48 protein-coding genes and 3 tRNA genes are annotated in these 56765 nt (G+C 61.8%); 21 read left to right on the plus strand and 30 right to left on the minus strand.

Annotation, left to right across the window (positions count from 1 at the left end; all coding sequences use genetic code 11):
* A partial coding sequence (gene tnpA, locus BUA36_RS08995) for an IS66 family insertion sequence element accessory protein TnpA (protein ID WP_072783698.1) occupies positions 1–265 on the minus strand: 265 nt, incomplete at its 3' end.
* A 154-nt stretch (positions 266–419) separates the two neighbouring features.
* Between tnpA and BUA36_RS09000 the strand changes: the two genes are divergently transcribed.
* The 3 genes from BUA36_RS09000 to BUA36_RS09010 all read left to right on the plus strand — a co-directional run bounded on the left by BUA36_RS09000 (position 420) and on the right by BUA36_RS09010 (position 1252).
* Positions 420–884 carry a hypothetical protein gene (locus tag BUA36_RS09000; protein ID WP_229255650.1) on the plus strand — a complete coding sequence of 155 codons (465 nt, stop codon included), beginning with the start codon at positions 420–422 and terminating at the stop codon, positions 882–884.
* A 177-nt stretch (positions 885–1061) separates the two neighbouring features.
* A tRNA-Glu gene (locus tag BUA36_RS09005) sits at positions 1062–1137 on the plus strand.
* Between the two features lie 39 nt (positions 1138–1176).
* A tRNA-Glu gene (locus BUA36_RS09010) sits at positions 1177–1252 on the plus strand.
* A 44-nt stretch (positions 1253–1296) separates the two neighbouring features.
* Here BUA36_RS09010 and BUA36_RS09015 read toward each other — a convergent pair.
* The 3 genes from BUA36_RS09015 to BUA36_RS09025 all read right to left on the minus strand — a co-directional run bounded on the left by BUA36_RS09015 (position 1297) and on the right by BUA36_RS09025 (position 4526).
* Positions 1297–3231: a S8 family serine peptidase gene (locus BUA36_RS09015; RefSeq protein WP_072783702.1), complete on the minus strand. Its 1935-nt coding sequence runs from the start codon at positions 3229–3231 to the stop codon at positions 1297–1299.
* A gap of 13 nt (positions 3232–3244) precedes the next feature.
* Complete coding sequence (locus tag BUA36_RS09020; protein ID WP_072783704.1) at positions 3245–3547, minus strand: hypothetical protein; 303 nt, start codon at positions 3545–3547, stop codon at positions 3245–3247.
* 76 nt (positions 3548–3623) lie between these two features.
* The gene (locus BUA36_RS09025) at positions 3624–4526 is read right to left on the minus strand and encodes a hypothetical protein (RefSeq protein ID WP_072783706.1); all 903 of its coding nucleotides are present in this window, start codon (positions 4524–4526) and stop codon (positions 3624–3626) included.
* 147 nt (positions 4527–4673) lie between these two features.
* On the opposite strand from BUA36_RS09025, the gene earP reads away from it, so the two are divergent.
* The 3 genes from earP to BUA36_RS09040 all read left to right on the plus strand — a co-directional run bounded on the left by earP (position 4674) and on the right by BUA36_RS09040 (position 8248).
* Positions 4674–5810: an elongation factor P maturation arginine rhamnosyltransferase EarP gene (gene earP / locus BUA36_RS09030; RefSeq protein ID WP_072783708.1), complete on the plus strand. Its 1137-nt coding sequence runs from the start codon at positions 4674–4676 to the stop codon at positions 5808–5810.
* Between the two features lie 124 nt (positions 5811–5934).
* Positions 5935–6510 (plus strand): elongation factor P, encoded by a 576-nt coding sequence (locus BUA36_RS09035; protein WP_072783710.1) that lies wholly within the window; start codon positions 5935–5937, stop codon positions 6508–6510.
* 139 nt (positions 6511–6649) lie between these two features.
* The gene (locus tag BUA36_RS09040; RefSeq protein ID WP_072783712.1) at positions 6650–8248 is read left to right on the plus strand and encodes an amidase; all 1599 of its coding nucleotides are present in this window, start codon (positions 6650–6652) and stop codon (positions 8246–8248) included.
* Here the strand turns inward: BUA36_RS09040 and BUA36_RS09045 are convergent.
* On the minus strand, positions 8238–8909 hold the full coding sequence (locus BUA36_RS09045; protein ID WP_072784606.1) for a hypothetical protein: 672 nt from the start codon (positions 8907–8909) through the stop codon (positions 8238–8240). The genes BUA36_RS09040 and BUA36_RS09045 overlap by 11 nt on opposite strands.
* A gap of 45 nt (positions 8910–8954) precedes the next feature.
* On the minus strand, positions 8955–9617 hold the full coding sequence (locus BUA36_RS09050; protein WP_072783714.1) for a DUF6683 family protein: 663 nt from the start codon (positions 9615–9617) through the stop codon (positions 8955–8957).
* Positions 9618–9791: 174 nt separating this feature from the next.
* Here BUA36_RS09050 and BUA36_RS09055 point away from each other — a divergent pair, with 174 nt between their 5' ends.
* Positions 9792–10964 carry a GGDEF domain-containing protein gene (locus BUA36_RS09055; RefSeq protein WP_072783717.1) on the plus strand — a complete coding sequence of 391 codons (1173 nt, stop codon included), beginning with the start codon at positions 9792–9794 and terminating at the stop codon, positions 10962–10964.
* On the opposite strand, the gene msrA is transcribed toward BUA36_RS09055, so the two are convergent.
* The 3 genes from msrA to msrB are packed head-to-tail and all read right to left on the minus strand — an operon-like array spanning position 10961 to position 13983.
* On the minus strand, positions 10961–11659 hold the full coding sequence (msrA, locus tag BUA36_RS09060; protein ID WP_084560074.1) for a peptide-methionine (S)-S-oxide reductase MsrA: 699 nt from the start codon (positions 11657–11659) through the stop codon (positions 10961–10963). The two genes, BUA36_RS09055 and msrA, sit on opposite strands and share 4 nt — an antisense overlap.
* 14 nt (positions 11660–11673) lie before the next feature.
* A complete protein-coding gene (locus BUA36_RS09065; protein ID WP_072783721.1) occupies positions 11674–13482 on the minus strand; it encodes a cytochrome c biogenesis protein DipZ in 1809 nt (602 codons plus the stop codon).
* A gap of 15 nt (positions 13483–13497) precedes the next feature.
* Complete coding sequence (gene msrB, locus BUA36_RS09070) at positions 13498–13983, minus strand: peptide-methionine (R)-S-oxide reductase MsrB (protein WP_072783723.1); 486 nt, start codon at positions 13981–13983, stop codon at positions 13498–13500.
* Between the two features lie 123 nt (positions 13984–14106).
* Here msrB and BUA36_RS09075 point away from each other — a divergent pair, with 123 nt between their 5' ends.
* Both BUA36_RS09075 and BUA36_RS09080 read left to right on the plus strand, forming a co-directional pair.
* Positions 14107–14826, plus strand: coding sequence for a response regulator transcription factor (locus BUA36_RS09075; protein WP_072783725.1), 720 nt, complete (start codon positions 14107–14109; stop codon positions 14824–14826).
* Complete coding sequence (locus BUA36_RS09080; RefSeq protein WP_072783728.1) at positions 14823–16310, plus strand: HAMP domain-containing sensor histidine kinase; 1488 nt, start codon at positions 14823–14825, stop codon at positions 16308–16310. The genes BUA36_RS09075 and BUA36_RS09080 overlap by 4 nt, the downstream gene beginning before the upstream one ends.
* On the opposite strand, the gene BUA36_RS09085 is transcribed toward BUA36_RS09080, so the two are convergent.
* Complete coding sequence (locus BUA36_RS09085; RefSeq protein ID WP_072783731.1) at positions 16291–17100, minus strand: AraC family transcriptional regulator; 810 nt, start codon at positions 17098–17100, stop codon at positions 16291–16293. The two genes, BUA36_RS09080 and BUA36_RS09085, sit on opposite strands and share 20 nt — an antisense overlap.
* 108 nt (positions 17101–17208) lie before the next feature.
* Between BUA36_RS09085 and BUA36_RS09090 the strand changes: the two genes are divergently transcribed.
* Positions 17209–18360: an MFS transporter gene (locus tag BUA36_RS09090; protein WP_208861878.1), complete on the plus strand. Its 1152-nt coding sequence runs from the start codon at positions 17209–17211 to the stop codon at positions 18358–18360.
* A 6-nt stretch (positions 18361–18366) separates the two neighbouring features.
* On the opposite strand, the gene dbpA is transcribed toward BUA36_RS09090, so the two are convergent.
* From dbpA to BUA36_RS09110, 4 genes are all read right to left on the minus strand, one after another.
* On the minus strand, positions 18367–19776 hold the full coding sequence (dbpA, locus tag BUA36_RS09095) for an ATP-dependent RNA helicase DbpA (protein ID WP_072783735.1): 1410 nt from the start codon (positions 19774–19776) through the stop codon (positions 18367–18369).
* 107 nt (positions 19777–19883) lie between these two features.
* Complete coding sequence (locus tag BUA36_RS09100) at positions 19884–20108, minus strand: hypothetical protein (protein WP_072783738.1); 225 nt, start codon at positions 20106–20108, stop codon at positions 19884–19886.
* A gap of 84 nt (positions 20109–20192) precedes the next feature.
* Complete coding sequence (locus BUA36_RS09105) at positions 20193–21854, minus strand: acid phosphatase (protein ID WP_072783740.1); 1662 nt, start codon at positions 21852–21854, stop codon at positions 20193–20195.
* Positions 21855–21868: 14 nt separating this feature from the next.
* Complete coding sequence (locus BUA36_RS09110; protein ID WP_072783742.1) at positions 21869–22552, minus strand: PEP-CTERM sorting domain-containing protein; 684 nt, start codon at positions 22550–22552, stop codon at positions 21869–21871.
* 738 nt (positions 22553–23290) lie between these two features.
* On the opposite strand from BUA36_RS09110, the gene BUA36_RS09120 reads away from it, so the two are divergent.
* Positions 23291–25045: a hypothetical protein gene (locus BUA36_RS09120; RefSeq protein ID WP_072783744.1), complete on the plus strand. Its 1755-nt coding sequence runs from the start codon at positions 23291–23293 to the stop codon at positions 25043–25045.
* On the opposite strand, the gene BUA36_RS09125 is transcribed toward BUA36_RS09120, so the two are convergent.
* The 12 genes from BUA36_RS09125 to BUA36_RS09180 all read right to left on the minus strand — a co-directional run bounded on the left by BUA36_RS09125 (position 25042) and on the right by BUA36_RS09180 (position 39738).
* A complete protein-coding gene (locus tag BUA36_RS09125; RefSeq protein WP_072783747.1) occupies positions 25042–25626 on the minus strand; it encodes a hypothetical protein in 585 nt (194 codons plus the stop codon). The genes BUA36_RS09120 and BUA36_RS09125 overlap by 4 nt on opposite strands.
* Complete coding sequence (locus tag BUA36_RS09130) at positions 25616–26752, minus strand: helix-turn-helix domain-containing protein (RefSeq protein WP_084560076.1); 1137 nt, start codon at positions 26750–26752, stop codon at positions 25616–25618. Before BUA36_RS09130 ends, BUA36_RS09125 begins: the two co-directional genes overlap by 11 nt.
* Positions 26753–27106: 354 nt before the next feature.
* Complete coding sequence (locus tag BUA36_RS09135; protein WP_072783749.1) at positions 27107–27481, minus strand: hypothetical protein; 375 nt, start codon at positions 27479–27481, stop codon at positions 27107–27109.
* Positions 27482–27559: 78 nt separating this feature from the next.
* A tRNA-Met gene (locus BUA36_RS09140) sits at positions 27560–27636 on the minus strand.
* A gap of 47 nt (positions 27637–27683) precedes the next feature.
* The gene (locus BUA36_RS09145; RefSeq protein WP_072783751.1) at positions 27684–28859 is read right to left on the minus strand and encodes a methyltransferase; all 1176 of its coding nucleotides are present in this window, start codon (positions 28857–28859) and stop codon (positions 27684–27686) included.
* Between the two features lie 97 nt (positions 28860–28956).
* Positions 28957–29868: a hypothetical protein gene (locus tag BUA36_RS30675; RefSeq protein WP_072783753.1), complete on the minus strand. Its 912-nt coding sequence runs from the start codon at positions 29866–29868 to the stop codon at positions 28957–28959.
* 76 nt (positions 29869–29944) lie between these two features.
* Entirely contained in the window at positions 29945–30154 is a 210-nt protein-coding gene (locus BUA36_RS09155) for a hypothetical protein (RefSeq protein ID WP_072783755.1), read from the minus strand.
* A gap of 39 nt (positions 30155–30193) precedes the next feature.
* Entirely contained in the window at positions 30194–30724 is a 531-nt protein-coding gene (locus tag BUA36_RS09160) for a putative metalloprotease CJM1_0395 family protein (protein WP_072783757.1), read from the minus strand.
* A gap of 60 nt (positions 30725–30784) precedes the next feature.
* The gene (locus tag BUA36_RS09165) at positions 30785–31933 is read right to left on the minus strand and encodes a serine hydrolase domain-containing protein (protein WP_072783760.1); all 1149 of its coding nucleotides are present in this window, start codon (positions 31931–31933) and stop codon (positions 30785–30787) included.
* A 4-nt stretch (positions 31934–31937) separates the two neighbouring features.
* The gene (locus tag BUA36_RS09170; RefSeq protein ID WP_072783762.1) at positions 31938–35804 is read right to left on the minus strand and encodes an AAA family ATPase; all 3867 of its coding nucleotides are present in this window, start codon (positions 35802–35804) and stop codon (positions 31938–31940) included.
* Positions 35801–37027: an exonuclease SbcCD subunit D C-terminal domain-containing protein gene (locus BUA36_RS09175; protein WP_072783764.1), complete on the minus strand. Its 1227-nt coding sequence runs from the start codon at positions 37025–37027 to the stop codon at positions 35801–35803. The genes BUA36_RS09170 and BUA36_RS09175 overlap by 4 nt, the downstream gene beginning before the upstream one ends.
* A 74-nt stretch (positions 37028–37101) precedes the next feature.
* Positions 37102–39738, minus strand: a complete 2637-nt coding sequence (locus BUA36_RS09180; protein WP_072783766.1) for a sensor domain-containing diguanylate cyclase — start codon at positions 39736–39738, stop codon at positions 37102–37104.
* A gap of 136 nt (positions 39739–39874) precedes the next feature.
* On the opposite strand from BUA36_RS09180, the gene BUA36_RS09185 reads away from it, so the two are divergent.
* The 7 genes from BUA36_RS09185 (at position 39875) to clpB (ending at position 50953) form a co-directional block, all read left to right on the plus strand.
* Complete coding sequence (locus BUA36_RS09185; RefSeq protein WP_072783768.1) at positions 39875–41116, plus strand: winged helix-turn-helix domain-containing protein; 1242 nt, start codon at positions 39875–39877, stop codon at positions 41114–41116.
* A complete protein-coding gene (locus tag BUA36_RS09190; RefSeq protein WP_072783770.1) occupies positions 41113–42102 on the plus strand; it encodes a DUF2804 domain-containing protein in 990 nt (329 codons plus the stop codon). Before BUA36_RS09185 ends, BUA36_RS09190 begins: the two co-directional genes overlap by 4 nt.
* A gap of 6 nt (positions 42103–42108) precedes the next feature.
* Complete coding sequence (locus BUA36_RS09195; protein WP_072783772.1) at positions 42109–44514, plus strand: bifunctional acetate--CoA ligase family protein/GNAT family N-acetyltransferase; 2406 nt, start codon at positions 42109–42111, stop codon at positions 44512–44514.
* A 197-nt stretch (positions 44515–44711) separates the two neighbouring features.
* A complete protein-coding gene (locus BUA36_RS09200; protein ID WP_229255651.1) occupies positions 44712–45335 on the plus strand; it encodes a hemerythrin domain-containing protein in 624 nt (207 codons plus the stop codon).
* A 78-nt stretch (positions 45336–45413) separates the two neighbouring features.
* A complete protein-coding gene (locus tag BUA36_RS09205) occupies positions 45414–47828 on the plus strand; it encodes a DUF349 domain-containing protein (protein ID WP_072783777.1) in 2415 nt (804 codons plus the stop codon).
* Entirely contained in the window at positions 47825–48286 is a 462-nt protein-coding gene (gene moaE, locus BUA36_RS09210) for a molybdopterin synthase catalytic subunit MoaE (RefSeq protein WP_072783779.1), read from the plus strand. The genes BUA36_RS09205 and moaE overlap by 4 nt, the downstream gene beginning before the upstream one ends.
* A 75-nt stretch (positions 48287–48361) precedes the next feature.
* Positions 48362–50953 carry an ATP-dependent chaperone ClpB gene (gene clpB, locus BUA36_RS09215; protein ID WP_072783781.1) on the plus strand — a complete coding sequence of 864 codons (2592 nt, stop codon included), beginning with the start codon at positions 48362–48364 and terminating at the stop codon, positions 50951–50953.
* 16 nt (positions 50954–50969) lie between these two features.
* Here clpB and BUA36_RS09220 read toward each other — a convergent pair whose 3' ends face one another.
* Positions 50970–51887, minus strand: a complete 918-nt coding sequence (locus BUA36_RS09220) for a GGDEF domain-containing protein (protein WP_072783783.1) — start codon at positions 51885–51887, stop codon at positions 50970–50972.
* Between the two features lie 109 nt (positions 51888–51996).
* Positions 51997–52782, minus strand: coding sequence for an AraC family transcriptional regulator (locus BUA36_RS09225; RefSeq protein WP_072783785.1), 786 nt, complete (start codon positions 52780–52782; stop codon positions 51997–51999).
* An 87-nt stretch (positions 52783–52869) separates the two neighbouring features.
* Between BUA36_RS09225 and BUA36_RS09230 the strand changes: the two genes are divergently transcribed.
* The 3 genes from BUA36_RS09230 to aceA all read left to right on the plus strand — a co-directional run bounded on the left by BUA36_RS09230 (position 52870) and on the right by aceA (position 56161).
* A complete protein-coding gene (locus BUA36_RS09230) occupies positions 52870–54099 on the plus strand; it encodes an MFS transporter (protein WP_072783787.1) in 1230 nt (409 codons plus the stop codon).
* Between the two features lie 36 nt (positions 54100–54135).
* Positions 54136–54630 carry a ribonuclease E activity regulator RraA gene (rraA, locus tag BUA36_RS09235; RefSeq protein ID WP_072783789.1) on the plus strand — a complete coding sequence of 165 codons (495 nt, stop codon included), beginning with the start codon at positions 54136–54138 and terminating at the stop codon, positions 54628–54630.
* Between the two features lie 226 nt (positions 54631–54856).
* A complete protein-coding gene (aceA, locus tag BUA36_RS09240; RefSeq protein WP_072783791.1) occupies positions 54857–56161 on the plus strand; it encodes an isocitrate lyase in 1305 nt (434 codons plus the stop codon).
* 85 nt (positions 56162–56246) lie between these two features.
* Here the strand turns inward: aceA and BUA36_RS09245 are convergent, their stop codons facing one another.
* Together BUA36_RS09245 and BUA36_RS09250 are read right to left on the minus strand one after the other, a co-directional pair.
* The gene (locus tag BUA36_RS09245) at positions 56247–56474 is read right to left on the minus strand and encodes a hypothetical protein (RefSeq protein WP_072783793.1); all 228 of its coding nucleotides are present in this window, start codon (positions 56472–56474) and stop codon (positions 56247–56249) included.
* Positions 56471–56728, minus strand: coding sequence for a hypothetical protein (locus BUA36_RS09250; RefSeq protein ID WP_072784608.1), 258 nt, complete (start codon positions 56726–56728; stop codon positions 56471–56473). Before BUA36_RS09250 ends, BUA36_RS09245 begins: the two co-directional genes overlap by 4 nt.
* Positions 56729–56765 lie beyond the last annotated feature (37 nt).

The raw sequence follows: 56765 nt of genomic DNA on the forward strand, positions 1-56765 counted from the left end.
AGGCCGCTGACGTGTCAGGCGGCAGCTCGACGCTCCAGCCCTGCGGCCCGCACAACTTCATCGCCGGCGCCGCTGCCGCAGCGCCTTGTACCGTGACCGGCACCAGCGCGGCCATGGAGGGCACGGCTGACAGCCGGCGGACCCAGTAGCCAACCTGACGTATCGGATAGCCTTCCTGTAGCGCAAAGGCCCGCTGCGACAGGCCACTGGCCCGCCAGCGCTCAACGCGCTCTTGCCACAGCGCTTCTCGTTCGGTGTTTGCCATCCTTATCTCCCTCGTGAAAACGGGGAAGTATGGCCTGGGACTTCAGCCGTTCATAGGTGGATGGGCCGGACGCTTACTTAGCGATAATTGGAAAAGCCCCGTAATGTGGGCGCACTGCGCTAATAAGCATGAAGGAGTCTGTTTAGGATTTGATGTGAACGATGATTATATTGGTTACGTACAGTATGTCGACTCAAGATTGTTGTCGCCTATTGAAGAGGGAGACGCAAATGGCATTCAATTTATTGACGAGATTCTCTACCACAAAGCTCAAGAATGGAGCTACGAGAAAGAGCTAAGAGCAATTGTGCTATTAGATGGTCCGAAGTTGCCGATGTATCATATTCCATTTGGTACTAGGATACAGCTACGTGAGGTAATAATTGGGTCGAAATGCGTTTTCTCGCCTCTCGATTTGGCACCATTCATTCTTCCTCAAGAGACACCTGTAAAAATTTCAAAAGCAAGACCCGCCTTCAAGGCGTTTGAAATGGTTGAGAATAAAAGGTACAAATCCGTAAATGTCCCAGCCGAGCGTGATTGTCGCGCGCTTCATGGGCGACTGCGGAAAGGACCTCGTTTCTTACTACGTGCACCCCTTGCGGTGAAAGTCGCTTAGAGTCTGGTGATTTGAGCGCCTTTTTTGGCGAAGGTCTGCAACGGGGCGGAAGCGGCCTCTGGAGCGAAATGGATGTAATGTTGCGGACCTGCCAATCTTGCTGTGATTTTTCAGCAAAAACAAGGGTTTGCTATTGCGTTCGGGGAACGGCGCTGATATAGTACGCGCCTTGGAAATGTCCCCATCGTCTAGAGGCCTAGGACATCACCCTTTCACGGTGAGTACCGGGGTTCGAATCCCCGTGGGGACGCCAAAAGACATTTCCAAACAAGGCCAGTACGGACAGGTTTCTGTCCCCATCGTCTAGAGGCCTAGGACATCACCCTTTCACGGTGAGTACCGGGGTTCGAATCCCCGTGGGGACGCCAAATCAGCAAAAAGCCGCTTCGTGCGGCTTTTTGCATTTCCGGCCCTACCACATAATGGGGTTGTAGGGATGGGGTAGCGGGAAGCGCCCCACATGCAGCAAGGGCCACGGCTGGTTCTGCGCCGACATCTGCATCTGCATCATATCCAGTCCCAGCGGATCGTAAGCCATGCCCCCAGCCTGTTGCGGCGCCATGGCCTGCGCGACTTGTTGGCCGGCCTGCAGCTGCAAGCCGACTGCCGCCAGCACATCGGGCAAACCAAAACCAATCCGGCTCTGATCTCCCAGGCTGACGCGGTGCGCGCTGGCGCGGATGATCTGGAATAGCCGCTCCACGCGGCCCGGCCCGGGTGTCTTGTACTGTGGTGACTGGAAGTCCGGATGGTGTGCCAGGCACAACGCCGCGAGTCCTGTCACGTGCGGCGTTGCCATCGAGGTGCCATCCCAGGCAGCAAAATTATTCGGCGGCACGCACGATGTGATGGCCACGCCCGGCGCACACACGGCCACCTGCGGCCCGAAGCAGCTGAACTTGGCCGAGAAGTAGCCATATGCATCGACATTGCTGTCCAGCGTTTGCGCGTGATAGCTGTCGGCCGGGAATTCATCGAACTTGCCGATCGCTGCTACTGCCAGCACGTTGGGCGACGAAGCAGGGTATTGCACCGGCCCCGCTGAATTGCCCGCGGCGACGATGCACGCCACGCCTGCCCGTTTGGCCCGCATGATTTGCTGCTCCAGCGCTTCCGAGACTTCCTCGCCGCCCAGGCTCAGGTTGACGACGTCGATTTGTTTGTCGATGCAGTATTCCAGCGCTTCGATCAGCTGGCTGATCTGGCCGCCGGGGAACAGCTTGCACGCATGGATTTCGGCGTCGGGGGCGAAGCCGCGGATGCCGGAGGCGATGTCGGCTGCGGCGATCACGCCCGCGCAGTGGGTGCCGTGGCCCAGCGTGTCCTGATCCCAGGTGTTGGGGTCGACTTTCTTGTTGATGATGTCGAAGCCGGCATGGATGCCATGCAGGTTGTCGTGCGTGGTGGCGGCGCCGGAATCGATGATGCCGATCTTGATGCCCTGGCCGCGATACTTGCTGGGCAGCTGGTCCAGCCGCATGGCTTTCTGTCCCCAGCCGTAGGCGCGTTGGCGCGGGAAGCCTGCCAGGGATGGCCAGTCGGACAGCGCGCGCAATGCCACGACGTTAGGTTCGTCGCTGCTGATATCGGGGTCGCGCTGGTAGAAGCTCCAGTAGTCGGCCTTGGGCTTGACGTACAGGCCGCGCACGGTGTCCGCCGTTTCGCCAAACAGCGACAGGCTTACCTGGCCGTTGGCATCCGTCACGCCGCTGGCCGGTAGCATGCTGCCAAACAACGATACTTCCGCATTGGCCTGCGGTGCGCCGTCTTTGCCGATGACACTGATCACGGCATTGAGTACCGGCCCGCCGGCGGTGCTGGGATTGACGCCCGTGACCATGCCGGGCAGGCGCAGCGCCGGGTCCATGAGGTTCAATTGCTGATCGCGTTCCACCAGCAGGCGTCCTTGTGCCTGCTGGTGAAGCGCGGCGGCTTTTTGTTCCGTCATGCGCGCTACCAGCACGCCTTGCGCGCCGCCCATGCCGTCAGCCAGCGCACCCAGCGTGGACTTGAGACTGATCTTGTCGACCACTTCAATATCGCTGTTGCTGCGCAGTGCCTGTTCTACCGCGTCAAACTGCAAGGGCTGGAAGCCCAGTGTTTGCAGGCCGTCCGGTGGCAGGCGCGAGGCAATGACAAACTGTTTTTTGCGGGTGCCGACGCTGCGGCCGGCACCGTTGCTGTTGCTGCGGCCGTTGGGCTGTGGCGTGTCTTTCGGCGCGGCGGCGCCGTCGATGCCGCGTGCTTCGCGGCTGCTGCCGTCAGGCGAGGCAGCCGCTTCGCCATCGGCGCTGGATACTGGGGCATCAGGCGGTGCGGTGGCGCCGCCAGGTAGATTCTTGGGCATGGGGATATTCCTTTTACAGTTCGTTAAACGGGCCGCTGTCGAACATGGATAGCGGGCGGTCTGGCTCGATGCTGAGTTGGTGGCTGGGTGTGGCGCTCTGGCGGAAATGCTCGTCCAGCAGGCGCGCCTTGCCGGGGCTGAGTTCCACCACCGCCGTGTGCGGACGGTCTGGTGGGCCGATCACATCCAGCACGGTGATGTCGGGATCAATTGCGGCGATCGCCAAAAAATCGTTGAGCGGTGCGCCGTGCTCGGCATGGATCAGGAAGCGCGCCTTGTCCGGCAACGCTTGCGCTGCATCGGAAGAATTGAACATGCAGACTCTCCTTGAAGCGGTGCTCCCCAGTGGTGGTTGCCGCTGGAGAGCACGTTGACGTGGTCAGGGTGCCGTATCAGTGCAGCGATTGCTGGCCACCATACTGCGCGCCATTAGCTTGCTGTCCCAATTGGGCTTGCTGGATCAGCTGTGCGAGCTGGGCCTGTTGCTGGGCATAGACCGCCATGGGGTCAACGCCGAAGGGCAGCATGCCGCCCAGTTGCCCGGCAATACCGCCGATGGTGCCGCCGATGCCGCTATTGCCGAAGGCGCCGCCAATTGCGCTACCCAGTGGCTGCGCCACGCTCTTGATGATGTTGCCGAACCAGCCTTGTGGCGCCAGCCCTTGTTGTTGCAGCTGTTGTAGTTGCTGCATCTGCTGCAGTTGTTGTAGTTGCTGGAGCTGTTGCTGTTGTTGCTGCTGCTGTTGCGCCTGCTGCGCATAGGCCGCGCTCACGGGGTCGGCGCCAAACGGCAGCATGCCACCCAGCTGGCCAGCGATGCCGCCGATGGTGCCGCCGATGCCGCTATTGCCGAAGGCGCCGCCAATCGCGCTACCCAGTGGTTGTGCCACGCTCTTGATGATGTTGCCGAACCAGCCTTGTGGCGCCAGTTGCGCTTGCTGTGCCAGTTGCGCCAGTTGCGCTTGCTGTGCCAGTTGCGCCAGCTGGGCCTGTTGCAGCATCTGCTGTTGCTGTTGTTGCTGTTGTTGCTGTAGCAGTTGCTGTTGTTGCGCCTGCTGCGCGTAAGCGGCGGCGACGGGGTCGGCGCCAAACGGCAGCAGCGAGCCGCCGATGCCGCCTGCTGCCTGGCCGATCTGGCGGCCCAGGTTGGCATTGCCAAACAGGCCGCCGATGCCGCGTCCGATCAGTCCACCCAATGGCGCGCCCAGTAGACTGCCGAAGAAACCTTGGGGGGCGAGGTCGCCAAATTGTTGTGGGGCTAGCGCTTGTCCGTAGTACTGTTGGAATTCATTCATGACTTCTCCTTGTTGTGGTGGTAGCGCAGCCGACTGGCCGTGCTGGAAGGATTGGACTGACCGATGTGCGGGAAGTTTTGATATTCTTGGTTCTTATCTAACGTTAATCAGTTATCATCCAGCCTCGAGTTTTTGCAGCCCCCATCCATGATGAAATTCCGCCGTCTCGATCTGTTCTGCCGCGTCGTTGATAACTACGGCGATATCGGTATTTGCTGGCGCCTGGCCAAACAGCTGGTGCGCGAGCATGGGCTCGCCGTGACGTTGTACGTGGATGATCTGGCCAGCTTCAAGCGCATCTGCCCGCCAGTCGCGGAGGACGCGGAATTGCAGCAGGTGGATGGCGTCACCGTGCGCCACTGGCGCGATCAGGATGGCAGTTACACGCCGCTCGAGGTGGCGGACATCGTGATCGAATTCTTTGCGGTGGATATTCCACCTGGCTATATCGAGGCCATGAAGCAGTGCGAGCCGCGACCGGTCTGGTTCAACCTGGAAGGGCTGACGGCGGAAGAATGGGTCGAGGGCTGTCATCGCCTGACCTCGCCGCAGCCAGGTGGATTGATCAAGCATTTCTTCTTCCCTGGCTTTACCGACAAGACTGGCGGCCTGCTGCGCGAAGCAGGGCTGGAGCAGGAGCGTCTGCAATTCGCGCCAGCGGCGTTCCTGTCGCAGCTGGGATTGACGCCGGCTGAAATTGCGAGCACCAGGATCTCGCTGTTCTGCTATCCGCACGCGCCGGTGTCAGCCCTGTTCGAGGCCTGGCAAAGCGCCAGCCAGCCGATGACCTGTCTGGTGCCAGAAGGTGTGGCGGCCGACACGGTGCGCAGCTTCACGGGCGGCGATGGTCGGGCGGGGACTGTGGCCACGCAAGGCGCGCTGACGGTGCGCGTGCTGCCATTTGTGCCGCAGCCGGACTACGACAAGCTGCTGTGGGCCTGCGACCTGAATTTTGTGCGTGGCGAGGATTCCTTCGTGCGCGCGCAATGGGCGGGCAAGCCTTTCATCTGGCATATCTACCCGCAGGATGAGAACCTGCACCACAAGAAGCTGCGCGCCTTCCTGCAGCGCTATGCGGGCGCGTTGCCGGGGCTGGCCGATTTCTCGCTGCGCTGGAATGGCGCGCCCAGCCAAGGCGAGGTGGAGGACTGGGCGGCATCCTGGGCCGCGCTGGAAGCGGAGGCCGCCGCCGCGACGGTCCGCGCCGCCGAGTGGCAGCAGCAGATGTTGTCGCTAGGCGACCTGGCCAGCAACATGCTGGCCTTTGCCGCGACGCTGAGATAGGCGCTGCGGAAAAAACAAGGTACAATGCCGGGTTAATCTATATGACGCATTTTTTACCCGATCAAACGTAAGCCAGCTAGGCGACAATGATCTTTACGCAACCACCTTATTAAGTAGAATCACTATGAAACCTGCAAAAGAAATTCGTGTTGGCAATATCATTATGGTTGACGCTAAGCCATTCATCGTGCTGCGCTCCGACGTCAACGGCTCGAGCCGCACGGGCTTCACCTACAAGTGGAAAATGAAAAACCTGCTGACCAACGCGCCGTTCGAAAGCGTGTTCCGCGGCGACGACAAGTTCGACGTAGTTGTTCTGGACAAGAAGCCAGTCACCTACTCGTACTTTGCAGATCCACTGTATGTGTTCATGGACGCTGACTACGAACAGTACGAAATCGAAGAAGAAAACCTGGGCGACGCCCTGAACTACCTGAAAGACGGCATGGAATGCGAAGCCGTGTTCTACGATGGCAAAGCGATCTCGGTTGAACTGCCAACCACCATCCAGCGTCAGATTGTGTACTCGGAGCCTGCAGTTAAAGGCAACACCTCGGGCAACGTGACCAAAGAAGCCAAGATCGAAAACGCGATCGAAGCCAAGCAGTTCTCGATCCAGGTACCACTGTTCGTGTCGCAAGACGACATCGTCGAGATCGACACCCGTACCAACGAATTCAAGAAAGTCGTGCGTAACTAAGCCGATTCTTCGCGATCTAAAAAGCACGCCCTGGTGGCGTGCTTTTTTTTTATCAATTTTTGTGGTGTAAGTTGCAACCTGCTGATATATTAATGTAACGCAACAAATTCGGCGCATTGGTGATAACCACGGGGATGGCATGGATCGCAGGGATTTCGTAAAAATCGGACTGGCGGCAGGCGCCGCCGGCAGCAGCAACCGGGTGTTGGCGGGACCTGCCAGTGCCGCATCCAAACTGGGCACGGGCGGCATCCTCGACGCCGGTGTCTGGGAACAGCAGCAGATGATGGAGGCGGGCAAACTGACCTCGCATTCGCTTACGTCTCAGTACCTGGCGCGCATCAAGACCATCGACAAATCCGGGCCGCGCCTGAATTCCGTCATCGAGATCAATCCCGAAGCGCTCAGGATTGCGCTCGACATGGACCGTGAGCGCAACCTCAAGCGCGTGCGTGGTCCGCTGCACGGCATTCCCGTTCTGTTGAAAGACAATATCGCCACGGCCGACCGCATGAGCACCACCGCCGGTTCGCTGGCGCTGGCCGGTGTGCGCGCCGCGCGCGACGCCCATGTGACGGCGCAGCTGCGTGCGGCTGGCGCGGTCATCATCGGCAAGACCAATCTGAGCGAGTGGGCGAATATGCGCTCCACCCATTCCGTCAGCGGCTGGAGCGCGCGCGGCGGCCTGACCTTGAATCCGTATTCGCTGGACCGCAATTGCAGCGGTTCCAGTTCCGGCTCGGGCGCGGCGATTGCCGCCGGCCTGGCGACACTGGCGGTGGGCACGGAAACCGATGGCTCGATCGTCTCGCCAGCTTCCATCTGCGGGCTGGTGGGCATCAAGCCGACGCTGGGCCTGGTGAGCCGCAGCGGCATTATTCCCATCGCCCATTCGCAGGACACGGCCGGGCCGATGGCGCGCAGTGTGGCCGACGCCGCGCTCATGCTGTTCGCCATGGCTGGTGTCGATCCGCGCGACCCGGTAACGCAGGAGGGCGCTGGCAAGCTGGCCGACTACCGCGCCGCGCTCGACAAGGGCGGCTTGAAAGGCGCGCGCATCGGCGTGGCCCGCAATTTCTTCGGCCAGCACGCCGAGCGCGATGCAGTGATTGAAAAAGCGCTGCTGGATTTGAAATCGCAAGGCGCGGTGCTGGTGGAAACGGACGTGCCCAACGTCGGCAAGTACGACGCCAGCGAGACTGAAGTGCTGCTGTATGAATTCAAGGCGGACCTGGCGGCGTATCTCAAAGAATATGCGCCCAACGCGCCCGTGTCCAATATGGCGGAACTCATCATCTTCAATCAGCAGCATGCGCAGCAGGAGCTGGCTTACTTTGGCCAGGAATATCTGGAGCGTTCGCAGGCGAAGGGTGGCCTGGATACGCCGGCCTACCAGGAAGCGCTGGCCAACAACCGCCGCTACGCGCGCGCGGAAGGGATCGACAAGGTCATGAAGGAGCATCAGCTCGATGCGCTGGTGGCGCCCACCGGCGGTCCGGCGTGGCTGACCGACTTCGTCAACGGCGACCATGACACGGGCGGCTTCTCGTCACCGGCTGCGGTGGCTGGCTATCCCCACATCACGGTGCCGGCGGGCTATGTGCATGGACTGCCGGTCGGTTTGTCCTTTGTCGGCGCGGCTTACAGCGAAGCGGCGCTGATACGCATGGCGTACTCGTATGAGCAAGCCACGCTGCACCGGCGCGCGCCGCAGTTCCCGCCCAGCGTCAGGATTTGAGGATGTGACGGAAGGTCGGCTCGATGCCCATGGCGTGCAGCCGGCGCACGATGTCTTCCAGCGAAGCGTCCTTGAGCAGCAGGCCTGGCGGCACCGCGTCGCGTGGCGGCATGGGCGGCGGCGCAGGCGAAGCGTCGTGCTGGCGTTGTAGCGTCGCCAGGGCGTGGGCGAATTGTTCTTCCGTGATGCTGTCCAGGTTGTCGAGGAAGGCGGCTTGCGCGGCGTCCGGCGGCGCCATTTCCAGTCCCAGATCGTCGGCCAGGGCGCCGCCCATGCTCGGGTTGACGAAGGCCGCCCACAAGCCCGTGGCCTCGTTCAGCGATGGCGGCAGCGGGACCTCGCTGCGTCCCAGATCGATCTGCTCGTCCGGGAAGTAGGTCGTGTGCAGCAAGGCCAGAAAGCGGCGTGCCGCGTCGGCGCTGACCGGCCGCGCCAGCGACAGCCACAAACGGTAGGCGTCACCACCCGAGACGCTGACGGCGGGCGCGGGCAGGCCCAGCTCCTTCTGCAGCGCGTTGGCCACATCGCACAAACGCGTCCAGTGCTGCTCGCCCTCGGCCTTGTGGAAATCGATGGTCAGGGCGCGCGTCTGCCCGGCCGCATCGGTGAACTGGCCGCCGATCAGATAAAGCCGGTGCAGCGCTGAAGTGAGCTTGTCCATATTGAGTTCCCATGCAATCAAGACGCGCATGGTAACGTGATTGGCTTATTCGTGCATGCCCTGGTTGTCGATGCGGAGTTTGGCCGGGTCCATGCGCAGCGCCAGTTGCAGGTTTTCGATGGCGGATTTGCGCAAGTTCTCCTGCACCTCCGGCGGTTGCGGCTGCTGTTTTCCGGACATCTGCACCAGCGCCATGAAGGTGCCGACCATGGCGCTTTGCTCGAATACGTCGCGGATCTTGTTCTGGTCCGGATCATCGTTCAGTTTCTGCATGCCGGGCTGCGCGCGGAACTGGCGCGCGACGGCATCAAATGCCTCGTCGGAGACGTCGGTGTTATTGAGGATCATGTAGTTGCCGACCACGAAAGCGGCGATGCCGCCGGAGAGGTCGCGCGGCTTCCATTTCATTTTCTGCTCTACCTTGAGGTAGACATCCATGCTCTGGATGTACATTTTCTCCATCTCGGCGCGTTTGGCTTGCGGGAAGTGTAGCGACAGCGCATGGGCGTTGGCCTGGATGGCCGGCCTGGCTTTCGCCACCGGCGTTTTCAAATGCTGCTGCGCGATCTGGGTCGTGGTCAAGACCGGCACGCGCAGGTCTGGCTGCGGCCAGACGGTGATGTTCTGCATGCCATAGCCGCAGCACTGGCCGTAACTCAAGGGCGTGACGCCCGCCATCAGTGCCGCGAATAACACACCGTATTTCATCGCCGCTCCTCATCAGGTTTGGGAAACGATGAAGAATAAACAAGAATCCGCGCACGATACAGCAGTTTCTACCGCTTGCAAGTCACTGTGGCTTATTTATTAATGTTGATTTATTAGAGACGACTTTGATCGTGACGTATAATCCCCAGCCATTGCAATAGTCTCAGTGGCGCCATGCTAGACCTTCGCACCATCAACTCGATCACTGGCATGATGGCCTTGCTCATGGCCTTCGTGCTGCTGGGGATGCGTCACTATTATCCGCGCAGGATGCCGGGGACTTTGCTGTGGGCGCTGTCGCCCATCGTGGGCGGCGGCTCGTCGCTGGTGTTTGCTCTGGAGGGCATACTGCCCGCTGCGCTGATCGCCATGCTGGGCAACTCACTGTCGTTCGCCAGCGCCGCGATGAACCTGTTCGGAACCGCCGCGTTTTATGAACAATCCCTGAATCGCCGCCGCTGGCTGGGCTTTACGCTTGGCGTGCTGGGCGTGATCGCCTGCTTCATGCTGGTCTGGCCCGACTACCGCGTGCGTGTCGCCGTGTTTGCACTGGCGATGACGGTCTACACCGGCACGCACGCCTGGCTGCACTGGCGCCATGGCCTGAGTTTCGCGGGCCGCTTCCTTGCCGTGCTGCTGTTTGTCCGCTGCCTCGTTTTGCTGGCGCGCGCGGGCAGCGCGCCGTTGATTGATGCTGCCGATTCGACGCGCTTTGCTGCCTCGCTCATTCAAACCCTGTATCTGAGCTCGTTCAGCGTGGGCGGTATGGTTACCTGCCTGGGCTTTGTGCTGCTGGCCAGTGAACGCATCCGCGCGGAGTTCGAGCGCTTGCTGAATGTGGACCTGCTCACCGGTGCGGCATCGCGGCGCGCCATCATGCAGGCGCTGGAAGGGGAGGTGGAGCGCTGGCGGCGTACGGACCGCGTGTTCTCCATCCTGTTGCTGGACATCGACTACTTCAAACGCATCAACGACAACTACGGTCATGCGGTTGGCGACCAGGTGCTGACCCAGTTCGCCAACAGCGTCAAATCGGCGTTGCGTTCCATCGATACCTTGGGCCGCTATGGCGGCGAGGAGTTCATCGTCCTGCTGCCCGAAAATGATTTGCGCAGCGCGGCCATCGTCGCCGAGCGGGTGCGCCTGGCGGTCGAGCGGCAGATTGTGGAGGCGGGCCTGCCGGCTTGCACCACCAGCATCGGCTGCGCCAGCATTGCCGACAGCGGGCCGACACTGCCATTACTGCTGGCGCAGGCCGATGCCGCGCTGTACACCGCCAAGCGCGAAGGCCGCAACGCCGTGCGCCTGGCGGAGCCGCCCGTGCACGCTGCCGCGCTGGCGAATTAAGGCCGCGTATTGCGGACCAGTACAGCGTCGGCTCTGTACAGGTCTGGCGCAATACGCTTCAGATTCGCCACCTTCGGCAGATCGTTGTAGACGATGTAGGGATCGTTGGGATGCAGCGTCAGGTAGTTCTGGTGATAGCCCTCGGCGGGATAAAACTGCTTGCCCGACTCAATACGCGTTGCCAGCGGCTTGCTGTAGGCATGCGAGGCATCCAGCTGCGCAATGTACTGCTGCGCCACGCGCTGCTGCACCGGCGTCTGCGGGAAGATCGCCGAACGGTACTGCGTACCGCTGTCCGGCCCCTGGCGGTTCAGCAGCGTGGGATCATGTGCTACCGAAAAGAACACCTGCAGCAGCCTGCCGTAGCTGACTTGCGTGGGATCGTAAGTGATCTTCACCGATTCCGCGTGGCCGGTATCACCGCCGCTGACAGCTTCATAGCTGGCGCTGCGGCCATCGCCGCCGGCATAGCCGGAGACTGCGCTGGTCACGCCTTTCACGTGCTGGAACACGCCCTGTACACCCCAGAAACAGCCACCGGCAAAGATGGCGGTGGCGGTGTGTTCTGTACTGGCCGGTTCATCGACCGCCGGTGCGGCGATTACCACGGCCTGTTCTGCCGATATCGACTGCTGGCAGGCGACAAGGCTGAGAAGGGCGAGCGCGCCGCCCAGTGTTTTGCTGATGCTGTTCATAATGCCGCTCCTGATTAACCGAAGGTGAAGGCGTAGGCTTGTACGCCGGGATCGAGGAATTCAATGCTGAAGGTACGGTCGGCCACATCGCCCGACTGGCGCACCAGCTGGTACAGACGCTGGCTGTTAATCACGCCGCTGCCATCGGCTTGCACATCCGTGCCGTGGTTTTTACCTGGCGCGACGCCATCGATGGTGACGCGGAAGCGTACCGGTTTGCCATCTTTGGTGGGGCCGAGCACCAGGTGCAGATCACGGGCGTGGAAGCGGTAGACGATGCTGCCCGTGCCCTGGTTCAGCGTGACCTGCTCCGCTTGTGACAGCCAATTGCCTGCCAGGCCCCACTGGTTCAGCGCCGGTCTGGCAGGCGCCGTGTACTGGCGGGCAGCGTTGGCGGCCTGCTTTTCCGGCGAGGCGAAGTTCTCGGCGCGGTCGTAGCCCAGATAGGTTTCCGGCGATCCGACCTGGCCCATGTCCGACTGCTGCTGGATGCCTTGCGCCGCTTCGGCGCTGACCACGGTGTTGGTCACATTCTTGCGGCCCGCTTCTTCCAGCAGTTGCTGGATTACCTGCTCGGACTGGGCGTAGTCGCCTTCGCCAAAGTGGTGGTGGCGGATCTGGCCCTTGGCGTCGATGAAGTAATGCGCCGGCCAGTATTGGTTGTTGAAAGCGCGCCAGATGGCGTAGTCGTTGTCGATCGCGACCGGGAAGTTGATGCCTTGTTCCTTCACGGCCTTGCGGACATTGCCGACGTTGCGCTCAAATGCGAATTCCGGAGCGTGCACGCCGATGACCACCAGGCCTTGATCGCGGTACTTTTCGGCCCAGGCCTTGGTGTAGGGCAGGCTGCGCAGGCAGTTGATGCACGAGTAGGTCCAGAAGTCGACCAGCACCACCTTGCCTTTGAGCTGCTCAGCGCTGAGCGGCGCCGTGTTGAGCCATTCGACAGCGCCGTTCAGCGACGGCAGTTTGCCTTCCACCGGCAGCGTTTCGGCAGCAGGCGCCATCGCGCGGCGCGCCATCATGGCAGGACCAGCACCAGTACCAGTACCAGCCATTGCGGTGCGCGACATCATGGCGCCGCCAGCTGGCGCTTCGTTGCGCGGGGCCAGCGTATCAATGAGTTTTTGCTCAACGCCTGCCGTGGCGACGGTCGATACTTGCGTCAGGATGCCGGTGTCCAGGCCCGTGGCAATGGCGCCGACGCCAGCCAGCATAGCGACGCCCAGACCACGGCGTATCCACTCGCCAGCACCCAGCGAACGCTTCATCGCGCTGAAGACTTTACCGCCTACCAGCAACGCCAGGGCCAGCGAGGTCGCGGCGCCAGCGGCATAGGCCAGCAACAGCAAAGTAGTGCCCACGCTGGCGCCGTTCAACGCCGCGCCGGTCAGCACCAGGCCCAGTACGGGACCGGCGCACGGCGCCCACAGCAGGCCGGTGGCCACGCCCAGCAGGAAAGAAGCGCTGGCGCCAGAGCGTTCATTGTCGGCAGCCTTGTTGGACAGCTTGTCGCCCAGCGCGACCAGCGGTTTGGTCAGGCGGTCCGCCAGATGCGGCAGCATGAGCGTGAGGCCGAAGAAGGCCATCAGTACCAGTGCGACCCAGCGGCCGTACTGATTGGCCTGGACTACCCAGCCACCGCCAACGGCGGCCAAAGTGGCGACCAGCGCAAAGGTCAGCGCCATGCCGGCCAGCAGCGGCAGGCCGCTACGCACAAACGGTTGGCCGGTGCGGGCAAATACAAACGGCAGTACCGGCAGGATGCAAGGGCTGAGGATCGTCAGCGCGCCGCCGAGATAGGAGAGCAGTATCAGTAACATGGTGTGGTCCTCCTCTCAAGCTTCGCCAGGGGTGAAAGTCAGCGCCACGCCATCGATGCAGTAGCGCAGGCCGGTCGGCTCCGGGCCATCGTCAAACACATCGCCCAGGTGGCCGCCGCAGCGGCGGCAGACCACTTCCACGCCGTACAGGCCGAGCGAAGTAGTGCGGCTGGTGACAACGCCACGGTCCAGCGGCTTCCAGAAGCTAGGCCAGCCGGTGCCGCTATCGAACTTGTTCTTGGACGAGAACAGCGGATTCTGGCAACCGGCGCAGGTGAACCTGCCGGCCCGGTGTTCCTTGTACAGCGGGCTGCTGAACGGCCGCTCGGTGCCATGCTTGCGCAGCACTTCGTACTGGGCTGGCGTCAGCAGGGTGCGCCATTCGGCATCGGTGTGGGTGACTTCCCACGCGGCGGCGGGCGCGGCCGTGGTACTGCGGTAGGCGATGCCCGCCAGCAGGGCGGCGCCGCTGGTCAGGATGAAAGAACGTCTCGATGTCATGGTGTCCTCCGTAAGTGGAATAACGATGGAGCCATTCTGCGCCCACAGTGGTGACAAAATCCTCACGTAAACTTAAACTAATTGTGATACTTTTCACCCTCGGAATCCTGCACAATACAGGCTATGGAAACCGCAAAACGTGTCTTGATCGTCGAAGACGATATGCCGATCGCAGATCTGCTGCGCATGCACCTTCAGGATGAAGGGTATCAGGTCACCCATTGTGCTGATGGCGCCCATGGACTGGCGCAGGTCCGCACGGGCGGCTGGGATGCGCTGATCCTCGACATCATGCTGCCCGGCGTGGATGGGCTGGAGATCTGCCGCCAGGCGCGCGCCATGACGACTTATACGCCCATCATCATCACCAGTGCGCGCTCCAGCGAGGTGCACCGCATCCTTGGACTGGAACTGGGCGCGGATGATTACCTGCCCAAGCCGTTCTCGGTGCTGGAACTGGTGGCGCGCGTCAAGGCGCTGCTGCGCCGGGCCGACGCCATGGCACGCAGCCAGCGCAACGAGGGCGGGGCGCTGGAGCTCAACGGCGTACGCGTCGATCCGCTGACCCGACAGGCCCATGTCCACGGTAGTGCGCTGGACCTGACGCCGCGCGAATTCGATCTGCTGTACTTCTTCATCAAACATCCCGAGAAAGTGTTCTCGCGGCTGGATCTGCTGAACCAGGTGTGGGGCTATCAGCATGATGGCTACGAACACACGGTCAACACGCACATCAACCGCCTGCGCGCCAAGATCGAGGCCGATCCCGCTGATCCGGTGCGCATCCTGACTGTGTGGGGCAAGGGTTACCGCTACGCCAGCGCGCCGGGACCGGAGGCATGAACCTGACGCTGTCGCAGCGGCTGTCGCTGGCGTTCTCCCTGCTGTTGCTGGTGTGCTGCGGCGCCTCGGCATGGCTGCAAATCCGCGCCAACATCATGCATGAGAAGGAAGTGGTGCAGGGTTTGTCGCGCGGCCTGGCGCGTAACATCGCGCTGGATGCGCAGCTGATGCAGGCCGACAGCGAAGCGCAGCCGGGCGCCACACCCAGCGAAGGACTCGGCCCGGAAGCGGTGCGCCGCCTGTTCGGCAAGCTGATGGTGGTGAACCCCAGTGTGGAAGTGTATTTGCTGGATAACGATGGCCGTATCGTCGGCCATGCTGCACCCGCCGGTCATCTGAAACGCGACCACGTGGACCTGGCGGCGATCCGCCGCTTCCTCAACAACGAGGCCTTGCCGATACAGGGCGACGATCCGCGCAGCGAGCAAGGACGCAAGGTGTTCAGTGCCGCCGTCCTGCGCGCTGGCGAACAAAAAGTCGGCTACATCTACGTCATCCTGCAGAGCGAGGAGCACGACCGGCTGGCGGCGCGCGCTTCGGCCAGCTCGGTGCTGCGCACGACGCTATGGTCAATGGCCGTGGTGGCGTCGCTGGTACTGGTCGCCGGCCTGATTGCCTTCCGCCTGATTACACGGCCATTGCGCCGCCTGACCGCCACCATGCAGCAACTGGACACCAAGGCCGATGAGCTGGTGCTGCCGGAGCCGCAGCGTGGTGGTCCGCGCGACGAAATCGCGATTCTGGATCAGGCCTTTGCCGACATGGGCTCGCGCATCAATGAGCAATGGAAGACCATGCGCCAGCTGGATCACGACCGGCGTGAAGTGGTGGCGAATATCTCGCACGACCTGCGCACACCACTGGGTTCCCTGCACGGCTATCTTGAAACGCTGTCGCTCAAGGATGAGACGCTGGACGCGGCCAGCCGCCAGCACTATCTCGGCATCGCGCTGGCGCAGAGCCAGAAGGTAGGCCGTCTGGCGCAGGCCCTGTTTGAACTGGCGCGGCTGGAGCATGGCTCGGTGCAGCCGGAGCTGGAGCCATTCTCCCTGTCCGACCTGATACAGGACGTGTTTCAGAAATTCGAGCTGAAGGCCGCCGAGCACCATGTGCGCCTGATGGCAACGCTGCCGCATCCGGCGCCGATGGTGCGTGCGGACCTTGGCATGATAGAACGCGTGCTGACGAATTTATTCGATAACGCCATCCGCCACACGCCAGCCGGCGGCGAGGTGGAAATCACCGTGCAGCCAGCGGCGAATGGCAAGGTCACCGTGACCGTGGCCGACACCGGCCCCGGCGTGCCAGCCGCCATGCGCGAGAACCTGTTCCGCCGGCCGATTGCGCTGCAGGGCGAGTATCGCGTTGGCGGTCTTGGACTGTTGACGGTCAACCGCATCCTGCAGCTCCATCACAGCAAGATCACGCTGGTGGAAGAGCCGCAGCTGGGCGCGGTGTTCCGCTTTACGCTGGACGCTGCGTAAGCGGCTGGCGCCACTCCGTCAGATAGTGCTGTGGCGTTTTGCCCAGAATGCGGCGGAACATGACGCTGAAGGCACTGGGGCTGGCGTAGCCAAGCGCCGTAGCGATTTCGCCGATGCTCTGGCCGTGCGCCAGCCGGTTGAAGGCTTCCGCCAGATGGACCTGCTGCACCCACTGGCGGTAGTGCAGGCCGGTCTCCTTGGGGAATAGCCGTATCAGCGTGCGCGCGCTGGCGCCCACTTCATCCGCCCACTGTTCAATATTCCGGCTGCTGCCTGGATCGTCCATGATGGCGCTGCAGATGGCCACCAGGCGCCGGTCGCGCGGCCATGGAATCGCAATTGGTACCGTCTCCGCCGCTGCCAGTTCGGAGAGAATCAGCATGGCCAGATATTCGCCGCGTCCCGGTATGGCGTATTCGATCGGCTCGTCCAGCAGCGCCAGTATCAGCTCGCGCAGCAGGGTGCTGACTTCAATCACGCGGCACTGGTCACCAAAGGCCCTGGCGGCATCGGGCGCTATGTAGATGGTCCGCATGGTGACTTTGCTCAGCGCTGTCCAATGGTGCACCACGCCGGGCGGTATCCATAGCGCTCGGCGCGGTGGCAATACCCACATGCCGGCATCGGTCCTCACGCGCATCAGACCCTGGGTGGCATACAGCAGCTGCGCGCGTTCGTGGCTGTGTGGCGTGCCGGTGACGCCGTGCTCCTCATCACGCGCCATGGCGGTGACGACGCGTGGCACGCGCTGATAGTCGCGGTGATCGCTGCTGCGGGCTGTATTTGGCATTTATTCGACGATAGTTGGAATATCCGGTTTTGCAGCCTATATTACACTCGTCGCATGACTACTACCACCTCTCCCCACACCATCAGCCGTCCTCACGGCGAAACCGTCATGCAGATACTGGGCGCAGTCGCGCTGGTGCACCTGCTGAACGACCTCACGCAGGCCATGCTGCCTTCGATCTACCCGATGCTGAAGGCGGAGTTTGGCCTCAGCTTCACACAGGTTGGTCTGATTACCTTGACCTTCCAGTGTACCGCGTCGCTGCTCCAGCCCTGGATCGGTTTGTACACCGACCGCCGCCCCATGCCTTTTCTGCTGCCGATGGGGATGGTGGCCACGCTGATTGGCGTGTTGATGATGTCCTTTGCATCGACCTTCCCGTCGCTGCTGCTGTCGGCAGCGTTGATCGGCGTTGGCTCCTCGACGTTCCATCCCGAGGCTTCGCGCGTGGCGCGTGCCGCTTCCGGCGGCCGTTTCGGCTTCGCGCAGTCGCTGTTCCAGGTCGGCGGCAATGCCGGTTCGGCGCTGGGGCCGGTGCTGGCGGCAGCCATCATCATTGGCCGTGGACAGGGCAATATCGCCTGGTTCGCGCTGCTGGTGGCGGCGGCAATCGCGGTGCTGGTGTATGTGAGCCGCTGGCACAGCCATCATCTGGCGCAGCCGAAGAAGGCCGTTGCGGTGGTGGCTTCTCCATTGTCGAAGGGCCGCGTGTACGGCGCGCTGGCGGTGCTGGCGCTGCTGGTCTTCTCCAAGTACATCTACATGTCCAGCCTGACCAGCTACTACACCTTCTACCTCATCGACAAGTTTGGCGTGTCGGTGTCGAACGCGCAGATGTATCTGTTCCTGTTCCTCGCCGCCGTGGCGGCCGGCACCTTTATGGGCGGCCCGATCGGCGACCGTATCGGCCGCAAGCGCGTGATCTGGATTTCGATTCTGGGCGCGGCGCCGTTCACGCTGGCGCTGCCTTATGTGAACCTGTTCTGGACGGCCGTGCTGACGGTGGTGATTGGCTTTGTGATCTCGTCGGCGTTTTCTGCGATCGTGGTGTTTGCGCAGGAACTCATGCCGGGCAAGGTGGGCATGGTGGCCGGGATCTTCTTTGGTCTGATGTTTGGCGTGAGCGGCATAGGCGCCGCAGCCATGGGGCATATTGCGGACGTCAACGGCATCGCTTACGTCTACACGCTGTGTTCCTACCTGCCGCTGCTGGGCATACTGACGGTGCTGCTGCCGCATATCGAGCAGCACCGCCATTAAATTGCATCAGGCGTCGATAAAGCGCATCTTGAAGTTGCGGCCTTTGATGGCGCCGAAATCACCGCCCAGTGGATTGCCTTTGTTCAGGCGCGCAAACGCGTCATAGGCGACACGGCGGTCGATGGCGACGTAGGTCTGGAATTCGGTGACGTTGATCTTGCCGACTTGTTCCTTGCTCAGGCCAGCGTCGCCGGTCAGCGCGCCCAGCACATCGCCTGGGCGCAGCTTGTCTTTCTTGCCGCCCGAGATTACCAGCGTCATCATCGGCGCCGGATCGACACCGTAGTCGTTGTCGTCCAGGCTATCCAGATCGAACCAGTCGACTGGCTGGCCTTGGTATTCCTCGATCAGCTTGACCCACTTCTTCTCGTTCGGCGCGCACAGCGACAATGCCAGGCCTTGCTCGCCGCCACGGCCGGTACGGCCCACGCGGTGGATGTGAACTTCCGTGTCTTTCGATACATCGACGTTGATCACCGCTTCCAGGTTCGGGATGTCCAGGCCGCGCGCAGCAACGTCGGTAGCCACCAGTACAGAACAGCTACGGTTGGCAAACAGAATCAGGATCTCGTCGCGCTCACGCTGCTCCAGTTCACCGTACAGTGCCAGTGCAGAGAAGCCTTTCGACTGCAGCTCTTCCACCAGTTCGCGGCATTGCACTTTGGTGTTGCAGAAGGCGATGGCCGATACCGGCTTGTAGTGGCCCAGCAGGCGGGCGACGGCTTCGTTGCGGTTGTCAAAACCAATCTCAAAGAACAGCTGTTCGATCTGGCTGTTGTCGTGCTGCGCCTCGACGGTCACTTCCACCGGATCGACCAGGAAGTCATCGGTCGCGCGGCGGATGTCGTCAGGATAGGTGGCCGAGAACAGCAGGGTCTGACGACGTTTCGGACAGGCGCTGACAATGCCGGCGATTTCGTCGTAGAAGCCCATGTCGGTCATGCGGTCCGCTTCGTCCAGCACCAGCGTGCCGACTTTGGACAGGTCCAGCGTGTTGCGGCCCAGGTGGTCGCGCACGCGGCCCGGCGTGCCGACGATGATGTGGGCGCCGTGTTCCAGCGAAGCGATCTGCGGACGCATCGGCGAACCGCCCGTCAGCACCAGCACCTTGACGTTGCCGGTCGAACGCGCCAGACGGCGCAGCTCACCGGCCACCTGGTCGGCCAGTTCGCGGGTAGGGCACAGCACCAGTGCCTGCACGGCAAACCAGGCAGGATTCAGTTTATGCAGGATGCCTATGCCGAAGGCGGCGGTCTTGCCGCTGCCGGTCTTGGCCTGGGCGATCAGGTCGCGGCCTTCCAGCACCGACGGCAGGCTTTGCGCCTGGATCGTCGTCATCTCCTTGTAGCCGAGCGAGTCGAGGTTGGCCAAAAAGTCGGGATTCAGCGGCAGGCTGTCAAAGGAGGTGGAAGTCATGGTGGCGGACCCTGTTCAAAAAGGATGTGGGCACAGTCTAACAGGCTAACAGTTGCCTGGCCCACTGTGCAGGAAGTGTTTGTAAGGTGATCTGCGGCTGTGCCGGTTTAGTCACGCTTCCATACCGGCAAACCGGTGAGGTCGAGATTTTCGTCGCGTACCCAGATAGGCAGACCGGAGTTATCGGTCGGCTCCAGCAGTTCCAGCTGCTCTTGTTTGAGCACCGCGCGGCGCGCACGAGGCGGCGGCGGGCGCTTGGCTTCCGGTTCGAGCGGCGCGGCGGGAGAAAAGCCGGGCAGGTCGAACGTAGCGTTATCTTTTTTATCTCTCATCTGGAAAAAAACAAAAGCCCGGCTGCATCAGTCGGGCTCCGTTAGCGATTACTTAAGGCGCGAAGTGTAACACAAAGCCTAAACTCAACGGAAGCTGAGTGCCCCCGTCAGATCGCCTGGCGGCGTGGCGTGGCGGGCCGCGAAAGCGTCGTTCCGCGTCTTCAGGCCTTCCAGCAGCGGCAGGCCATGCAGGCGGGTGATGAAGCGCATGATCGACGTGGTGTCGTAGAAGCTGTGGTCCACATGGCCCTTCTTGGCGAAAGGCGAAATGACGATGGCCGGGATGCGCGAACCCGGACCCCAGCGGTCGCCTTTCGGTGGCGCTACGTGATCCCACCAGCCGCCGTTTTCGTCGAAGGTAATCACCACCAGCATATTCTTGAACTGCGGGGACTTCTTCAAGTGCTCGATCACGTTGGTGATGTGGGCGTCGCCCGATTCAATGTCCGAATAGCCGGCGTGCAGGTTCAGATTACCTTGCGGTTTGTAGAACGCCACGGCCGGCAGCTTGCCCGCCACCGCGTCGGCGATGAACTTGTTGGAAATCGGGCTGTCACCCAGGCCGCCATCGCGCAGGTGGTCTTCACGCTCCTTGGTGCCCGGCGCGAACTGCTGGAAGTAGTTGAACGGCTGGTGGTGGTACTGGAAGTTCGGCTTCTCGCCGCCGCCGCGCGCATCCAGCGCGGCCTGCCACGCGCCGCCATACCACGCCCAGCTGATCTTCTTGCGCGACAGCAGATCGCCAATGGTGTCGTAGGTTTGCGGCGGCAGGGTGCCGGCGTCTTTAGGATCGGCGTGCAGCGGGTCGCCATCGTAAGCCGGGCGGATATAGCTCGGCTGATACGGTGGCGCCATGGTGTTGACCGCGTAGCCATCCGGCGTGATGGCGCCGTTGTTGACGAAATGCGGATGGCCGTCCATGGCGGAAGCAGGGCTTTCCTTGGTGACGGACAGGCGGTAGCCGGTCGGGCCGTCGTCCAGCACCGCGATCTTCTTCTTGGCTGCGGTGTCCTTGGCGTTGAAGTATTCGGGCACGCGGCCGCTGATGAGGAACTGGTGGTTCAGATAGGAACCGCCAAACGCCGCCATGAAGAAGTTATCGCACAGCGTGTACTGCTCGGCGATCTTCCACAGACCGAGGTTTTTATTGGTCTCGCCGTAGTAGCCCATCACCATGCCGCCGGTGTTGCCCCACGCGGCGAAGCCATCGTTCTTGCCTTCGTTGATCTGCATCTGGTTCTGGTAGAACAGGTGCCACAGGTCGCGCGTGATGACGCCTTCCGGCAGCGGCTTGCCCTGGGTGTCGACCAGTTTGAACGGGCCGTTAGGCAAGCCCTTGATATCGTCTTCCTTGACGACATAGTCTTTGCCGCCGATGTTCTGCGTGTTCGGCACCATGCCGCCCCAGACCTTCGGCAGCGACGGCAGTACCGAGCCATCGCGGTCGCGTTGCACACATGCGGCGGCCGCTGCGGCCGACAGCGGACTGGCGGTGCCCGGGAAATTGGCGAACAGGTTGTTGAAGCTACGGTTCTCAAGATAGATCACCACCACATTCTTGATGTTGGTTTTGATCTTCTCATCCAGCGAGCCTTTGGTTGCGGGCTTGGCCGGCGCTGCCTCCGTCATGGCAGGCAGCGTCGTCGCCAGGCCGGCAGCACCAGCTGCCTGGAAGATGCGGCGACGGGAAGGATTGACTGGAGCGTCTTGCGCTGCTGGTTCTGCTGCTCGTATTGGATCCTTCACTCGTGCCTCCTAGACTAACCAAAAAGGCCAATTGTGACAGCTTTGTGACGGTTTGGGTATGCAACTGGTTTGCCGTCAGACGCTTTACGGCGCGCCCAAACCAGCAGTCCCAGACCCGCCAGCAGCATGGCCCAGGTAGCGGGCTCCGGCACCGGCGCCGCATTGAAACTGACTTCATCAACGAAAATCCACGTGCCCTGAACGCCAGGTGTGGCGGTGATCCGCAACTGGTCGGTCGTCACGTTCAAACCGGAGAAAGTGAAGACGGGATGCGGGCCCGAGTCATATGGGCTGCTGTCGTTGGCACTGCTGGCGGGATTGGTGATGGTGCCTTTCAAAATCCAGTTGCCGCCTTGATAGGCCCACAGGTCGAACGAAGGCAGGACCACATCGCCCAGACTGTCCTGGGTGCTGCCCACGCTCACCGAAGAGAAATTCATCGCCTGGGCAAACTGGAAGGTGATGTTGACATTGGGGACGCCTACCCAGCCATCCCACTCAGTACCGGCGTTGTAGGCCCAGCCGCGATTGCCCACCACGCCGTCCGTCAGCTTGGTCAGGTTGGGATCGTGATAGCACCAGGAGCCGCAGGAAGTGGCTTGATCGAATGTGTAACTGGGGGCGGCCGCGTGGGCCGGAGTGAGGTGTGCCATTGTGGCAAATGCCGAGGCGAGGACGAGCTGCTGCAATTTACCCATTTTTCTTCTCCCTGTTGTGGTTCTGGTTGCATCAACTTTCAGAATAGCAGGCAGTGTCAGGAAGGAAAGGAATTTTGTGCTTTTTGTATTAAGTGAGGATAAGAAGCAACGGCTGTTTCTGTCGAGTTTTCTGGACCGACATAGAAAAAGCCGCCGATTCCTTGCGAAATCAATAGCTTATGGAATTTGGTTGCGAGGACTGACTTACCTCGGGGGAGGTTTGGGATGTTCTTTATTACGTGCTGTTAACGGATCACGATATTTCTAAAGCAGCCGCTCTGATGGAGTAGGGTGGAGCTGCGCTACGACCTTAAGATATTCCGTATCTCTTCGAGTAAAGCGGTGCGACCTGGGGCAGATCACGTAAGCAGCGCCGCAATTTGAAACAGATCCATGCAGACCTGCAAGAACTGGGGTATGAGGGTTCATATGACCGCGTGGCAGCGTTGCCAGGCAGTGGAAGGCGGGTCAAACTGAGTGGGTCAACTCATCGAGCAAACGAACAATCAAGCAAAAGCTGGGCGTCAGCACAGGTGCCGAGCTCTACCGCATCGCCTTCCTGTACTCCGAAAATCGCTCCCCCGCCATCAGTAACGAGCCCTAGCCATCCACGCATGATAATGCGGCGGATACGTTAAAATCAGAGCACAAAAACGATATTCCGCCCCGGTCCAAAAACAGGACCGGCACGGCCCGATACAATTTACATGAAGCAGTGCACCACGCTAGGGATTTTGCATGTCGATTGAAAAAACGAAGACCAATCTTCAAGAGTTGATTGCCGATGACACCAACCGAGTCGTCGCCTTGTCTGGGAAATGGGGAACGGGCAAGAGCTATTTGTGGGACTCCATTAAAGCCTCTAACGCTGATGAAGCCGTTCGAGAAGCGTTGTATGTCTCTCTCTTCGGCATCAAAGACATATCGCAGTTGAAGATCAAGCTGGTGCAAAGTGCGATGACTTACTCCGAGGGGAAGTCCAAGATCAAGCAGCGAGTTCTAGATGCCTGGAAGCTTGCAGAGAAAGGGTTGAAGTTTATCAACCTAAAGAATTCGCCGTCGCTGGATGAGCTTGCATTGATGGCTGTACCGAAGATGCTGAATGAAACCTTCATTGTGATTGATGATATCGAACGCAAGCACCGCGACTTGGATGTTCGGCAGATCATGGGTTTCATCGACGAATACACGAAGATTCATAAGGCCCGCTTCCTTCTCATTCTGAACTCCGATGAATTGGAAGATAGGGAGGCGTGGGAGACTCTTCGAGAAAAATCTATCGATCATGAATTGGCATTGGAAACCACGCGTGAAGAAGCGTTTGAGATCGCCATCAAGAACTACCCGTCGGCCTATTCGAAGTCGATCAAAGATGCTGCCCGTATCTGCTCAATCACAAACATACGGATCATCCAGAAAATTATTCGGGTGGTGAATCGATTGCTGTCAGGTCATCCAAGTTTGAACGAGGAAGTGCTGAATCGCATTATCCCATCCACCGTTTTGCTGGGAGCGATTCATTATAAGGGCATGCAAGACGGCCCTGATTTCACCTACCTCCAGCAGTTCAATTCCACGCTGTATCTCATGGAGAAGCATCGAAAGAAAAGCGAGAACCGAGAGGAAACCGACCGCGATAAGCTAGAATCAAAATGGGCGGTGATCCTCAATGAACTTAATATTCGCGAGACCGATGAATACGAGGCAGAGGTCATTAGTTTCTTGCAGTCGGGCTTGTTAGAAACGGCCAACATCAAGACCATTTTTGATCGATACGTGGCCGAAGGTGAGGCGTTTGCAGCACAGCAGCAGTGCCGTGACTTCTTCGATAAGGAGCTCTGGCATCCTGATCTTGATGAGAAGGATTTGCTGATCGAAGCACAAAGCCTCTTGCCGAACGTAGTGTGGCTTGATCCTTATATGCTCACGGCACTCCATCAGAGCTTGTGCAACATCGGTGATGGCAAGGAAATAGCGGACCGCATGCTGGAAGACTGGCTGGCAAATTACCGAGCCAAACAAGATAGCACGCAAAAGGGGCGATTTGATTTTGATGGCATCTTGAGACGGGAGCTGCATCCCGCAATTGCTGATGAATTTGAGGCCCGGAAAGCGGCAGCAAATCCGCTGCCGTCCCTGCTCGAAGTCTGCGTTGATGTCATAAAAAATAGCGGATGGGGCGATCTTGAAGAGACAGCAATGCGGAACTCTACGCTACAACAGTATGAAGATGAGATTCGCAAGCTATCTGGAAAAGACCTACAGACCTTCATGATTAAGAGCATGGAGTTCTACGTGAACCGTGCCACTTATGAAAAGCATTTTGCACCAGCGATGCAAAATTTCTTGATGGCCTGCCGGGCGATTTGTCAGAAGAATGACAATCCGAGGCGAACGCAGCTTATTCGAAAGGTGTTTAGGAATTCGAACATTGAGGCTGAGCTCGACGGCATACAAGAAGCAGAAGCAGCACAGCTACCGCCTTCTGCTTAGTTAGAACGTGGCGGAGCATTCAAAAGGCACTGCTGGGAATGCTCCTTGGCTTTTTGAAGCTGCTGCTTTAAGGAGCCGCTCAATGCCACGTGTTCGCAGATGACATGGTTCGCCTCGCCGTCCGTTAGCCCTTTGCTAAACATAAGCCAAGATAACAAATGGGGGACGTCTTGGGTCGCGACGACATTCTCGTTCTTAGACAGCTTCAATGCCTTTACATCATCGGACAGGAAGCCAAGATTGATTCGCTTCGCAATTGCGATGGATGAGAGCTCGCCTTTTCCAAGGGACTTCCGAAGTTGCAGAGACCTTATCGCTTGAAGGTCATCAATGGTACATGCACAGACAGAAAACTTCCCTTCGGTATGTGCTTGCCGCAAGCGGCCCTTCAATTCCCTGTCCGCGTCATGGTTCTTTTTTCGCGGCTTATCGAGCAGCTCATACTTTACAAAGCCTGTAATGCAGAACGAGCAGCCTGCAGCTTGTGCCTTAGTATAGAGGGTTTGAGACGACAAGATGTTCCACACCGAGCAGGTATCGGTTACGTTATGCAAATGGAAGTCAGAAGGATCAGCTAACATGGATCGTCCGCTTGTATAGTGAGGCCAATTCTGAAAGCTCAGACGGCGTGCAGAGCAGTGCTTCTGACAGCCGACCAAGACTGATGACGCCTTCGCGGAGACCATCAAAACAGAGCTGAACATAGAAGTCGGATAGCCCCAGATGAAGCAGGTTGGCTTTCCGGTTCTGCTCACCTTGCGTCAGTGATGCCGGAAGCTCTGGGTCCGATTTCATTTCCTTGGGAACTTTAAGCGAAATGATGTGGTCGCAGAGCTGGGAGTTAATCAGTCGTGCGGTCTTTAACGCATAGCCCAAAGCGGAGCAGCTCACCTTCAGCCTATTGGCCCATTCGATAGCCTTCGCATCGGTCCAGTTTTTTGAATCTGGAATTCGCTCTAAGAAAGACCGAGGCATCAGGAGGGCCGATGCAAATTTATTGGCTCGCGTCTCTCGCTCGTTCTGGACATTTTTCAACGAGACACTAACAGGTTCGTCTGCATCGAAGATGGCATGAGCCATTTCGTGGGCTGCACTGAAACGCTGGCGGTAAATGTCTTCACTGCTGTTGACCAGTGCACACTTGCCCGCAGTCGGATGGGTGACGAACAGGCCGGAGATTCTGGAGTTACCCAGCTTACGGCGGAACGTATGAAGGCCCAGGTCTCGACAAGCTTGGTAAACATCGGCAATTAGCTCGATATCGGAGTAGCCCAGAGCTGTGCGAATTCGTTTAGCCGCTTCGCTCGGGTTCGCGAGTTCACTGGCTGTCAGCTTCCATAAATCGAATTTTGACTTTGAACGATTCAGAGCTTCCAGAAGCATGGCTTCGGTATCGCACAGGTACAGAAATTCCTGAATAGCTTGGCGATCAGCCGGGGTAAATTCACCTTGCCCTGCGCGATACAGCACCTCAGTTTCCTCAAACGGCGCCACACGCTCGTTCGAGATGAAGTAATGGAAGTCGCAGCGGAAGTGGTCTGCAAGAATCAAAATCTCATCACCACTGGGTTCTAGCTGCCCCGTCTCAAACGCTGATAGGCGTTCGCCACCAATCCCCGTCGCCTGAGCGACATCGGCGGCCGACTGGGCAAGTTGAACGCGATAGCCTTTCAACTTGTTACCTAGAGTTTGTAGATTGATCGACATAACTTAATGCTAGATTGCAAATTTGCAATGGTCAATGTCGGCGGCAGCGACGATCGTTTGTTGGCCCACATTCTGTGGTATCTGGCTCACATGGGAGCATTGGTCATTGGCCCGCCGTTGTTGAATGCAATAGATGTTTAAATTAGAACTAAAAAATTAACAATTCCTGGTCAACCTCCATCGTTGCCAACGTGTATTTTTTTGATAAAAGATGCTACAGAGGCACTTGCTTTCTGCAAACAAAATTTAGGGAAGAAATAATGGAATACTGGACCCAGATCGCTTCGTTTGTTGCTGGCTTGGCTGGCGGCTGGACTTTGAAAGTCATCGCCGGCCATTTTTTAACAGCCGATACTAAGGGCTCGGATTTCGGTACGGGAGGTTGCTGGATGATGGGGCGGGCTGCATATTTTGCAGAAGCGGCCCGATGCTCTCCAAAGCTTCCATTGCGCGGTTAAGGTCAGCTTGCGTGCCATCCGTTTTGATCTTCATGCCATTCGGCAGCGTTAGCTCATAACGGTCAATGCCACCAAAATCGAAATCAGAAATCTTGGGCGGATTCATGGCGAGTTTCCTCTCGATGGCGAGATTCAATTGCAGTGCAAGAATATTAGCAGTTCGCGCACATTTAGTGCGAAGGCTGACGCGTTTCTCTTTGCCGCCTACTTTATAGCGGAAGAAGTAGACACCGAAACGGTTGATGAGCAGGCGAGGTGCTCTGATGGGCATGGTGGCTCACTAAAAGTGACACACCCGGAAAAGCGAAAAGCCGTTGAAACCTAACGGCATCAACGGCTCTGCTGAATTTGGTTGCGGGGACAGGATTTGAACCTGTGACCTTCGGGTTATGAGCCCGACGAGCTGCCAGACTGCTCCACCCCGCGTCTGAGGCCCGTATTATAGACAGGTTCGTTCCAATCCGCAAGGGCCATTATTTTGCCGCCAAACGCCACAGCGAAGTGACCTCGGCTGCACGGGCCGCGTGCAGTGGATCGGTGGTGTCGCTGGCGCGGGGATGAATAGGGCGGACATCGGTCTTGCCCACGACTTGCAGGCCGGCGGCGGCGATCCATTCCAGGAGCTGCTCGCGGGGACGCAGGCCAAGGTGCTCGGCCAGGTCTGACAAAATCAGCCAGCCTTCGCCACCGGGCGTCAGGTGTGCTGCCAGGCCATTGAGGAAGCCGCGCAGCATGCGGCTGTCCGGATCGTAGACGGCATATTCAATCGGCGAGCTTGGACGGGCGGGGACCCAGGGCGGATTGCAGACTACCAGCGGCGCGCGGCCTTCGGGGAACAGGTCGGCCACGCGCAGTTCGACCTGGCCGTCGTCCAGGTCAAGCAGGGCCAGGTTTTCGCGGGCGCAGCTCAGGGCGCGCTGGTCCTGGTCGGTGGCGATCACGCGTGCGACGCCGCGGCGTGCCAGCACGGCCGACAGCACGCCAGTACCGACGCCGATATCAAAGGCCAGCGAGGTGTCGGCCGGCAGCGGCGCGTCAGCCACCATCTGCACGTATTCGCCGCGCACGGGAGAGAACACGCCGTAATGCGGATGGATGCGCGCGCCCAGCGCCGGGATCTCGACGCCGGTGCGGCGCCACTCGTGGGCGCCGATCAGGCCAAGCAGTTCGCGCATGGAGGCGATGAACGGTTCCTCAAAGCGGCCGTAGGCTTCGTTGCAGGCCAGCGCCACGTCCGGCGCGCGGCGCAGCGGAATGGTATAGCCTTCGTCAAAAGGAATCAGCAGCATGGCCAGGGTGCGGGCGCGCTGCGATTGTGCCTGGCGATGCAGATGGAAGGCTTCGGTTGGCGTCGCGGGAACCTTGGCCGGCTTGGCCTTCTTGCCCGTGCGGCCTTTGTGGTCGGCGCGGCGTGCCAGCGCTTGCAGCAGTTGGCGCGCGTTCTGGAAGTCGCCTCGCCACAGCAGCGCCGTGCCTTCGCAGGCCATGCGGTAGGCGATATCGGCGTTGGTGCGGTCGTCGGCAATGACGACGCGCTTCGGCGGCGGCATGCCCGCTTCCGAGCGCCAGCGCGCGGAGCGCTGTTCGCCGTTCTCCTCCCAGTGGATGTGCAAAGGAACAGCGGCGGCGGCGGGAATTTGTACGGACATGGGATGCGATCGACAGAAATAGTGGCGCGCTACGCGGGGCCGCGTAGCGGAAAGTGCCGCTATTATACCGGGCGCCGCAGCGGGCGCCCGCGCGCGATCATGCGGAGGCGGTTTGTGCCGGCGTTGTATCGGCCGGCGCCGCTGCTGCATCGGCCGCCGCCGGCGCGGTGGCGGTGGGCGCTGCTTGTGCGGCCGGGGTTTCAGGCGCGGGCGCCGGCGCGCTGGCTTGCTCTGCGCCGGTGATTGCCTTGGCCTTGTCCGCCGGTGTTGGCGCGGCATAGGTGTGAGCATCCTTGCTATCGACCAGGTTGAGCAGGCGCAGCGACAGGTTGCGCAGGGTGTTGCGGTCGATGCCGTCGCTGGTTTTGCTCTCGCTGTCGCCGCTGCTGGCCAGTGCGGTTTTCAGATCGACGCCGATCAGTTTGAACAGGTCTGCCAGGGTGCCGGGGAAATCGATATTGGGCAGCTGGACGGTCGGCAGGTCTTTGCCGGACGTGCTGTCGCTGGCTTTGTCCGGCGCTGGCTGCTGGTCTGCTTTGCTGGTCTGGCTGGCGGCGGCATCCAGTTCGGCGTCGTACTGGACTTCCACTTCAAAGTTGAACTTGCGGCCGTCGGCGGTGGTGATGGTGCCCTTGCCGATGAAGTGCGAGCTGTCGGTCAGGCTCAGCGCAGCCGCGTCGGTCGTGCCGTTGGCGCCTTGCGTGTGCTGGTAGCCGATGGCGTAGCTGGAGGATGCTTCCAGGCTGGCCGAGTCAAAATCGATGGTCGCGCCCTTGGCGTTGTCGCCAAACAGGGCTTGCGTGAAGCTGCTGACGAAATTTTGGGCAAAATCCACCGTCGCATTGCCGAGCGATGCGACGCGATTATCTAGGTCCAGCGCCTTGCTGGGGGCCGTGGCAGGCGTAGCGCCTTGCGTTTTTGGCAAAGCAGTGGCCTTGCCGCTGGTTTGCTGGCTGTTGGTATATAAAGACGCCGGATTGCGTGCGCCCAGATTGGAAATGGTCGACATGATGGATTCCGTTTGATAATACTTCTACAACTCTTTAACGGTATCGTACCGGATTACTTGAGGGCGCGGCGCTAAATTAATGGTGGTGGGTCCAGCCTTCCGGGGCCGCCAGGTAGGATGCCACGGCGTCTTTCTGACCGATCGCGTGGTGTTTCACTTCGCCGCACGGGCAAACGCCGACGTAAGGCTGGATATGCGAGCAGGCCGATACCTTTTGCAGGCGGACTTGAACGGCTTTGGCGCATTTGACACATTTGAAGGTAAGGGTACGTGGTGCTTTTAACATGGTGCGGATTCTGAAAAGGCAAAACCGCGATTTTATCACTCAGGCGTAGGTGTTCACCGCGCCGCCGGCCGCCGGCTTGCTGCCATAGGCGCGCTGCGCCTGTTGCTGGGCGAGCTCGGAGCGGGCTTTGGCTTCCATCTGCTGCGCCTGGGCGGCGACTGCGCGGTCGGGGCCTGATGGTTCGGCCGGAGCCAATGCCGCCGCCGCGATGGTGCGGGCGCGCTGGATGGTTTCCTGGGGCGTGCCGCCGGGCGAGGTATCGATATTCACCTCGCCGCCGATGGCATAACTGACGCCGTTTGGACCGCGCTGATAGGTGAAACTGGGGCCGCCCGTGGCCAGGCCGCCCGCTGCCGCCATGTGGGCTTGTTCATGCTGGCGGACTTCGGTGTCGCGGGCCTTGAGTTTGTCGATGAGCGCCAGCGCCTCGGGCGAGAGTTTGGTGGTGCTGGAAGATGGGGAGGATGCGGTGGATGGCTCGGCATTCGGCGACGCAGGCACCTGCGCTGGCGCCTCGCTGCGGACTGGCGTCAGGTTGGCGGAACTCGGGGATAGGGCGCCGATGCTCATGTTTAGGCCTTCTGAAGCCTTCAGCATAGCAAATCTGGCGCGGAAAGCGCGTTTCTTTAACTATCTGGCAACCGTGGCAACGACACTGTGCAGCAGACCATTGACTCTGGCGCCCATGGCGTCCGATCCGTAGTCGCCGGCGGTCGTGATAACGGTCATGTCCAGCTCCGGGACGATGAAGATGCGCTGGCCACCGTTGCCGAACGCCGCCTGCCACGCGATGCGGCGGCCTTGCCATGCAGCGGTGCCGGTCCACCACTGGTAGCCGTAGTGCAGTTCGTCCGGCTGGTTGCCGGGACTGCGGAAGCCAACGCTCAGGCGCGGCGTGAGCGATGCATCAATCCAGTCTGCGGCCACAATCTGGCGGCCGTTCCACTGGCCGTGATTGAGCATGAGGCGTCCCAGCTTGGCCATGTCGCGCGGGCGCATGCGCAGGCCGGAGAAGGCAGCGGGCCGGTCGCGCAGATCGGTCACCCACTCCCACTGCGTGATGCCGAGCGGCGCAAACAGCTCGCTGCGTGCCACCTCCAGCCAGGGCTTGCCGCTGACGCGGGTGACGATGTCCGACAAAATCACGGTCCCGCCGCCGTTGTAGTTCCAGACCACGCCCGGCGGCGACACGATGGGCCGTTCCAGCACATAGCGCACCGGATCGGCTTTGAAGAACAGCCGCAGCTCGTTGTTCGGCTGTGCGCCTTCGTCCCACTTCCAGCCGCCGCTCATGGTCAGCAGGTGATCGAGATGGATGGCTTGCAGCGCTGGCGTGCGCAGATCCTTGTATTCCGGGTAGTAGTCCAGCACCGGCGTTTGCAGCGAGGGGATTTTGCCTTGCTGCTTTTCGATGCCCACCAGCAGATCAATCACGCTTTTGCCGATCGAGCGCGTGTCGTGCAAGGTGTCTGGGCCGAATGACACGGTGGGCGCAATCAACGGCCAAGTGCCCAGTGCGCGGCGGATGGATTTGTCTTTGCCACTGCGGTACAGCTCCGCCACCAGCTTGCCATGACGCTCAATGACGATGCTGTGGATATTGTCCTTGCCCTGTGCGATGGCGTTCAGCGTATCGCACAATGCGCCCTCATTGAAGCCCGATGCTTCGGGTGAGGTGCTTTGCCAGCCGTCGCCTTGCTGCATGGGTACGTAGCAGGGCGCCGCGGCAGCGGGTACGGTGACGATCAGGCCAAGCGTCAGGCAGAGGGCAGGGTTCATCGGCTCATTGTACCGTGATGGCGCTGCGGCCTCCGGCGGATGGCTGGACCAGGATCTTGGCCGAGATGCGCTCGGTCATTTCCTGCACGTGCGAGATGACGCCAACCTTGCGCCCCATGGCTTGCAGCCCATCCAGCGCATCCATGGCGACGCGCAGGGTGTCCGCATCCAGGCTGCCGAAGCCTTCGTCGATGAACAGCGATTCCACGCGCACGCGGTTGGACGACAGCGAGGCCAGGCCCAGCGCCAGCGCCAGCGATACCAGGAAAGATTCGCCGCCCGACAGCGAGTGCACCGAGCGCATTTCGCCACCCATATCCTGGTCGCGGACCAGCAGGGCCAGCGAGGGATTGCTGTTGTTCTGGATGCGCTCCAGTTGATAGCGGCGCGACAGATGGTTCAGGTGCGCGTTGGCGTAGCCCAGCAGGACGTCCAGCGTGAATTGCTGGGCGTAGTTGCGGAAGCGTTTGCCGTCTGCGGAGCCGATCAGGTCATCCATGCGCGCCCAGCGCTGGGTGATGGCTTCCTGCTGTTCGATCTCGGCCAGCATGGAGGATGAACGGCGGCGTTTTTCCTCGTCCTGCGCCAGCGCGAGCTGCAACGCGGTGGCATGGTCGTTGGCGGTTTTGCGTTCGGCCAGCAGGACGTTGAGCGCGTTGACGACGGCGCTGATCGGTGTTTCGGCCGGTTCGGCTGATTTGGCTGATTCTGCAACCGGCGCGGCGGCAGGTTCGGACCAGAGATCGGCAACGGCTGGTTTGGCTTCTTCCGTTTCGGCCGGCACTGCCACGCGCGATGGTGGCGCACTCTGTTGATGCTGTTCGCGCTGGCGCTGGCGTTCCTGCAGCACGGTTGCCGCCTGGTCGGTGGCGCGCGACAGCGCTTGCAGGGCATTGCGTTCGGCGTCGATGTCTTGCGCGGAGTAGGCCAGCAGCTCGTGCAGTTGCGCGAGGTCTTGCAGTCCTGCTTCGGGCTGGCGTTGCTGGAAGGCGGACAGCCAGTCTGCCAGCCGTGCGGCTGCCGTATCGGCATTCGCCTGCAACGTGGCGAGGCGCTGGCTGCCCAGTGCCAACGCTTCGTCGCTGCGCGCGCGGGCTTGTGCGGCTTGCTGGGCGGCGTTCTGGCTGGCGGCGTGGCGTGCTTTGGCGGCGTCAATCGCCGCTTGCAGCGCGGCTTCCACATCGCGTACTTCCTTGCCGCCCCACATCGCCATGCGCTGCTCCTGGCTCACTTTGATCGTGGCGTCGGCGGCGTCGAAGGCGTTGCGGGCGGCGAGGGCGTCCTGGCCGGCGTTGGCCAGGGCCGCGTTCAACGCGTTGAGTTCCACCTCCATGCCGGATAGCGCGGCGGCGCGTTCATCATATGCCGTACGCTGCGTCAGCCATTGCCTGCTTTCGGCCTGGCGCGCTTCATAGAAACGTGCGGGGCCGGACTTCCAGTCTTCCTTCCATTCTTCGCTTGGCATGTCGCCGCCGCTGAAGGCGGGGTCCAGATCGGCCAGCAATGCACTGAGCGACAGCGCAACTTCGATGCGCTGGTCTTCCAGCGCCTTGTATTCGGTATTGGACTGCGCCAGCGCGGTGCGCGCGGCGGCGGCCACGGTTTGCAGGCGCGTATGCTCGGCGGCGGCCTGGTCGTAGGCCGTTTGCGCCTGGTCGCGGGCGACGCGCGCGGCATGCAGCGCGCGCTCCTGCTGCTCGATCGCTTGCAGCGCCTGATGTGATGCGGTCAGCTGCGCGGTGAACCATGCCGTGCGCTCATCGGCCGGAGGGGCGCTGGCGGCAAGCGGATGTGCGGACCAGGCGATGTCTGCGCGCTCCAGCATTGGCTGTAGCGCGTGCTGCTCGGTAGCGAGTACGTTCAACTGCTCGGCGCTGGATTGTGCAGACGCGCGCAGCGTGGCTTCCTGCTGCATATTGGCTTGCGCCTGTTCACGGCAGCGCGTAACGTCGGCCTGGAATTCACGCAGCATGGATTGCAGGCTGTCGTCATGGTGGCGATATGGATGCTCCAGGGCGCCGCAGACCGGGCAGGGGGTGTGGTCTTCCAGCGACTGGCGCAGCGATTCGACGCTGGCGGCACATGCGGCTTCGGCCAGTTTCAGTGAACGCTCGGCTTGCGAAAAGGCGGCCATGATGGCTATGCCTTGCTGCTGCGCGGCGCCCAACTGCATTTCGGCGTTGGTCATATGCTGGCGCAGCTGGACGGTTTGCGTTTCGATCTGGCTGTGGCGCGTCTGGCGCGATGCCAGCTCCAGCCAGAGCTTTTCCGCAGCGGTCAGCTGATTGCGGCGTTGTTCCGCGCTAGTGCGCGACGCCTGCAATGCCTCGACGGAATGCGCGGACAAGGTCTGTGCTGCGTGCTGGCGCTGGGCATCCAGTGTCTGCAGCGAGGCTGCTGCTGCGGACAGCCTGGTGCTGGCATCCGCTTCCTCGTCGCGGTGGGCCTGGGCATTGCGCTGCACGCGCGCCAGGCCGGAGGCCAGCAGGTCGGCGCGCGCAGCGGCCTGGCCGGCTTGCACGAACAGTACGTCCCAGCGCTCCCATTGCAGCGCCAGGATCTTCCATTGTTTATGCTGCTGCAGCCAGGTGACGCCAGCTTGCTGCTGCGCCGCCAGTCTGGTGTGCTCGTTCTGGCGTGCTTGCAGCGCGGCTTTTGCGGCGGCATCGGCTTGCTCGGCCTTTTCGCAGGCGGCGGAGGCCTGGCGGTAGGCGGGCAGCATGGCGTCGATGCGCGCGTCCAATGCCTTGGCCTGATCGAGTTGCGGCGCTGCTGCGCGCTGGGCGTTCTCCGCTTCCTGCTGCGCCAGCGCGGATTGCGCTGCGGCGGCGTTGGCCTGGTCCAGCGCCGCTGTCGCCTGTTGTGCGTTGTGCGTGCTGGTGGCGATGGCGGTTTGCGTGGCGGCGATGTCGGCCTCGATGCGGCGAATATCGTCAGCCAGCGGGCGCGCGGGTTGCACGGCGTCGATGCACGCCAACGCTGTACGGCGCGGTACTGCGGCATCCACTGCGGTCTGTGCGGCGGCCAGGGCGGAGCCAGCGGCTTGCTCCTCCTGCGCCAGTTTTTCAGCTTGCTGGTGCCAGCGCAGTTCCTGCTCCAGCTCTGCTTTCTGCTGGTCCAGCGCTTGCAGGGCGATACCCGCGTCGGCGTTTTTGGTTTCCAGTTCCGCGCGTTGATCGGCACTCAGTGGCTTCTGGTCTGCCAGGCGCAGATTCAGTTTTTGCAGCGCGGCCTGTTCCAGCTTGTTGCGCTCGAAGGCGCGCATGGAGATTTCGGAATAGACGGTGCTGCCGGTCAGCGTTTCAAGCAGTTCGCCGCGTTCATTGTCCTCGGCTTTCAGAAAGGCCGAGAATTCGTTCTGCGCCAGCAGCACGGCGCGCGTGAACTGTTCAAACGACAGCCCGATGCGCTTTTCGATTTCCGCCTTAACTTCGGTCTTGGTAGCGCCGATGGGCTGTTCGGACGGCAGCAGTTTCAGCGACATCATTGTGGGCTGCAAAGCGCCTTCCGCCTTGGTACGCGAGCGGCGCACGCTCCAGCGCGCGCGGTAGGAAGCGCCGTCACTGCCGACGAAGTCCACTTCCGCATAGCCTTCCGCCGTGCCACGGCGCAGCAGCGTGCGCGGGTCCTGGGTGGAGACGGTTTCGTTGCCGACATCGGCCAGCAGGCTGCGGCCGGCTACGCGCAGCAGGCGTGGCGTGGCGTCGTACAGGGCCAGGCACAAGGCGTCCAGCAAGGTGCTCTTGCCGGCGCCGGTCGGACCGCTGATGGCGAACAGGCCGGTCGAGGCCAATGGCTCGGCTTCAAAATCGACGCTGAATTCTTCGGCCAGCGAGGCCAGGTTCTTGCCGCTGATTTTCAGGATTTTCATGGCAGCATCAACTCCGCAAAGGCGCTCAGTTGATCGGCCGGCGCTTCATTGCCGAAGCGCTGTTGGTAGAGCTGTTTGAATATATCGTCCGGTTTGAGTTTTTCCAGCTGGTCCAGCGTCATGACTTCCTTGTCGATCGAGGAATTGCGCGCGGCGGTCGAGGTTTCGATTTTGGCGAGGCGCACGGCCTTGCCATCCAGCGCGGCTTCGATGCGCGCGCGCAGGCCCGGCTCCGGTTGCTCCAGCAGCACGCGCACTTCCAGGAAGGGCTGCTGTTCGACTGGCGCATCCGGCGGCGCCAGCGCGTCCAGTTCTTCCAGCACCTGCGCCAGCGGCGCCGGTTTGGATGGGATGCGCAGCAGATCCACTGCGCGCGGTATCGGCACTGCTGCTATCTCGCGCACGGCAGCGCCGTCCAGATCGATGCGCAACACCTGATGCGCGTAGTTCACTTCCGCGAACGACAACGGCAGCGGGCTGCCGCAGTAGCGGATATGTTCCTGCTTGCCGACGCTCTGCGCCAGATGCAAGTGGCCCAGCGCCGCGTAGGCGATGGCTGGATCGAAGATCCCGGTTGGCAGCATCTCCGTGCCGCCGATGACGATGCGGCGTTCGGAGTCGCTGGACATCTGGCCATCCACCATGTGGCAATGGCCCATGGCGATGATGGCCTGGCCGTCCTGGCGCTTGCTGACGGCCAGTTCAAATGCCTGCTTGTAGAGCTGGGCGATGCCGGCCAGGTAAGGATCGGCGCCTTCTTCGGTCGTCATGCGTGGTACGTCGCCAGGGCGCAGGAATGGCACGGCGAGGCACCAGGCGACCACCGCGCCATCGCGGCCGGTCAGCGGCAGCACCAGTGATTCCACATCGATCTCGCCATCTGCATCGCGCTGCACGGCGCCGATGACGCGCGTGCCGTGCGCTTCCAGCAGCGGACCTGGTGCATCCAGCCGTCCTGGCGAGTCATGGTTGCCGGCGATGATGACCAGGTTCAGATGCGGTGCGCGCTCCTTGGCCTGCCGCAGGAAACGATACAGCTGCTTCTGCGAAGCCGCCGATGGATTGGCGTTGTCGTAAATGTCCCCGGCAATCAGCAGCGCGTCGGCCTGTTCGGCGACGATGGTGTCCAGCAGCCAGTCGAGGAATCGCTGGTGTTCGTAGTGACGCTCAAAATTATGCAGGGATTGGCCGAGATGCCAGTCGGAGGTGTGCAACAGACGCATGGGAAATGGAGTGAAACGACCGGAAAGCGCTCAATATAGCCCAAGCCGGCCGGTCCCGGCTTGATTAAACGCCATTATGCCGCATTGCTGGCCGGAGGTGGGATGACGGGACCGGCGCGGAAGGTGTTGCGGCCCGCCTGTTTGGCCTCGTACAGCAGAATATCGGCGCGGTTCAGCAGTTCGGCGGGGCTCACGTCTTCGTTGCGGTAGAAGGTCAGGCCGATGCTGGTGGAGATCGACACCACGGTGCCATCCAGGTCGAAGTCGGCCTGCATGGCCGAGACGATTTTGGCCGCCAGCGCCGCCGCGTCGTCAGTGCGGTGGATGCGTTCCATGATGATGGTGAATTCGTCGCCGCCCAATCGGGCGATGGTGTCGCTGGCGCGCATGGTGTGCGTCAGGCGGGCCGAAAACGCCTTGAGCAGGGCGTCGCCGACGGCGTGGCCGAAGGTGTCGTTGACAGGTTTGAAGCGGTCGATGTCCATGTACATCACCGCCATCAGGTTGCCGTTGTCGCGCGCGGAGCCCATGGCGTCGTGCAGTTTTTGCAGGAAGCCGGCGCGGTTGGTCAGGCCGGTGAGGGCGTCTACCTGGGATAGCCGCAGCAGGCGCTGTTTCTCGCGCTTCTGCACCGTAATGTCCTGGCGCATGACGTGGAAGCCGATGACGTTGATGCCATCTTCGTCCATTTGCGGAATGTAGACCACTTCATAGGTGCGTTCGGTGGCGTCGCTGTTGTCGTCTTCTTCAAAGGTCAGCGTTTCGCCGGCCAGCGCGCGCAACACATAGGGTTCGAGGAAGGCGTGGCGTTCGGCGCCCATGGTTTCCAGGATGGTGCGGCCCAGCACCGTGGTGCCGGTGCGGTTGAATTCGCGCTCGTAGGCCAGGTTGTGGAAGCGGTAGACCTGTTCGGCGTCGATGTAGGCGACCATGGCCGGCAGCGTGTCGGCGATGGTGCGCAGGCGCGATTCGCTTTCGCGCAGCGCCATCACGGATTTGCGCACGTGGGTGATGTCGTCCACCGTGCCGACGTAGCCGTACACCTGCCCATCCACCACCATCGCGGCGATTTTGAACGAGATCCAGACGATCATGCCGTCCGGGTGCACGCAGCGCAGCGTGTCCTGGTAAGGCACGCGGGTTTCGGCCATGTGGCCCAGCGCCGCCTGCAGCACGGCGCGGTCGTGCGGGTGGACGGCGCGTATCCAGGCGTCGCCCATGGCTTCCTCGCGCGTCAGGCCGGTGATGAGTTCAAAGGTGCGGTTGACGTAGGTGCAGTGGCCGGTGGCGTCGGCACGCAACAGGCCAAGCGGCGAGGCGTCGTTGACGGCGGTGAGTTCGGCCTGGTTCTGGCGCATCGCCAGTTCGGTTTCCTTGCGCGAGGTGATGTCGCGCACGTTGACCGCGACGCCATCGGTAATCGGCACGATCTGATGCTGCAGCCAGTGCACCGCGCGGTTGGGCAGGAAGTCGACTTCAAATTCTTCTTCCAGCGGCTGGCGCGATTCCAGCACGTGGCGGTATTTTTCAACGAAGCCTTGCGAGTGCAGGTCCGGCAGCACTTCGATGAGCCGCTTGCCCTTGATGTCGTCGCTGCGGAAACCCATCAGCTGCGCGCCGCGTTCATTGAGATCGGCGATGGTGAAGTCCAGGATCTCGCGTTGCGCGCCGCGCATGCGGCAGGCCTTGAACAGATAGACCGAATCCAGGCTGGCGTCGGCCGCCGCACGCAGCATGAGCTGGGCTTCGATCACCATGCTGGCGGTACGGCGCAGGCGGTAGGCCTGGCGTACCAGAAGGTAGACAAACAGCAGCACCATGCCGGAAGCGGCGATCGAGATGATGTAGTACACGCTGCGGCGGCGCTCAAAATGGGCCATCGCCGATTCGGTCGGGCTGCCGACCACCGCCATCAGCAGATAGCGCGGCAGTTCGGCAGAGCTGTAGATGCGGTCGATGGCGTCGAAACGGCGCTTGAGCTGAAGCTCCTCGTTTGCTTCGCCGTTGCTGGCCTGGACGGCGGTGAAGTCGATGCTGTCGCTGATGATGACCTGGTCGTCGATGCGCGCGGCGGACATGCCGTTTTCGCGGCTGATCAGCATGACGGCGCCGCCGGGGTCGATGCTCATGCGGTCGTAGTCTTCGACAAAATAGGCCGGGTCCATCATCACCAGGATCACGCCGGCAAAGCTGCCATCCGGCTTGTTCAGCCGGCGCGAGATCTGGATCTGCCATTTCTTGGTGCGGCTGTCGACCACCGGCGTGGATACCAGCGACACATCGGCCGGATTAGAGGCATGACTCTTGAAGAAGGGCGTATGTTTGTGCTCGGGCGCGAAGTAGCCGTTCTGGCTGTCGATGACATGGCCATCGCTGTTGAGGATTGCCAGCGGCAGATCCAGCTTGGTCGGCAGCAGGGAATCGAGCAGGCCGTTTTTGCGGCTGAATTCCGCCAGCCGCAGACGGCCGTCGGTTTCCTCGTATTTGAGCTTGAACAGCTGGGTAGCGTGGTCGGTTTGCCGCAGCAGGTGGTTGGTGTGCTCGGCCAGCGTGCGCGCCAGCGACTGACTGTGCAAGACCGCATCGTGACGGGCGGTTAGCTTTTCCTGCCGCACCTGGTAAGCCACGGCCAGCCACATGAAGGTCAGCAGTGCGACGCCAAAGGCGGGCAGCAGGATGGAGCGGTACAGACGGCGTAAGAAATCCAGCATCGGCGCACGGTCCTCATCGGTGATTGGAACTCTTTGCGGTTATTCTGCACGGAAATATCGCTTTTGGTGTGAAAGTGGAGAAAAAAACCTCATTCCGTTCACAGGCAATATTGAAATCTTTATTAGAATAGGGACCATGACCGAAACGATATTGAGCCTGTCCGCGGCGCGGGCGTTGCATCTGGCGGCGCAAGGCTTGTTGCAGCCACGCCGCCGCAAGGCGCGCCAGCCGGACGTGGTGGACACCATCCGGCAAATGGGCGTGCTGCAAATCGATACCATCCATGTGGTGGCGCGCAGTCCCTACCTGGTGCTGTGGAGCCGTCTGGGCGATTATCCGCAGCCGTGGCTGGAGCAGGCGCTGGCCGCCGGCGAACTGTTTGAATACTGGGCGCATGAGGCCTGTTTCGTGCCGGTTGAGGATTATGGCCTGTACCGCCATCGCATGCTGGACCCGGAAGCCATGGGCTGGAAGTATTCCGCTACCTGGATGAAGGAGCGCCGCGCCGAGGTGGACAAGGTGCTGCAGCATATCCGCGTCAACGGCCCGACGCGTTCCGCCGACTTTGAACGCACCGATGGCCAGAGTGGTGGCTGGTGGAGCTGGAAGCCGGAAAAACGCTCGCTGGAGGTGCTATTTACTACCGGCGCACTGATGATCTCCGCCCGCCATAACTTCCAGCGCATTTATGACCTGGCCGAACGCGTGCTGCCGGATTGGGACGACAGCCAGCTGCGGCCCATGGATGAGGTGCGGCGCGCGCTGGTGCTCAAGGCGGTCAAGGCCATGGGCTGCGCACGCAGTGCATGGATCAGCGACTACTTCCGCACCAAGCCGCCGCGTCTCGATCCCGAACAACTGGTCGCGGAGGGCGCCTTGCTGCGCGCATGGGTGGAAGACTGGGACGATCCTGTCTACATCCATCCTGATCTTGCGCACTTGCTGGCCGCTGCCGCCGATGGCACGCTGTCGCCGACGCTGACCACCATCCTGTCGCCATTCGATCCAGTGGTGTGGGACCGCCGCCGCGCGCTGGAGCTGTTCAACTTTGATTACCGGCTGGAGTGCTACACGCCCGCCGACAAACGCCAGTACGGCTACTTCACGCTGCCGATCCTGCGCCGCGGCGCGCTGGTCGGCCGGCTTGACGCCAAGGCGCACCGCCGCGATGGCGTATTTGAAGTGAAGTCGCTGGTGCTGGAGCCACCGGCACGCGTCAGCGACCGCTTTACGCGCGACATCGCCGGTGCGCTGCAGCGTCTGGCGGACTGGCACGCCTGTCCTGAAGTACACATTAAACACGCTGCACCAGCCATTTTTGGCCAGCAGCTGCAAGCCGCGCTGGATGCAGCCGGATCAGAAAAGGAAGCCGCATGACTTTGCCCGCCGCCCCCGCCAGCCTGCTGGCCGCTGACGGACAACCGCTGTTTGGCCGCTACGCCGGCCAGGTCGGCAATATCGATTGGACGCAGCTGGCCAAGCCGTTTGCGCGCAGCGCGCTGTGGCGCCGCTTCCATCACAAGCGCTGGCACTACGTGGCGCTGTGCACGGAGCAGGTGTTCTGCGCGGTGGCGATTGTGGACCTGGGCTGGATCAGCACCGCGTTTGCCTATGCGTTCGACCGTGGCGAAGGCGATATGCTGGCCAATTTTTCGCAGGACGGCCTGCCGCTGATATCGGCCAAGCTGGCCAACCACGCGGGCGAATCGAGCAGCTTCAAGGCGCGCAACTGCCATATCGCGGTGGATGCGCAGGGCGATGGCAGTTACCAGCTGACGCTGCGCTGCGATTTTCTGGAAATCGACGCCAGCTTCGGCCCCGGCGCGTCGCCGCTGCTGCTGGCGACGGGGCCGATCGACAAGGGCTCGGTGCATGCGACGCAGAAGTCGTCCGCCATGCCGCTGCGCGGCGAGGTGCGTACCTGGCGCGAGGAATACAAGCTCGATGGCGGCGTCGCCAGCTTTGACTATTCCAATGGCCTGCTGGCGCGCAATACGGACTGGCGCTGGGCCTCGGCGCACAATCTGGAGCTGGGCTTCAATCTGCAGGCGGGCTATTTTGGCGGCCATGAAAATGCGCTGTGGCTGGATGGCGAGCTGTATCCGCTGGCGGCGGCGCACTTCCTGTACGATAAAAAAGACGCGCTGTCGCCGTGGCATATCTTTACCGAGGACGATATGCTGGACCTGGTGTTCACACCGGATGGCGCGCGCCGCGACAACAAGAAGATGGTGGTGGCGGCCAGCCGCTACCTGCAACCGATAGGCAGCTTCACCGGCTGGGTGCGTAGTGCGCCGGATCAGCCCAAACGCATGGTCACGCAGTTGATGGGCGTGACTGAAGATCATTCATCGCGCTGGTAATCCTCCATGAGTATTCGTAATCTGGACCGTCTGTTCCAACCACGCTCGGTGGCCCTGATCGGCGCGTCGGATAATCCGCAGCGCATCGGCACGCGGGTGCTGGCGAATCTGCTCGATGGTGAATTTACGCGTAGCGGTGGCGTGGTGTATCCAGTCAACCCGAAGCACCAGGCGTTGCACGGCTTGCCGTGTTATGGACGGGTCAGTGCGCTGCCCAAGCCGGCCGACCTGGCCATCATCTGCACGCCGCCGGCCACGCTGCCGGGATTGATCGGCGAGCTGGGACAGCACGGCACCAAGGCGGCCATCGTGATGACGGCCGATCCTGCGCACAGCGGTGGCCGCAGCTTGCGCCAGCAGATGCTGGAAGCGGCGCGGCCTTATTTGCTGCGGATACTGGGCGCTGGCAGCGTCGGACTGCAATCGCCGTCACTGGGCCTGAATGCCAGCTTTACGCAGATGGAAGCGGGCAAGGGGCGGCTGGCTTTCGTCTCGCAATCCGGTGCGCTGGCGACGGCGGTACTGGATTGGGCCGGCCAGCGCGGCATCGGCTTTTCGCGGCTGGTCGCCATGGGCGACGGCATGGACGTGGACTTTGGCGACTTGCTGGATTACCTGGCGGCCGATGCGGAGACGGAAGCGATCCTGCTGTGCATAGAACACGTGAGCAGCGCCCGCAAGTTCATGTCGGCGGGGCGGCTGGCGGCGCGCGGCAAGCCGGTCATCGTGCTGAAAGTGGGGCGCGATGCGGCGCCTGGCCAGGATCTGGTGTTTGATGCGGCGATACGCCGCGCCGGCATGCTGCGCGTGTATTCGACCGAAGACCTGTTCGACGCGGTGGAGACGCTGGCGCGCCAGCGCCCGCAGCGCGGCGAGCGGCTGGCGGTGCTGACCAACGGCGGCGGCCTGGGGCTGATCGCGGCCGATGCGCTGGCCTGCAGCGGCGCGCAACTGGCGGCGTTGTCGCCGGAAACGGTGCGCGGCCTGACGCAGGCCGGTGCGCCCCAGACCAATCCGCTGGATGTCCTGGCCGACGCGCCCGTGGCGCAGTATGTGGGGGCGGTCGAGGCGCTGCTGCGCGAGCCGCAGGCGGATGCGCTGCTGTTTCTGCACGCGCCGACCGCCATGGTGGCCAGTGACCTGATCGCTGAAGCAGTCGCACCGTTGATGAAAGCCGCTGGCAAGAATGTGCTGTCGTGCTGGCTGGGCGGCAGTTCGGTGGCGCAGGCGCGCCGGGTGTTTGCGGAGGCGGGCCTGCCGACTTATGACACGCCTGAAAAGGCCGTCAACGGTTTCCTGCAAATTGCCCAGTATCGCCGCAATCAGGAGTTGCTGATGGAGGTGCCGGTCGGCATGCCGACCACCAGCGCCAGCGGCCGTTCCACCGCGCGCGGCCTGGTGCAGGCGGCGCTGAACGCCGGCCACAGCGAGCTGTCCGACGCTGATGCGCGCGCACTGATGGCCGCCTACGGCATCGCACTGGCGACGCCGCAGCAGACCGCGCTGGCCGGCGCGACGCTGGCCGCGGCGCGCATCCAGATTGGTCATGATCCGGTGTTTGGCCCGGTGGTGTTTTTTGGCCAGGGTGGTATTGCCGCCGATGTGGCGGCGGACCGCGCCGCTGGCCTGCCGCCGCTGAATATGACGCTGGCGCGCGACATGGTCGGCCGCACCCGCGTTTCGCGGCTGCTGGCGCAGGGGCAGACGCCGGCCGACGCGGAAGCGCTGATCCGCACCTTGGTGCAGGTCGCCGACATGGTGGCCGACCTGCCCGAGCTGACGGAGCTGGACCTGAATCCGTTGCTGGCGATCGGCGGCAGCGTGGTGGCGCTGGGCGCGCGCATGCATCTGGCCAAGGCGCGGGCGCGGCGCACGGTGCTGGCGATCCGGCCGTATCCGCAGGAACTGGAAGAACGCGTCGACTGGGGCGGTGGGCAGATCCTGCTGCGGCCGATCCGGCCGGAAGACGGCCCGCAGCACCAGGTATTCTTTAGCGCGCTGGAGGCGGACGATATCCGGCTGCGCTTCTTCTCCGCCATGCGCGAGCTGCCGCCGGCGCAGCTGGCGCGGCTGACGCAGATCGACTATGACCGTGCCATGGCGTTTATCGCCACGCGGCCTGGCGTGGATGGCATGCCGGAAACACTGGGCGTGGTGCGCGCCGTGACGGATCCGGACAACCAGTCGGCGGAATTTGCCGTCATCGTGCGTTCCGATCTGAAAGGCAAGGGACTGGGCTACATCCTGTTCCAGAAGCTGGTCGATTATTTCCGCGCGCGCGGCACGCGCGAAATCGTCGGCGATGCGTTGTCGGAGAATACCGGTGTGCAAAAACTGATACGCCACTTCGGCGGCGTGGTATTGCCGCATCCAGAAGCCGGGATGGTGAGATTACAACTGCCGTTGCGATAGCATTCGCGGCACGCTTGAGATATATTGGCGATGGGCGGGTTTGTTCTAGCTCAAAGCGTCGTTGTCGGGATTATTTACACTTTTTACTTCCACCTACAGACTTGGGAGTCAGAATGTTAACCGCCACATATACTCTGGTCGCACTGTCAGTCGAACAAGCGAGCGTTCGTCTTAGCCTGCAGTCGTTCCAGAAATATATGCGTTCCACGCTGATGCAGCAAAACCGCATGACCCTGTCGCAACTGGAATATGCTTGCGAAAACCTTAATACCTTGTATCAGTCCTGTCACTGGCGCAAGACCGAGATGTATCTGATACCGGCACTGCGCGATGCCACTGAGCGGGCCGATCAGTTGCTGGACGAGCTCAACCGTTTGAACCAGGCCGCGCTGACGTCCATCCGTTTGCTGCAAGACAAGCTGGGCGCGCTGGCCGATGTCCGCGACGAGCAGGTCAGCGAAGTGTGCGACAGCATCGACACCTTCTGCGCCTCGCTGCTGAAGCGGCTGGAAAAGGAAGAGCACGAATTGTTCGGCCTGGCCCGGCATGCGATCGCCGGCGAAACCTGGTTCTCGATCGCCAATCAATTGATGATGCACGACAAGCATCTGGACGAAATGAAGCGCTCCGGCCTGCCGCCGGCGGAAGCTGCCCAGGTTGCCGCGCGTCGCCGCGCCTTGCCTGGCGGCGAGGTCGATGATGGCCAGATTTCGATACCAGGCTTGCAGGTATTGCCAGTTGTGAATCTCGACGACGCGCCTGCGCCGCCGTTGCGCAAGCCCGCGCAGCAAGCATCGCATGACGATGCTTTCATGAAGTAACCGCCCCATAGCGCCTTCGCAGGGCAAAATCTTCCTGCTTTGCTATGATGGTGGTTTTAGCCATCACCATAGCGCACCATGTTTGATTTCCTCTTTAAGCGTGCAACAGAATCCTCGGTCGTTCCGCCAGCTCCTGCGCCCGCGCCGGAGCCGGATGCTGCGGCTGGCCGTCGCGATGAACAGGCGCAACGCGCCGCCGCCCTCAATGGCAATGAAGCCGCCGCTGTCGCACTGATATTGGAGAGCGAATTCGCCGGGGTGCGGCTGACCGCCGCCGAGCATGTGCAGTCGCAGGCCGCGCTCGAGCAGGTGCTGCAGGCGGTGCGCAACACCGACCGCCGCGTCGCCAAGCTGATGCAGAGCCGGCTGGACGCCATCCGTTATCAGCAGGCCGAGCTGCAAAAAGCCCAGGCGTGTCTGGATCTCGCGCAACGTCTGTTGCAGGACGAGAAGTTAACGCCGAATCAGGTTGCGGAGCTGGACCGCCAATGGCTGGTGGTGGCGGACGTGCCGGCGTTGGCGGAGCAGTTCGCGAGCGCCCGCGCGGCGCTGGCCGCCCGCCTGGAAGCGCAGGTGACATTACAGCGCACCATCATCGATGCCATGGCGGCCGTGCGCAAGCTGCCCGATGCCGGCTTGCCAGCGGAAGAGGCGCTGCAGACGCTGGAACGGCATGCCGCAGCCGAGGCGGAATACCAGAATGCCCCCGAACACAACGCTTTGCCGCGCCATCTGCTGAGCGACTATGCGCAAGCGCTGGCGCAAGTGCGCGCCGCGCTGACCGTGCCTGTCAAGCCGGCGCCCGTGGCCGAGCCTGAAGCTGCGCCAGCTGTCGCTGAGGCCGCGCCGGACCCGGCTGCGGCCCCTAAGCAGCCCAAACAGCCGAAGCAGCCGCCCAAGGAAGCCGACAAGAAATTCCTGGAAACATTGGAGGCGATGGAAGCTGCGCTGGAGCACGGCCAGCTCCACATCGCAGGCGAACACGACAAATGGCTGCGCGAGCACAAGACCCGTCTCAGCCACGCCCAGACTGAGCATCTGAACCACGTCCGTGCCGAACTCAAGCGACTGGGTGACTGGGCGCGCTGGGGCGGCAATGTCTCGCGCGAAGAGCTGGTCAAGGCGGTGGAAGAGCTGCCAGGCCAGAAACTGGCCATGAGCGAGCTGGCCAAAAAAGTAGGCAGCATGCGTGACCGCTGGAAAGCGCTGGATGCGGTCTCGGGCCATGCGCCGAAAAGCCTGTGGGAACGCTTCGATGCGGCCTGTACCGCCGCTTACGCGCCTGCCGCCGCCCACTTCAAGCAGCTGGCCGACGAGCGCCACGCCAACGCCGCCAAGGCGCAGGCCCTGATCTCTGAAACGCAAGCCCTGGCCGAGTCGGTGGCCACCGGGGGTGCGGACCTGAAAAACGTCGCGGCAGCCGGCCAGCGCCTGCGCCAGATGTGGACGCGCCTGGGCACCATCGACCGCAAGGAAAAACGCAAGCTCGACCAGACCTTCGACAAGGTGCTGGCCCATATGCTGTCGCCGCTGTCCGAGCAGCGCAAGGTGGAAGCCGCCAAGCGCGAGCAGCTGATTGTCGAGGCGGAAGCACTGGAGCCATCCGACCGTCAGACGCTGGACAAGCTGCGCCGTCTGCAGGAGCGCTGGCAGGAGCAGGCCAAGGCCTTGCCGCTGGAGCGCAAGATCGAACAAGCGCTGTGGCAGCGTTTCCGCGCCGCATGCGACGCCATCTTCTCCAGGCGCAAGGAAACTGCGCACGCCGCCGATCACGAACGCAAGGCGCAACTGCACGCGCGCGAAGCAATCTGCAAGGCGCTGGAAGAGGCGACTTTCAGTGGCGAAGACAAGGCCCAACTGGCCGCCATCGCCAAGGCGCTCAAGGATGCAGCCACGGCCTGGCATGCGACCGGCATCGTGCCGCGGGCTGCCGAAGCCCGTATCAATCAGCGCTATCACAATGCGGTCGGCAAGGTGCAGGGGCAGGCGGACGCGATCAAGCGCCGTGCCGGTGCAGCCCAGGCCAATGCGCTGCGCGACAAGCTGCGCCTGTGCCAGTCGCTGGAAAGCGCGCTGGGCGCGGACGGCAGCGCCATCGATGCGACCGATTGGCAGGCGCGCTGGGCTGAATTGCCGTCGCTGGGCAATGAGTATGAGCGCGCGCTGAACGGCCGTTTCACCGCTGCGCTGGGCGCGCTGAATGGCGAGCGCAGTGCCTACGCGCAGCAGCTGGAGCGTAATCGCGCCAAGTTGCTGGATGAGGTGCTGCGCCTGGAAATCGTCGCCGGGGTGGATAGCGGCGCCGAATTTGCGCGCGAACGCCTGAAAATGCAGGTGGAAGTGCTGCAATCGTCGCTGAAATCCGGCCAGAAGCCGCAGTCGGCCAGCGCCGCCTACCTGCAGCTGTGCGCGATGCCGGCGCTGGCGGACGCACGTACCGCCAGCCGGATCGAGCAACTGTTCCGCCGCATTGGCGCCTCGGAGCGTGCATGAGTTTGAATGAGGTGCGGATCCAGGCAGAAGATTTCGATTTGTCTGCCGAGGTCGCCCAGCTGCGCGCCGATTATCCCAAGGTCGGCGGCGTGGTGACATTTGTCGGCACCGTACGCGACCTCAACGAGGGCGCTGCGGTGTCCGAGATGGTGCTGGAACATTATCCGGGCATGACGGAGCAGGCGATCAGCAACATCATCGACCAGGCCAAGGCGCGCTGGCCCATTTTCAGCGCGCTGGTGATCCACCGCGTCGGCCCGCTCCAGCCCAAGGACCAGATCGTCCTGGTGGCAGTGACGTCGGCGCACCGGGGCGAGGCGTTTGCTGCGTGCGAATTCATCATCGACTATCTCAAGACCGAGGCGCCGTTCTGGAAAAAGGAGCAAACCCCGGACGGCGCGCGCTGGGTCGATGCCCGCGTGAGCGATGATGCGGCATTGACTAAATGGAAAGTTTAAATGCAGGGTTAGCTCCTTGAAAACGTCATCGCTTATCCCTATGTAAGCGATAACTGTTAAATATCGGAGCAACAAATGCGTCAAGACAAACTCACCACCAAACTCCAGGAAGCCCTGTCGGACTCGCAGAGTCTGGCCGTGGGCAATGACAACCAATACATCGAACCGCTGCACCTGCTGACGGCCCTGTTGAACCAGGACGATGGCAGCGCGCGCTCGCTGCTGCAACGCGCCGGCGTCAATGTCGGCGGCCTGAGCAAGGCGCTGAGTGCGGCGCTGGAACGCTTGCCGAAAGTGTCCGGCACCGGTGGCAATGTGCAAGCGAGCCGTGAACTGGTGGCCGTGCTCAACCTGGCCGACAAGGAAGCGCAGAAGCGCGTCGATCAATTCATCTCCAGCGAAATGGTGCTGCTGGCGCTGACCGACGACAAGTCGGACGCCGGCGCGCTGGCGCGTGAAAGCGGCCTGACCCGCAAGTCGCTGGAAGCGGCCATCGACACCGTGCGCGGCGGCGCCAAGGTAGACAATGCCGAGGCTGAAGGCCAGCGCGAAGCCCTGAAAAAATACACCCTGGACCTGACCGAGCGCGCCCGCCAGGGCAAGCTGGACCCGGTGATCGGCCGCGACGATGAAATCCGCCGCGCGATCCAGGTGCTGCAACGCCGCTCCAAGAACAATCCTGTGCTGATCGGCGAACCGGGCGTGGGCAAGACCGCGATCGTGGAAGGCCTGGCGCAGCGCATCATCAACAACGAGGTGCCCGATTCGCTCAAAGGCAAGCGCGTGCTGGCGCTCGACATGGCGGCGCTGGTGGCTGGCGCCAAGTACCGCGGCGAGTTCGAGGAACGTCTGAAAGCCGTGCTCAAGGAGCTGGCCATGGACGAAGGCCAGACCATCGTCTTCATTGACGAGATGCACACCATGGTGGGCGCTGGCAAGGCCGACGGCGCCATGGATGCGGGCAATATGCTGAAACCGGCGCTGGCCCGCGGCGAGCTGCACTGCGTCGGTGCGACCACGCTGGACGAGTACCGCAAATACATCGAGAAAGACCCTGCGCTGGAGCGCCGCTTCCAGAAAATTCTGGTGGACGAGCCGAGCGTGGAAGACACCATCGCGATCCTGCGCGGCTTGCAGGACAAGTACGAGCTGCACCACCAGGTGGCGATTTCGGACGCGGCAATTATCGCAGCGGCAGAGCTGTCGCACCGTTACATTACCGACCGCTTCCTGCCCGACAAGGCGATCGACCTCATCGACGAGGCAGCTGCCAAGATCAAGATCGAAATTGATTCCAAGCCGGAAGTCATGGACAAGCTGGAACGCCGTCTGATCCAGCTGAAGATCGAGAAGGAAGCGGTCAAGAAGGAAAAGGACGAAGGCTCGCGCAAGCGTCTGGAACTCATCGACGAGGAAATCGTGCGCCTGACGCGCGAGCTCAACGACTACGAGGAAATCCTCAAGGCCGAGAAGTCGGTGGTGCAGGGCAGTACCCACATCAAGGAAGAGATCGACCGCATCAAGCAGCAGATGGAGCAGGCCACGCGCGAAAGCAACTGGCAGCGTGTCTCGGAGCTGCAATACGGCCGCCTGCCTGAGCTGGAAGCGCAGCTGAAGCAGGCTGAAAAAGCCACGGCCAGCGCCGGTGGCGCGCAAGATCCGTCCAAGCCCAAACTGCTGCGCACCGAAGTGGGCGCCGAGGAAATCGCGGAAGTGGTGTCGCGTGCGACCGGCATTCCGGTGTCACGCATGATGCAAGGCGAGCGCGAGAAGTTGCTGCACATCGAGGAGAAGCTGCACGAACGGGTGGTCGGCCAGGACGAGGCGATCAATGCGGTGGCCGACGCCATCCGCCGCTCGCGCGCGGGCCTGTCGGACCCGAACCGTCCGTACGGCTCCTTCCTGTTCCTGGGTCCGACCGGTGTCGGCAAGACCGAAGTGACCAAGGCGCTGGCGGGCTTCCTGTTCGATACGGAAGAATCGCTGATCCGTATCGACATGAGCGAGTTCATGGAGAAGCATTCGGTAGCCCGTCTGATCGGGGCGCCGCCAGGCTATGTGGGGTACGACGAGGGCGGCTATCTGACCGAGGCCGTGCGCCGCAAGCCGTACAGCGTGATCTTGCTGGACGAGGTGGAAAAGGCGCATCCGGATGTGTTCAACGTGCTGCTGCAGGTGCTGGACGATGGCCGCATGACCGATGGGCAGGGCCGTACGGTGGACTTCAAGAACACCGTCATCATCATGACCTCGAACCTGGGTTCGCACAAAATCCAGTCGATGGAAGACTCGGACCCCGGCGTGGTCAAGCTGGCGGTGATGGCCGAGGTGCGTTCGCACTTCCGTCCCGAGTTCATCAACCGTATCGATGAGATCGTGGTGTTCCACGGCCTGGATGAGAAGAACATCGGCGCGATTGCCCGCATCCAGCTGGCGACGCTGGAGAAACGTCTGGCCAAGATGGAAATTGGCATGACGGTGACCGACGCGGCGCTGCAGAAGATCGCCGAGGCGGGCTACGATCCGGTGTATGGTGCGCGGCCGCTGAAACGGGCGATCCAGCAGCAGATCGAAAATCCGCTGTCCAGGCTGATCCTGCAAGGGAAGTTTGGACCGAAGGACACCATCCACGTCGACGCTGTCAACGGCGAGCTGGCCTTCAGCTAATGCCGGCCCATGCGGGCTAGTGGCGGACGATGCGGTTGCGACCGTCGCGCTTGGCGCGGTACAACGCATCGTCTGCCCGTTTCAACACTTCCTCGTACGCGCTGTCACCGGCGGTCATTTCGCTGAGGCCGCCGCTGATGGTGGCGCCGCGTCCCAATGTGCCCAATTCCCTGAGCTGTTCCGCAATGCGCAGGCGCAGGCGTTCCGCGATCGGCATGGCCTGCGCGCTGTCCGTGTGCGGCATCAGCACGACAAACTCGTCACCGCCCAGGCGGGCCGGGAAATCGGTGGCGCGCAGCTCGCGCCGGCAGACCTCGGCCGTGGCCATGATGGCCTTGTCGCCGCTCAGGTGGCCGTATTCGTCGTTGATGCCTTTGAAATGGTCGATATCGAAGATCAGCACGGAAGCAGCGGTCTTGTAGCGCGCGAACAATTCAAAATGTTCGGTCAGGCTGTTCATGAGCTTGCGGCGGTTGGCCAGGCCGGTCAGCGAATCGGTCTCGCTTTGCATGCGCAGCAGCGCTTCCAGCTTTTTGCTGGCGGTGATATTGCTGGCGACCCATAGCACCGCATCTTCGCCCAGCACCTGGTATTCCAGCGGCTGCACGCGGCCTTCAAACCACAGCGTTTCCGCCGGGCCCTCACTGCCCACGCCCTTGACGTCATCGCCGGCCAGCGGATATTCGACCACATGCAGGCCGCGCGAGGCCAGTGCAATGGCCACCTGCGCCTGGAACCACGCGGCTTTTTCCGGGTTCAGCACCTCGGCCAGGTATTTGCCGGCCAGGCCGCTGCCGTCGTGGTAATAGCGCGTGTCCGTGCCGCCGAAAATGGCGGCATAGCGGCCGCTGCGCGTGAGGATGAATGCCGGATCGGGCAGCGCTGACAGCAGCGCGGCGATTTGCTCGTTCGAGAAGAGGGACAAATCCGCCATCCGATACCATTTTTCTAATTGTTGAGTTTCCACTAATGTACCGTACTTTTGTCCAAGCACACGTTATCGGCATAAATCTGGAAAACTTAACTAACGATCATTATTGTTGTTATCCAAAGAAGGTAGACGGCGAGCAGCCAAAGGTTTTCTTGAACATGGCGGAGAAGGCGGACTGGCTGGCGTAACCGAGTTCAGCAGCCACCTGCGACAGCGGTACGCCCCGCGCGATCAGCGGCGCCGCATGCGCCAGGCGCACTTGCTGGCGCCAGTGGCCGAAGCCCATGCCCAGTTCGCGCTCGAACAGGCGGGTCAGCGTGCGTTCGGAGGCGCCCACTTGCGTGGCCCAGTCGGCCAGCGTGCATTCGGCGCCGGGATCGGCGATCAGGGCGTCGCACAGCGCTTTCAGGCGCTTGTCAGTGGGCAGCGGCACGCGCACGGGACGCTCGGCGCAGCGCGGCATTTCGTCCAGCAGCAATTCCATCAGCAGGCGCTCGCGGCCGGATTGCTCGTGCTGGTCGTGCTGTTCCAGCGCCGCCATGAGTTCCCGCAACAGGCTGGACACTTCCACCACCTTGCAGTCGTTGCCGGGAAAGGGCGAGCGGCTGGCGTGGATGCATAGCGGCCGCAAGCGTGTGTTTTCCAGGATGGTCACGCCATGCACCACGTCCGGCGGCACCCAGATGGCGCGCTGCGGCGGCACGATCCAGCTGCTGTGGTTGGCATCCACGCGCATTACGCCTTGCATCGCGTAGGTGAACTGGCCCCACGGATGGTGGTGGGGCAGCAGCACATCGTCCGCTTCCAGGTCACGGCCGGACATGGTGAGCGGGTGGGCTTCGGTAGGAAAGTCGCAGTCCCAGTTGAATTGCGTGTGCTTGACGACGTGGATAGGCATGGCGGATTCACGATAAAAATTGTCTTTCTATCTTAAATCAGACCATGATGATTTGCTTAAACTTCAGCAAACAACACGGAGAGCAGCATGAACGACAAGACTTTGCTGCGCCAGGATGCCCGGGTAATCACGCTCGTGGGGCTGGCGCATGGCACTTCCCATTTTTATCACGTGATCCTGGCGGCGCTGATACCGTGGCTGAAACCGGAGTTCGGGCTCAGCTATTCGGAACTCGGGTTGCTGATGACGGTATTTTTTGTGGTGTCCGGCGTGGGACAGGCGATGGCCGGCTTTATCGTCGACAGGTTCAGCGCGCGCACCGTGCTGTTCAGCGGGATTGCGCTGCTGGGCCTGTCGGCGGTGATGCTGTCGAGCGCGCACAGCTACGCGCAGTTGATGCTGGGCGCCCTCCTGGCCGGTTGCGGCAACAGCGTGTTCCACCCGGCGGACTACACCTTGCTGAACCAGCGCGTGTCCAAGGCACGGCTGGCGCACGGTTTTTCGGTGCACGGCATCAGTGGCAATATCGGCTGGGCGCTGTCGCCGCTGTTCCTGACGTTTGTGGCCGGCCGTACCGACTGGCGCACGGCGCTGCTGTGCGCGGCCGTATTGCCGCTGGCCGTGCTGGCGCTGCTGGTCTGGAACCGCCATGCCTTGCGGCCCGAGCCGGCTGCGGTGCTGGTGGCCGGCAAGCATGCGGTTGCGGCGGCGGGCGAGGGGCCATTCAGCTTCCTCAAGCTCAAGGTGGTGTGGTTGTGCTTTGCCTTTTTCCTGATTTCTGCCGTGGCGCTGGCGGGCATTCAGACTTTTGCTTCGACTAGCCTGGTCAGCCTGTACGGCATGTCGCTGGGCACGGCGACCTCGGCTTACACCTGCTTCATGATGGCGTCGGCGGCAGGCATGGCCTACGGCGGCTTCCTGGGTGCGGGCTCGCGCAATCACGACCGCATCATCATGCTGGCGTTTGGTTCGGCGGCCGTGCTGTCGCTGGTGCTGGCGGCGGCCGTGGTGCCGGGCTGGATGGCGGTGGTGCTGATGGGACTGATCGGTCTGGTGACGGGCATCTCCGGCCCATCGCGTGACCTCATGATACGCGGTGCTGCGCCGGCCAACGCCACCGGCCGCGTGTTTGGCGTGGTGTATTCCGGCCTTGATAGCGGTCTGGCGCTGGGGCCGCTGCTGTTTGGCGCGCTCATGGACGCCCACCATCCGGCTGGCGTGTTTGTGGGCATCGCCGTATTCCAGGCGCTGGTGATCCTGACGGCGGCGGGTGTCGGCAGCAATAGCCGCGTGACCGCCGTGCCTAAAACCGCATAAAATAAAGTCATCTGAATAACGATACACGGGAAGATGATGAGCTTTGCCACCACCGATTTATGCGACGACAACACCAACCTGCTGGACGATGGCCGCCTGGCGGTATTGCCGCCGGTGTTCCGCCACTTTGGCCAGCGCGTGCGCTTTTCCGGCCGCGTCGTCACGCTGAAAGTGCATGAGGATAACGCGCTGGTGCGCGCCACGCTGGAAACCCCGGGCGACGGCAATGTGCTGGTGGTGGATGGCGGCGGCAGCCTGCGCCGCGCGCTGGTCGGCGGCCAGCTGGGCTTGCTGGCGCAGGACAATGGCTGGTCCGGCATTATTGTTGATGGCTGCGTGCGCGATACGGAGGAAATCAACGCCTGCGACATCGGCGTGCGCGCGCTCGCGGCGCATCCGCAGAAAAGCAGCAAGAAGGGCGTGGGCGAGCGCAATGTGCGCGTGCATATCGCCGGTGTGCCGGTCAATCCGGGCGACTGGATTTATGCCGATGCGGATGGCGTGCTGGTCGCTCAGCAGAAGCTGGCCTGATTTCGCATGACGAAAAGGCGGTTTCATATTGCGGAATTCGATGTGGGACTGCAACATCAAAATCTTTCATTGTGAGGAATTTGGTTTCGTATCCTGAAAATTGACAACTAAGCTATTGATTCATATTGGAATTAATTTACTTAGTTGTCTTATATAAGAGTCTTGGTGCGCAGCGTCAAAAGTTCTATCATTTCTCTCACCGGCTTGAGAGAAACAGGAGAACGCCATGGACACCCGCGAACAGCAAATCGCCGCACTGCAAAAAGACTGGGACACCAATCCACGCTGGAACGGTGTCACCCGTACTTACACGGCTGACGACGTGGTGCGCCTGCGCGGTTCCATCCAGATCGAGCACACGCTGGCGCAGCGCGGCGCGGAAAAGTTGTGGGACCTGGTCAACCAGGAACCATTCGTCAATGCGCTGGGCGCGCTGACGGGTAACCAGGCCATGCAGCAAGTCAAGGCCGGCCTGAAAGCGATCTACCTGTCGGGCTGGCAGGTGGCTGGCGACGCCAATCTGGCGGGCGAAATGTACCCGGACCAGTCGCTGTACCCGGCCAATTCGGTGCCGATGGTGGTTCGCCGCATCAACAACACCTTGCAGCGCGCCGACCAGATCCAGTGGTCGGAAGGTAACAACAAGATCGATTATTTCGTTCCCATCGTGGCTGATGCGGAAGCGGGCTTTGGTGGCGTGCTCAACGCGTTTGAACTCATGAAATCCATGATCGAGGCGGGCGCCTCGGGCGTGCACTTCGAAGACCAGCTGGCCTCGGCCAAGAAATGCGGCCACATGGGCGGCAAGGTGCTGGTGCCGACGCGCGAAGCGGTGGAAAAGCTGACCGCAGCGCGCCTGGCGGCCGACGTCATGGGCACCTCGACGCTGGTGATCGCCCGTACCGATGCCGAAGCGGCGGATTTGCTGACCTCGGACATCGACGATAACGACAAGCCGTTCTGCACCGGCGAGCGCACCGTGGAAGGTTTTTACAAGGTGCGCAACGGCCTGGAGCAGGCGATCGCGCGCGCCCTGGCGTATGCGCCATACGCCGACCTGGTGTGGTGCGAAACCGGCAAGCCGGACCTGGAATTCGCCAAGAAATTCGCCGAAGCGGTGCACGCCAGGTTCCCGGGCAAGATGCTGGCCTATAACTGCTCGCCGTCATTCAACTGGAAGAAAAACCTGGACGACGCCACCATCGCCAGGTTCCAGAAAGAGCTGGGCGCGATGGGCTACAAGTTCCAGTTCATCACGCTGGCCGGCTTTCACGCGCTGAATTACGGCATGTTTCACCTGGCGCACGGCTATGCGCGCCGCCAGATGCCGGCCTTTGTGGAATTGCAGGAAGCGGAATTTGCCGCAGCGGAGCGCGGCTTCACCGCCGTCCAGCATCAGCGCGAAGTGGGAACAGGATATTTTGATGCGGTGACCCAGACGATACAAAGGATACAAAGCGGCCAGTCGTCCATCACCGCCTTGCATGGTTCGACCGAAGACGAGCAGTTCTTCGATAAAAAGGTCGCGTAACGATAACAGGGAGTGAGATGGCGAGGGCGGGCGACACCCGCGCGCGCCATAAGCGGCAGCGACACAATCGCTGCCGCTTTGCCGTTTACGGCTGCTGTTGCTGGTGCTGCTGCAGGTGGTGACGCAGGCGCTGCTGGAATTCATCGACGTCATCGACCGTGCTGAGGTCGTCATCGACGTCGATCAGGTGGGTAGAGTGGCCGGGCGCAAACGACACGCTGGCTTCCACATCGCCTTTTTTCTCCGACAGGGAGTGGCCCTGGACGGCGCCCAGCACGTTGCCGTGCACATCCGTAATGACGGTCATCTTCATGACATGCCTCCGCCTTGCAGGTTGTGGAAGCAACCGCCGGCACCCTGGTTGTGGATGTCGACGAAGTAGGTTGCATTGCCGTTGTTGTCCTTGCGCTTGCGCTGCTGGTCGGCCAGGTGGACCGCGCCCTGGTTGGGCGTTTTGACGTCGGCCGAAGCGAACTGGGTGCCGCGGTCGCCGCCGTAGGAATAGCTCCAGAACGCCGTTTGACCCGGCGCCAGGAAGGTCAGCGGCCCTACGTTGTTGAAAGCCATAATCTCCTCCATGAAAGTACGCCGCGCATGCGGATGC

Source organism: Duganella sacchari, assembly GCF_900143065.1.
Classification (GTDB): Bacteria; Pseudomonadota; Gammaproteobacteria; order Burkholderiales; family Burkholderiaceae_D; genus Rugamonas; species Rugamonas sacchari.

What these genes read in the sequence shown, in the direction of transcription:
- BUA36_RS09015 (WP_072783702.1), bottom strand. Translation starts at nt 3,231, where the DNA reads ATGCCCAAGAATCTACCTGGCGGCGCCACCGCACCGCCTGATGCCCCA.
- BUA36_RS09020 (WP_072783704.1), bottom strand. Translation starts at nt 3,547, where the DNA reads ATGTTCAATTCTTCCGATGCAGCGCAAGCGTTGCCGGACAAGGCGCGC.
- BUA36_RS09025 (WP_072783706.1), bottom strand. Translation starts at nt 4,526, where the DNA reads ATGAATGAATTCCAACAGTACTACGGACAAGCGCTAGCCCCACAACAA.
- earP (WP_072783708.1), top strand. Translation starts at nt 4,674, where the DNA reads ATGATGAAATTCCGCCGTCTCGATCTGTTCTGCCGCGTCGTTGATAAC.
- BUA36_RS09035 (WP_072783710.1), top strand. Translation starts at nt 5,935, where the DNA reads ATGAAACCTGCAAAAGAAATTCGTGTTGGCAATATCATTATGGTTGAC.
- BUA36_RS09040 (WP_072783712.1), top strand. Translation starts at nt 6,650, where the DNA reads ATGGATCGCAGGGATTTCGTAAAAATCGGACTGGCGGCAGGCGCCGCC.
- BUA36_RS09045 (WP_072784606.1), bottom strand. Translation starts at nt 8,909, where the DNA reads ATGGACAAGCTCACTTCAGCGCTGCACCGGCTTTATCTGATCGGCGGC.
- BUA36_RS09050 (WP_072783714.1), bottom strand. Translation starts at nt 9,617, where the DNA reads ATGAAATACGGTGTGTTATTCGCGGCACTGATGGCGGGCGTCACGCCC.
- BUA36_RS09055 (WP_072783717.1), top strand. Translation starts at nt 9,792, where the DNA reads ATGCTAGACCTTCGCACCATCAACTCGATCACTGGCATGATGGCCTTG.
- msrA (WP_084560074.1), bottom strand. Translation starts at nt 11,659, where the DNA reads ATGAACAGCATCAGCAAAACACTGGGCGGCGCGCTCGCCCTTCTCAGC.
- BUA36_RS09065 (WP_072783721.1), bottom strand. Translation starts at nt 13,482, where the DNA reads ATGTTACTGATACTGCTCTCCTATCTCGGCGGCGCGCTGACGATCCTC.
- msrB (WP_072783723.1), bottom strand. Translation starts at nt 13,983, where the DNA reads ATGACATCGAGACGTTCTTTCATCCTGACCAGCGGCGCCGCCCTGCTG.
- BUA36_RS09075 (WP_072783725.1), top strand. Translation starts at nt 14,107, where the DNA reads ATGGAAACCGCAAAACGTGTCTTGATCGTCGAAGACGATATGCCGATC.
- BUA36_RS09080 (WP_072783728.1), top strand. Translation starts at nt 14,823, where the DNA reads ATGAACCTGACGCTGTCGCAGCGGCTGTCGCTGGCGTTCTCCCTGCTG.
- BUA36_RS09085 (WP_072783731.1), bottom strand. Translation starts at nt 17,100, where the DNA reads ATGCCAAATACAGCCCGCAGCAGCGATCACCGCGACTATCAGCGCGTG.
- BUA36_RS09090 (WP_208861878.1), top strand. Translation starts at nt 17,209, where the DNA reads ATGCAGATACTGGGCGCAGTCGCGCTGGTGCACCTGCTGAACGACCTC.
- dbpA (WP_072783735.1), bottom strand. Translation starts at nt 19,776, where the DNA reads ATGACTTCCACCTCCTTTGACAGCCTGCCGCTGAATCCCGACTTTTTG.
- BUA36_RS09100 (WP_072783738.1), bottom strand. Translation starts at nt 20,108, where the DNA reads ATGAGAGATAAAAAAGATAACGCTACGTTCGACCTGCCCGGCTTTTCT.
- BUA36_RS09110 (WP_072783742.1), bottom strand. Translation starts at nt 22,552, where the DNA reads ATGGGTAAATTGCAGCAGCTCGTCCTCGCCTCGGCATTTGCCACAATG.
- BUA36_RS09120 (WP_072783744.1), top strand. Translation starts at nt 23,291, where the DNA reads ATGTCGATTGAAAAAACGAAGACCAATCTTCAAGAGTTGATTGCCGAT.
- BUA36_RS09125 (WP_072783747.1), bottom strand. Translation starts at nt 25,626, where the DNA reads ATGTTAGCTGATCCTTCTGACTTCCATTTGCATAACGTAACCGATACC.
- BUA36_RS09130 (WP_084560076.1), bottom strand. Translation starts at nt 26,752, where the DNA reads ATGTCGATCAATCTACAAACTCTAGGTAACAAGTTGAAAGGCTATCGC.
- BUA36_RS09135 (WP_072783749.1), bottom strand. Translation starts at nt 27,481, where the DNA reads ATGCCCATCAGAGCACCTCGCCTGCTCATCAACCGTTTCGGTGTCTAC.
- BUA36_RS09145 (WP_072783751.1), bottom strand. Translation starts at nt 28,859, where the DNA reads ATGTCCGTACAAATTCCCGCCGCCGCCGCTGTTCCTTTGCACATCCAC.
- BUA36_RS30675 (WP_072783753.1), bottom strand. Translation starts at nt 29,868, where the DNA reads ATGTCGACCATTTCCAATCTGGGCGCACGCAATCCGGCGTCTTTATAT.
- BUA36_RS09155 (WP_072783755.1), bottom strand. Translation starts at nt 30,154, where the DNA reads ATGTTAAAAGCACCACGTACCCTTACCTTCAAATGTGTCAAATGCGCC.
- BUA36_RS09160 (WP_072783757.1), bottom strand. Translation starts at nt 30,724, where the DNA reads ATGAGCATCGGCGCCCTATCCCCGAGTTCCGCCAACCTGACGCCAGTC.
- BUA36_RS09165 (WP_072783760.1), bottom strand. Translation starts at nt 31,933, where the DNA reads ATGAACCCTGCCCTCTGCCTGACGCTTGGCCTGATCGTCACCGTACCC.
- BUA36_RS09170 (WP_072783762.1), bottom strand. Translation starts at nt 35,804, where the DNA reads ATGAAAATCCTGAAAATCAGCGGCAAGAACCTGGCCTCGCTGGCCGAA.
- BUA36_RS09175 (WP_072783764.1), bottom strand. Translation starts at nt 37,027, where the DNA reads ATGCGTCTGTTGCACACCTCCGACTGGCATCTCGGCCAATCCCTGCAT.
- BUA36_RS09180 (WP_072783766.1), bottom strand. Translation starts at nt 39,738, where the DNA reads ATGCTGGATTTCTTACGCCGTCTGTACCGCTCCATCCTGCTGCCCGCC.
- BUA36_RS09185 (WP_072783768.1), top strand. Translation starts at nt 39,875, where the DNA reads ATGACCGAAACGATATTGAGCCTGTCCGCGGCGCGGGCGTTGCATCTG.
- BUA36_RS09190 (WP_072783770.1), top strand. Translation starts at nt 41,113, where the DNA reads ATGACTTTGCCCGCCGCCCCCGCCAGCCTGCTGGCCGCTGACGGACAA.
- BUA36_RS09195 (WP_072783772.1), top strand. Translation starts at nt 42,109, where the DNA reads ATGAGTATTCGTAATCTGGACCGTCTGTTCCAACCACGCTCGGTGGCC.
- BUA36_RS09200 (WP_229255651.1), top strand. Translation starts at nt 44,712, where the DNA reads ATGCGTTCCACGCTGATGCAGCAAAACCGCATGACCCTGTCGCAACTG.
- BUA36_RS09205 (WP_072783777.1), top strand. Translation starts at nt 45,414, where the DNA reads ATGTTTGATTTCCTCTTTAAGCGTGCAACAGAATCCTCGGTCGTTCCG.
- moaE (WP_072783779.1), top strand. Translation starts at nt 47,825, where the DNA reads ATGAGTTTGAATGAGGTGCGGATCCAGGCAGAAGATTTCGATTTGTCT.
- clpB (WP_072783781.1), top strand. Translation starts at nt 48,362, where the DNA reads ATGCGTCAAGACAAACTCACCACCAAACTCCAGGAAGCCCTGTCGGAC.
- BUA36_RS09220 (WP_072783783.1), bottom strand. Translation starts at nt 51,887, where the DNA reads ATGGCGGATTTGTCCCTCTTCTCGAACGAGCAAATCGCCGCGCTGCTG.
- BUA36_RS09225 (WP_072783785.1), bottom strand. Translation starts at nt 52,782, where the DNA reads ATGCCTATCCACGTCGTCAAGCACACGCAATTCAACTGGGACTGCGAC.
- BUA36_RS09230 (WP_072783787.1), top strand. Translation starts at nt 52,870, where the DNA reads ATGAACGACAAGACTTTGCTGCGCCAGGATGCCCGGGTAATCACGCTC.
- rraA (WP_072783789.1), top strand. Translation starts at nt 54,136, where the DNA reads ATGAGCTTTGCCACCACCGATTTATGCGACGACAACACCAACCTGCTG.
- aceA (WP_072783791.1), top strand. Translation starts at nt 54,857, where the DNA reads ATGGACACCCGCGAACAGCAAATCGCCGCACTGCAAAAAGACTGGGAC.
- BUA36_RS09245 (WP_072783793.1), bottom strand. Translation starts at nt 56,474, where the DNA reads ATGAAGATGACCGTCATTACGGATGTGCACGGCAACGTGCTGGGCGCC.
- BUA36_RS09250 (WP_072784608.1), bottom strand. Translation starts at nt 56,728, where the DNA reads ATGGCTTTCAACAACGTAGGGCCGCTGACCTTCCTGGCGCCGGGTCAA.